Source organism: Paraburkholderia sp. EG286A, from assembly GCF_040965375.1.
Lineage (GTDB): Bacteria > Pseudomonadota > Gammaproteobacteria > Burkholderiales > Burkholderiaceae > Paraburkholderia.
In genome coordinates, this window is sequence record NZ_JBFRCB010000001.1 from 1,083,332 (window position 1) to 1,140,714 (window position 57,383).

The following is a 57,383-nucleotide window of genomic DNA, read 5'->3' on the forward strand; positions in this document are numbered from 1 at the left end:
AGCTTGATGCCGATCTTCCTCGCCAGATAGCCCTTGCGCTGGAGGTCGAGCGCCACCTGTTCGCATAGGCGGGTAAAAGCGGCGCCCAGTTCCTGTCGGTGGCGTACCGCGTGTAGATCGCGCTCGAACGTGGTCTCGCGACTCATCGAGACGGGCTCGCTATACGTCACCACCGGCCTGTCATCGAGTCCGTGTGAGACTCTGCGCAGCCACGCCCCGTAGCTTCGTCCAAAGTGCTCGACGAGCCAGTGCTCGTCGCGTGCAGCGATCTCACCGATCGTCGCGATTCCAAAAGACGCGAGCCTGGCGGCCGCCTTGGGGCCGACGCCGTTGATCTTGTTTGCGGCCATTGGCCAAATCCTCGATTGCACGTCCTCCAGCGTCAGGATGGTGATGCCGTCCGGCTTTTGCATATCGGAGCACAGCTTGGCAAGCAGCTTGTTTGGCGCGATGCCGACGGAGCAGGTGAGATTGGTGGCTTCGAAGACCGCGGACTTGAGCTTGCGCGCGATTGCCTCGGAATCCCCATTCGTGAGTGAAACATCTGCGTAGACCTCGTCGATTCCAACGTCTTCCATGCTCGAACTGATTGACCGGACGGCATCCTTGAACAGTCGCGAGTAGGTTCGGTAGAGGTCGAAGTTCACTGGAAGGAGAATCGCATCCGGCGCTAACCGGGCGGCCTTCATGGCGGGCATGCCGGAATGAACGCCGAGTGCGCGAGCCTCATAGGTCGCGGTCGTCAGAACCCCTCTGCCCACATAGTCGCGTAGCCGCGAGAACTCGCGTGTGCCGTCCGGCTTCGTTCGGGGCGCGTCCGAGCGACGACCGGCAACCACCATGGCTTTGCCTCGTAGTTCGGGATACTGCGAAAGTTCACACGACGCAAAGAATGCGTCCATGTCGATGTGGGCTATGCGCCGTTCATCTGGCATGCCTTGGTACTCAAAAATAGCTCTCGATGGCTCCGCGCGACCGACACGCCACGTTGCGTTTTGCGGATATTCCCGGAACTGTACATTTATACAGTAATTTTGTCTGGATGCTGAATCTGATTCGGAGATATTTTTTGAGTGCGAAAGGGTTCGCAAACGTCTTCTTATGTGGCCTCCCGACCTACCTGAGCGCGGAAACAAAAAAAGCCCGCCGGCGTGGCGGGCTGATGCGACGAGGCCGGTGAAACAGCCTCTCATGGTGTCAGTCCTGGCGCGGGTGCAAACGCCGGTAGACGCTCCAGATCGCCACGCCGGCGATCACGATAACGGCGGTGAGAATAAGCATGTTCAGTCCTCCGGTTGCTTGTCTGTTTCGTAATGCCTCAATGCTACGGAGCCTGCGTGCGCGCGAGGAGTGGCGCGACGTCGCGAATGGAGTACCTGGTCGAATTCCGGTCCGCTACGAGATTCAGCGTTCACACGTCATCAGGAGCGGGGGTTCGCGAGCAGGCCCCAAATTGCATGGCATCGACCCTCCGGTTTACTTTGCATGCGAACTACCTATATACTTCGCATGCAAACTAAATTTCAGGAGAGCACATGAGCGCGGAAATTCACGTCGATCAAGCCGACGGCATTCTGACGATTACGCTTGCCCGACCGGACAAGAAGAATGCATTGACGAATGAGATGTATGGCACGCTGGCCGACATCATCGAGAACGCGGAGCACGACAGCCGTGTGCGCGTATTGCTGGTGCAAGGGGACGGAGACATGTTCACCGCGGGCAACGATGTGGGCGAGTTCGCAGCCATAGCATCGGGTAAGGGGCCCAGTGAGCGACACGTGCATCGCTTTTTGCATGCGCTGGCGAAGTCGAGCGTGCCTATCATCGCGGCGGTCCAGGGCAAGGCGGTCGGTAGCGGCACGACGATGCTACTGCACTGCGACTACGTTCTGCTCGCGCCGGACGCAGAACTGATCACCCCGTTCGTCAATCTCGCGCTCGTCCCCGAGGCGGCGTCCAGTTACCTGCTGCCGCTGCGCGTGGGCCACGTGCGGGCCTTCGAGATGTTTGCGCTGGGCGAGTCGCTCGACGCGCAAACCGCTGTCGCGTGGGGTCTTGCCAACAAGGTCTGCGCAAAGGAGCAACTACGCGACGATGCACGCAGGATGGCCGAAAGAATCGCCGCCAAGCCGGCCGGTTCATTGAGCGCCATGAAAAAGCTGATGCGCGAAGCCGAAACGCTGGTTGCGCAAATGGACAGCGAGAGCGCGAAGTTTCAGGAGCGGCTGACGAGCGCCGAGGCAAGGGAGGCATTCGCGGCCTTTGCCGAGAAGCGCAAGCCGGACTTCGCGAGGGTTGCCCAGCACTAGCCAGTGCCTTGCTGACCGGCCACGGTCGAGGTTACGCGTCGCCGTCTTCGGCGAGCGGAAACTTCGTCTGCAGGCTGGTCAGCCACCGCGCCACGACGTCGATCTCCGCTTCCGTAAAGCCTTCGGTCAATCTGGCGTTCAAGTCTTTCATGCGCAGCTTCGACTTTTGGCGGGCGGTACGTCCTGCCTCCGTCAACCACAGGCGCGACGCCCGGCCATCGGTCTCGTCGGCCCGACGTTCGATCAACCCTGCCTTTTCTGTCCGGTCAGCGAGACCGCTCATGCCTGGTGCGCCCAGATCCAGCGCGGCAGCGGCTTCGCTCATGAGTGCGCCGTTGTGCTCACCCAAAAAAAACAGCAGCCCCGCCTGGGCCGCTGTGACGCCGCCGCCGGCCGCACGTGTTTGCGACCACCGTTGCAGCCGGCGCTGTCCCACATTCAATAGATAGACGAGGCGATGTTTCATTTCCGCGCAGATAAAATTTGTGCGATTTAGTTCGCGTGCGAATTATATCATGCGGTGATCGGCCCTTCGAAACGGCGCGCAGACGTTCCGTAGCTTCCGGTTAAAGGAATGGCGAAATGTTTTCGATCGCGCGCGTCGCGTAGGTTTCCTTCTCTCCCACTGGCGCCACGTAGTGAATCACGCTGCGCGCAGCTTCGACGCCGGCGAGGCGCGCGATCACCCAGGCCGCGAGATAGTGCGATGCGAGACACCCGCCCGCCGTCGCGACATTCCCACTGGCCACGAACGGCTGATTGAGCACGGCTACACCCGCCTCTTCGACCCACGGCGTAGTAGTCAGGTTCGTGCATGCGGGAACGCCCTGCAGCAGGCCCAGCTTCGCGAGTATCAGCGTGCCGGAGCACTGCGCGCCAAGCAGCTGGCGCGTTGGGTCGAGCCTGAGTTGCGACATCAGCGCGGGATCGGCGGTGACGTCGCGCGTCCGTACGCCACTGCCGATCAACACCGCGTCGGCTCCGCATGCTTCGTTCAGCGAAACTTGCGCCTCCAGCACGAGCCCATTCATTGAACGCACACTGGAGGCCGGGCTGGCAATCGAAACCCGCCAGTCGGGTTGCCGGACCCGGTTGAGGAGGTTGAATGCGATCAGCGAGTCGAGTTCGTTGAAGCCTTCGAAGGTCAGAATGGCGATGTGCATGGCGCCCTCATACGGTGGAAGCGGTTGTGTCGAGCCATGGTAGGGCGGACAATCAATACAATCAAATTATTGTCATGGATACATTGGGCCATGCCGGAACCCCGCTACAAACCGCTGGTCGATCGGCTCGCCGCCGAAATCCGCGCGGGCCGTCTGCGTCCCGGCACGCGTCTGCCCACGCACCGCGAGCTGGCTGCGCGCGAGGGCCTGGCGTTGGTCACGGCAACGCGTGTCTATGCCGAGTTGCAGGCGATGGGGCTCGTCAGCGGCGAAACCGGCCGCGGCACCTTCGTCAAGGAGCCGCTGCCCCGCGGCCAAGGCATCGATCTGCATGCGTGGAGCGCAGACACCGTGGACCTGAGCTTCAACTATCCGTCGTCGCCCGATCAGACCGACCTGCTCAGGGCAGCACTGCGCCAGCTCGCGGCGGCCGGTGACCTGGAGTCGCTGCTCCGCTACCAGCCCCACGGCGGGCGCGAACACGAGAGGGCGACGGCGGCGCGTCACCTGGCCCGCCGGGGCCTGGAAGCCAGCGCCGAAACCACGCTGTTCGTGAGCGGCGCGCAGCATGGACTGACGACGACGGCGATGGCGTTATTCGAACCCGGCGACGTGGTAGCGGTGGACGCGCTGACCTACCCGGGGTTCAAGCTGGCTGGCGAGGCGAGCCGGCTGGAACTCGCACCGATCCCGGCCGCCGGACGCGGCCCGGATCTGGACGCATTGACGGCCTTGTGCAAGCGGCGCAAGGTGCGCGCCGTCTACACGATGCCGACCCTCCACAATCCGCTCGGCTGGGTGATGAGCGCGACGCGGCGCCGCGAACTCGTCGCCATCGCACGACGACATGGGCTGATCCTGATCGAGGACGCCGCTTATGCGTTCCTCGCGGACGATGCGCCGCCGCCGCTGGCATCGCTCGCGCCGGAGACAACGGTCTATGTGTCGAGCCTGTCGAAGAGTGTTGCGACGGGTCTGCGCATCGGGTTCATCCACGCACCGCACGAATGGGTGCCGAGGCTCGAACGGACGATCCGGGCGACGACGTGGAACACGCCGGCGACCATGACAGCCATCGCGTGCGGTTGGATGGAAGACGGCACGGCAGCGAGGCTCGAAGACGAGAAGCGGCGCGATGCTGCGATACGTCAGCGCCTTGCCGCCGAAGTGCTGGGTCCGCTCAAGAGAATAGGGCACCCAGCGTCGTACTTCATCTGGATGCCACTCGAACCCGAGGTCCGCGCCGACGCGATCGCGATGGCGTTGATGCGCGAACGAATTTCCGTGACGACTGCACTGCCGTTTTCGACGTCGGCTCATGTGCCTCACGCCATTCGCCTCGCCATCGGTTCCGTCGATCTGGCCACGCTCGAGCGGTCGCTGGAGACAGTGGCTCGTGTGGTTGCCGAATATACGTATTGAACGGAGTGGGGGATGGCGGGATATGTCTGGCAGGTTTCGGGTACATCCCCGAAGGCCGCAAACAACCCCTGACGGACGAACGTCGCCTCGTTCAAAAAACGGCTGCTTTCGAGGTTCAACAGCCATTTAAACCGCCAGTTCGGAGAGTGCTCGCGCAAATCGGCTGTGCGAGCTTATTCAAAAGTGGTCTTTTTGAACAGATGTCCTCACCCTGGTTAAACGCCAACGGAGCAAGAAAATGGGCAAGTTCAGCGAATACGAGTACAGGAACTTACCCGGGTTCGATATGAAGACTTTCGGGTGCGCGAATCAGGCCATCCCGATGAAAACACTTGTGATCCACTGCTTTGACCCTCGGGCAGTCGAAATCCCACAGGCCGTTGCCGACTATTTTGGGGACGAGGTTTACCCGGGAGAAATCATCACCGACGAAAATGGCACCCGGGTTGGATCCACGCGAACACTGTTCGCCGCGACCAACGCGGGTGGTCGCGCCGCCTTCGCTCTACAGTCCGTGGCGGCTATGGATTATCTATTTCATGTCAAAAACGTCGTTGTGGTACACCACTCGTTCTGCGGTACGACGACCCTGACGCCGGATCTGATGGTCGAGGAGTATCACGATCATCATCACGCTGATATCTCGACGTCGTTCGATCACGATAGCCTCGCCATCATGGATTTCGAGGAGTCGCTCAACTATGACATCAAGTTGCTTCGTGCGAGCCCGGCAGTGCCGAAGCACGTCAAGCTCTATGGCTTCTTCTACGAAATCAGTTCGGGCAAGTTGACCGAGGTGGTGCGGGACATTCCGGCAGAGATCGCGCTGTGAATGAGTGAATGCGGCGGTGCCGTGGCGGCGCGAGACGAAAGGGGCGAATAACACACAAGCCGAACCTGGTGCCACCGTGCCACATCTCGGTGGGTACTGCGCGACCGCGATCGGCAGCGTGCTATCCGTTTCAGGCCGCCTAATAGCGCTGTCCAAAAAACCAAACGGCCTCTGTCGTTCGACAGCGCACTCATCTGTCTCATTCAACCGCATTAAATCTGGACTTTGGATGAGTCATCAACGACGACGAATTATGAATAGCGTCGCCGCGAGCCTGCAAACAGGGTGAAAACCGTCATGCGCATGCCCCCACTCGCTCGTCTCTGGCTCGCGCAACCATGCCCGACCGGGTGGCTGGCGGAAATTTTTTGCGTCGAGCGGGAATATTTGAAGCGCAGCGGTCGTTTAGCCTGCGGCGATATCTCGCCAGTCAGACGAGGAGGGAAGTTATGTCTCAGATCTCGTGGGGTCTCAAAGCGGCGGCCGTGATTGTTTTCGCCGCCGGTTTCACAATCGGACATGCTGCTGCCGATGAGGCTTACGTCGTCACACCGCTTGTATCCAACCTGGCAGGCTCTGCCCCGAAGGTCGACGGGGTACTGCAGAACGCCTGGGGTATCGCCTTTAGTCCGGCAGGCAGTCCATTCTGGATCAACGACAATGCCACAGGCTGCTCCACGCTCTATGACGGCCAGGGGGCAAAGGTGGCGCTGCAGGTCTCCATCCCGCTGCCAGGCAACGTCATACCGGCCGGCGCCTGTCATCCCGTCTTTGCCAACAATCCACCGAAACCCACGCCCGCAGCGCCAACCGGGATAGTTTGGAATCCTTCGTCATCTTTTCTCGTCCCAGGTACCAACATCCCAGCCGTATTCATCTTCGCGACCGAAGATGGCACGATTTCCGCCTGGGCCGGTGGGTTGAATCCGGCGAACAATGCTGTGATCGCGGTCGATAATTCGTCCAATCCCTCCGCCGCCAGCGGGGCCGTCTACAAGGGGCTCGTCTTCGGAGTGAATGCGCAAGGGGGATTCCTCTTTGCGACGAACTTCCGTGCGGGCCGAATCGATGTATTCGGACCGAACGGTTCGAACGGCTTGTTCGCGCCCGCGACGACGGACGGTGGCTTCGCCGACCCGAACATCCCGGCCGGCTACGCCCCGTTTGGTATCGCGAACATCGACGGGGACCTGTTCGTCACATATGCGCAGCAAGACGGCCCGAAGCATGACGACGTTGCAGGCCGCGGTCATGGATTCGTCGATGTATTCGATACCGACGGCCACCTGCTGCGCCGCTTTGCGAGCCAGGGGCCGCTCGACTCGCCCTGGGGCGTAACGCAAGCGTCGTTTGCGTTTGGGCGCTTCAGCGGCAAGATCCTCGTTGGCAACTTCGGCAACGGCCGAATCAATGTCTTCGACAATGACGGCACGTTCGTCGATCAACTGGAGAATGAGTTCGGCAATCCACTGGCTATCGACGGCCTGTGGACGCTGACACTCGGAGGAGGGCGCAATTCAAGCCCGGACACGCTGTACTTTTCGGCAGGTCCTAACAAGGAGTCGAATGGACTCTTCGGTATCATTGCGCCAGTAAATGCCACCAAAGGACGAACGTCCGCTCAGAACGGGCAATGATCCGCAGCGTGGTTCCCCGGTGATGCCGAATCGAATTGAGCCGAAGGACTCCACCTCAGCCGGTCGCGGAACTCGCTGGACGCGGCCGGCTCTTCCCGGTTAGACGGGGATCTGCCTGTTCTCTGCCGATCGCCCAAAACGCCGCGATGCGAATCGCCGGAACGCAATGCCTGGCCGTAGCTTGTGCAAACGTAAGTGCGCAGTGGCAGTTGATGAAAAATTGCCCACCAACGTGGCGGGCAATTTTCTACGCCAATGCCGAATGCGATATTCCTCGTCTCGCAGTCCTTGTACAACGATCCGCCTCGATGGCCGCGGGATGAAGGTTCTGACGGCCGCCTAGAAGCGGGTCAGCATGCCGATCGCAGCCATCACCTGGTTGCTCGTCGCCGAGAAACCGCCGGCGTTGTACATCACTGCGACATTGTTGTGACCGATCGCGCGCTGGTACATCGCTTCTCCATACACTTCCGTGCGCTTCGACAGCGAGTAGCGCGCAATCGCGTTGACCTGATTCCACTTCGGATCGGAGCCGATGTTCGATTTGCTCACACCGTTCAGATGACCGTCCGTGAAAGTATCCATGAGGCCGAGATTCAGCGCCGGCGTGAGGGCGTACTTGACGTTCAGTTCATAGTTGTCGAAGTGCGTCGAACCGCTCACCGGGTTCAGGCCGAATGCGGACGTGTTCTGGTACTGGCTGTGCGTGTAGACGAAGTTGACCGCCGCCGGGCCGAACGTATAGCCGATGCCTGCGCCGACCGTGCGCTGCACATCCGCCGTCAGGTTGCCGCCGCCTGCGGTCGACTTGAACTCGCTGGGGTCAGCCGCAACGTTCTGGTTCGCTGTTCCCGCAGGGGTGCTCGCCGCTGCCGAGCCGTTGATCTGGAGGTAGGCCGCGGCCAGTCGCAGCGGGCCGTTGTTGTAGCTCACGCCAGCACTGTACGCACGATCGACGGCGAAGCTGGTGCTGTTGCTGAATGCGTACATGCCGCCAAACTTGAAGCCGGCATAGTCGATACTCGCGAATTTCACCGAGTTGCTGAAGCGGACCGTATGTTGCAGGTTGTCGTTGTCGTACACGTGCGCGAAGCCCGAGTCGCCGAACGTGCCGGCCGTGCCGGACAGCGGCGAGACGTAGTCGACCATCGAGTCATACTGGCGGCCCATCGTCAAGGTGCCGTATTGATCGCCGCTCACGCCGACAAACGCTTGACGGCCGAACATGCGACCACCCTGGCCGAGCGTGCCGTTGTTGACGTTGAAGCCGTTTTCGAGCACGAAGATCGCATGCAGACCGCCGCCGAGATCCTCGCTGCCGCGCAGACCGAAGCGGCTGCCGCTGATATTGCCGCTTGCGAGTGCGACGCGCGAGCTACCGTGGCTGGGCGCGCCGTTCTGAACGTTGTTCGTATAGGAGATGCCCGCGTCGATCAGGCCGTACAGGGTGACCGAGCTCTGGGCACTGGCCGCCGACGCTGCAAATGCTGCGCAAACGGCGACGGCAATGGAAATCTTCTTCATGAGATGACACCCGATGGCGTGAGAGGAAACAATCGCGCCAGTCTATAGCCGCGTCCGGAGCAGAAGCCGAAACGCCCTTGAAAATAATTACTGCAAGCGAATTGACTCATTCATAAAATTGCAGCAATTGAGCCGCGATTTGACTTTGCGACCTGTGGCGAGACGAGTGGCAAACATATTCGTTTCCATAACGAGTTGTGCCATCGCAACAGCGTTGGGTTAAGTAGGCGTTTCCTGCGTGGACGCGATCGAGTTTTGCTCGCGGTCGATCATTTGTTAAAGCGCTGTCGAAACTGCGCGCATTTTGTTGCTTTAGGGGTCAGTCAGGACGAGACCTGTCTACGCATCTGACGGCAGACGGCGTAGCGCTCAGTGCGCCGGTCACCAACGCTAGCTGGACGAAGCCGCGCGCGACGTCGACCATGTCAGTGTGAATCGGACGCTGCCGCGCGTGGGAACATAGAGCACGCGAGTACGCTCCACGCCGTCGAATGTGGCCACGACGCGATAGTGGCCAGGGGGCAACCGTGCGAACAGGTAGGGGCCGGCCGATGTGCCAGCGAAGACGACCTTCCCGTTGGCCCCGAATATCTGCACGGCGACACCCGACAGATACTCGCCTGAAGCGGCGGTGAATGTTGCCCGCACGCTATAGCCGGGCGCGAGCCTGCGAAGTGCAGTGGCTTCATCCTCGCCCACGCCGCCCGTGACATAGGCGATACCGCGGTCGTGTCCGACCGGTATGTCGCTGGCTGGTGTCTCCTGAGCAGGCGTCTTGCCGGGTGGCGCCTCAGTGGGGGGCGTCTTGTGGGCGGGTGCCTGCCGCGCAGGCGCGACGGCCTGTGCGTGGAGTCTGCTGATACCCGATGCGCAATCCAGTCCGGGTATGCTGCCATTGGGGCCACCGAACCCGTTCATCGGACGTCCTTCCAGCAACCAGCGCGGGAGGGAAAGATCTTGTGCTTTTGCGCGGGGAATGAGCGTATTGCGCATGCGCTCCACGACCACCCGACGTTCTTCGGGCGTCGACGCACGGTGCATCTCTGTGCAGAACTCAATGCGTTCGTCGTCGCTCAGTAACAGGGAGGAAATCGATTCGGGGGGCACCTGTGACTGCCTCGCGTGCCTGGCAAAGTCTGCCGTCGATGCAGTACACAGAGCCACAACCAGGACGGTTCTCGACAGGCGGGAAAATGTCGTGAACATGATGAACCTCCGGGCCAATCTCGGGAGTGCGGCACCGGGTCCGTCCCGGAGGCGCCTGTGAGCGCCTCGACTTGCTTCAGACGTTTCAGACGGGCAACGGCGATTGACGTGTGTTTTACGTGGTGAGATGCAACAGGCGCAAGTACCACCGCAGTGTAGCAAGTCGAACGCACAGAAGCCGGCCGGCTGGTCCACCGGGTACGCGAGCGGTCGTGTGAGGCAGGGCTCGATTCTGCGGCGAACTCTCGCAGAAAGCCAAAAATTCATCCCCCGACAATCCGCCGATGTAATCTGTGCGCCAGGTTCGAATGCGACAGGGTGAGAAGAACTGGTGGGATGGACACAACGGTTGCATTTGATATTGCCGGCAGGAGAGGCCATGAATGCGAACCGCGCAACAGAAGAAGAGGAAAGTATTGTTTCGCTTAATTCATTCCTTATACTAAAGCTCTACTGCCGCAACGATAAATAGCAGTCCTTCTCCATTCCATTGGCGCCCCGTATCGGCAATGCCTCGTGCTCAATGCGGCGCGGCGGCGCATCAAGGCCCAACTGCCAAGTCGTTATCCCGAACAGAGACTTATCAGACGATTTTCACCCACCTGTCCCGGTACAGCAAATAAACAACACTCCGCAACTAAATGAAATGACACGCTACGCTCCCGTTCACGGTCTGGTTGTTCGAGCGTTGAAATGCCTTCCCAGTTTGCTAACCAGTTACTGTGGATTGCTAATGAACAAGATACTCATTGCCAGCGCTATGGGCGCGCTTTTCGCCGCCGCGTCGTCGTCGGCATTTGCACAAAGCTCAGTCACGCTGTACGGCATCGTCGACGAAGCCATACGGTATCAGACGAATGCCGGGCCGGGCGGCGACGACCAGGTCGCCATGACCTCCGGCCCGGAAACCCACAGCCGCTGGGGCTTGAGAGGCAGTGAGGATCTGGGCGACGGCTGGTCCGCGGTCTTCCGCCTCGAAAACGGCTTCGAAGCCTTCAATGGGCAACTACACGTCCCTGGCACACAACCTACGCGATCCTGAAAAAGGCGGCGGCCAACGTCAATTTCAAGGAACAGCGGCTGGGTGCGACTCAGCACGATCTCATCGTCAAGGTCTGTGACGAGATACTCGCCGGCCAGCATCACGACATGTTTCCGCTGCACGTATGGATGACCGGCAGCGGTACGCAGTTCAACATGAACGTCAACGAGGTGATATCGAATCGCTGCTGCCAACTCGCCGGCACGCCGCTCGGCAGCAAGACACCCGTGCATCCGAACGATCATGTGAACATGTCGCAGTCGTCGAACGATTCGTTTCCGAGCGCCATGTATATGGCAGCGGCAATCAACGTCAAGGAGCGGCTCGCGCCGACCGTTACCGCCCTGCGCGACGCGATTGGTGTAAAAGCGGTCGCCTGGAAGGACATCGTCAAGATCGGGCGCACGCATATGCAGGACGCGACTCCGATCACGCTGGGTCAGGAGTGGTCCGGCTACGAGGGTATGCTCACCGACAACCTGGAGCGGCTCGACGATGCCCTAAAGGGCGTCTATCGCCTTGCGCTCGGCGGCACGGCGGTTGGCACGGGCTTGAATTCCACGCCCGAATTCGCGGGCGCAGCGGCCGCCGAGATTGCCCGCCTGACGAATCTTCCGTTCGTCACGGCCCCGAACAAGTTCACCGTGCAAGGCGCGCACGATGCGCTCATCCATCTGTCGGGCACGATGCGCACGCTCGCGTGCTCCCTCTACAAGATCGCCAACGACATTCGGCTGATGTCATGCGGGCCGCGCGCCGGATTCGCAGAACTGATCATTCCGGAGAACGAGCCGGGCTCGTCGATCATGCCGGGCAAGGTCAACCCCACGCAGGCCGAGGCGCTCGCGATGGTCGCAACGCAAGTGATCGGCGACGATGTGGCAACGGGGATCGGGGGCGCAAGCGGCTATCTGGAGATGAACGTCTACAAGCCGCTGATCATCTTCGACATCATGCATTCCATCGCCATCGTGAGCGATTCATGCACGAACTTCCGCAAGTTCCTCGTGGAAGGGACGAAGCCGAACCTGGCGAAAATCCAGCAAGACGTCGACCGCTCGCTGATGCTCGTGACGGCGCTTTCGCCGGTTATCGGCTATGACAAGTCGTCGAAGATCGCGCACTATGCGTACGACAACGATCTCACGCTCAAGCAGGCCGCCTTGAAACTCGGCTATGTGACTGAAGCGCAATTCGACCAGATCGTCGATCCGCGGAAGATGGTCAAGCCGTACGTTGCGCATCAATAGATTGCCGATCGCGGTCAAGGTCTGCAGGGCCCACACGCCACCTGGCAGCCGCGCGCGCGCACGAATGGCGCGGCTTTCCGTGCTACGCTAGGCGCGCTTCGAAAGCGCGCGAGCGCGCCGGGCTGCCGTTTCCCGACGCACGCGGTGTCGTGCCATCCAGTTCCACGTCTGCATAGAGCGAAGGCGTCATGGACAACCTTGCCAGGCTGGTGTCGATCGTCAGTCGCCGGACTTCCAGGGCGGAAGGCCATGTCTTCGCCGTCACGCCCGAGCGCGTGGCGATTGCGGAGGGCGTACGTGCCGCCCTGGCGATGGCGCCGATGCTGGCCGCGGCAATGCTGCTGGCACGACCCGAAGTCGCGCTGGGCGCCGTTGCGGCTTTCTGGAATTGCCTGTGCGATCCCCAAGGCGAGAAAGCCGCACGCCTCAAGGCGATGGGCACCTTCACCATCCTGGGGGGCATCGTCATGCCGCTCGCTGCCTACGCGGCGAGCTGGGGCTATATCGCGAGCCTCGTCACATTGTTCGTCCTGGTCTTTCTGTGCGGACTGGCGCGATCCTACAAACCGGCTCTCGGGCCGATGCCCACGCAGGCAGGTCTCGTTGCCTCGCTCGCCGTCGTGATTGGGGTTGCGTTGGCCAGACCTTTGCCCGGCGCGCTCGAGCTGGCCGGATATTTCCTGCTTGGTTCCGTCTGGACCATGCTGTTTTGCGTTTTCCTCTGGCCGATTCCGTTCCGGCAGTCCGCCAATCTGATGCTGTCGACGATCTTCGGAAGACTGGAGCTCATGGCCGGCTTTTTGCTGGCGCTGGATCCGCTCCCAGGTATGAATGTCACCGGGTGGGAGGAGTTCGATACCGTGCACCGCCGGGGCGTACGTATGTCGATCGAACGGGGAAGGGCATTGGCGGCGCTCGACACCAGCAATGGATCGCGCCTCGGGGCGTATATCGATACGGCGGCCAGAATCTTTTCTGCGTTGATTGCCCTCGGTCATTCCCGGCGCATTTCCGAGGCGGCCCTCAGCGCGAAATCGCGGCAGCTGCTGCAAGGACTGCAGGAGGTGCTACAGGGGTTGAGCGCCCATGCCCTGCTGGATCGTCCGCTGCCCGATGCGCTGGTCATGCAGTCGAACGCGCTCGTGCGCCAGGTTGCCGGTCAAGACGAGATGGCAGCGCGTTCCGTGACGTTTGCGGCGAGCGCCATTGTCCGCCTCGCCGAGGGCGGCTTCGCCCGGGTCGTCGGCAGCAAGGCGTCTCCGGTCGCCAAAGCGCGTACCCGCCAGATCGTGGACTCGCTGGTTTGGCGCCACGCCCTGAGAGTTGCGATGGCAACCGTGGTCGCTTTTGTCATCGGCACCTGGCTGAACGTCGCGCTCGCCTATTGGGGCGCGCTCGCGGCCATCATCGTGACACAACCGATTTCCTCCAACACCTGGCTGCGCGTTCTGGAGAGAGCGATCGGCAGCCTCCTTGGCGGACTGATTGCCGCGGCACTTCTGGCGACGTTGCCGGGTCCGGGCGCCGTCCTCGTCGCCATTCTGCCGCTTGCCGCTGCGGCGATCGCCTCGAGGCTGGTGAGCTACGGCTTGTTCGTGGTCTTTCTTTGCCCCATGTTCATGCTGGTTTCCAACTTCATTCACCCGACTGGCGGTTTGATTGCTGCACGCTTTTTCAATGAAATCATTGGCGCCGTCGTGGGCGTGGCAGCCAGCTTCCTCCTGTGGCCCGAGCGGAGCAGCGACACGCTTACCGCGGCCGTTTCCGCGGCGATTTCTGCCAACATGCGCTTCGCGTCAGCTGCGCTGCGGCTGGACGCTGGCTCGGCAAGCACGCTGGATGACCTGCAACGAGATGCCGGACTCGCGAGCACTCGCCTGGAAGCGGCACGAGAGCGCATGCTGCTGGAGGGACGTTGGCGATCCGCGTGGCTCGAGCGCCTGCGGGACGTCATCGTGGCCTTGCGTTCGGTTTGCGGTGCTGCCGCGGTGCTCGAGGTCCTGCGGGAAGGGGACCCCGGCGCGCTTGATCGCCAAAGAGCTGACGGCTACGACGCGATGACCGTGCAGCTGCTGCACGCGCTGGCTTCCCGGGCCACCTGGCAGTTGCCGGCGGCTCAACCGGCCGGCGTTGCCGAAGACGACCTCGGGCAGGCAATCCGTAACTTGACAAGCGCTTTCAATGCCTACGTTTCCAGATAGCTGGGAAACGTGCAGTTCGACAAAAAGCATATTGTTTTCGTCATCGCTACTTTGCCGATCCACATAGAATGACTTCGGCCTCATGTCTTCGCACAGGAAAGGGGGTAGCCATGGCAAAGCAGAATCTGACGTTTCTTCTGAACAGGAATCTGGATTTTCCCGTTGCCGCGGAACCCTGGACAAGTCTATTGTCAGAGGCAGGCATGAACGCCGAGGTGACGACGGACATTCCGGAGATGAACCGGCTGCTCGAGGCGGGCAGCCCGAATATGGCCTATGTTCCAGGGGCGGGTTTCTGCGTGATGATGCGAAAGGGTAATCCGCACTATCGCGGACTCGTCATCGCAACATCGAAGTTCTCCGGTCAACCGGCTCAACGCACGCTGCTTGTGGTGCGTCACGACGATCAGGCAAATACGCTCGACGACCTTGAAGGATCGACGTACGGATACCTGAACCGGTCGTGTTCTTCCAGTTTCTTTCCGCCTGCCATCATGTTGAACGAGAAAGGAAAGAAGCTTGAAACCTTCTTCGAACTCAAGCAGGTTGCGGGATGGCAGGACCGGGTCGATGCGGTTGTCGCGAAGTCCATTCGCGCAACGATGATACTGGAAGACGTATGGAAGATGACACCCGCGAACGTGCAGACGACGAAGGTCATCGGCCAATATGATACTTGCGTACCCGCGGTTCTGATCGTACGCAAGGATCTCAGTCCGGACGTCGCGACAACATTTCGGGAACATCTCTTGAGCTACATGCCGGACTGGAAAAACGTCTACGGGGCGTTCCGGCCATTTTATTTCGCCGATATCCAGACCTTTTACCACCAGGTTTGCCAGCTGCCTGACGACGAGGTTTGATTGGCGTGAAGTGGGGGCCGAAGGCAAAACCGTTGATGCACCGCTAACCGTGCTGCTCGAGCGCAAATCCGAGCGAGAACTGTGCGGCCTCGACGCTGTTCAATAGTTTCTTCGCTGCGCGCTGCCGATCGGACGGCAGCTCGAGCAGTTCTCCAACCAATGCATTCGTTGCGTCTTCGAGTTCGCTGTCCATCGCGAATTCAGTGGCAATGCCCCAGTCATAGGCCTGCACCCCACATATCAGTCGGGAGCGCATGACGATGTCCTTTGTACGCCCGGTGCCGATCAAGCCACGCAGGCACGCCGCGCTTTCGAAGCCGACGACCCGGCCCGTGGTTTGCTCGGGAAGTCCGTAAAGTGTCGTTTCCGTGGCGAGCCGAAGGTCGCACGCAAGAGACAACTCGAACGCCGCGCCGAAGCAGTAACCTCTGTTTGCGGCAATGACCGGCTTGCTACAGCGCGATGGTGAGCTCAGCGCCCACGCGAGCCGCGACTCATGGTCTGTCGATACGTCAATACATTCGTGCTTGAAGTTCCCGCTGGAGAAGTGTTCGCCCGCGCCGCGCAGCACGATCACGCGGACGGCCGCGTCAGCGTCCAGAGTCTCGAATACGTGACGTATCTGCTCGCATTGCTTGAGGGACATCCGGTTGAAGGGCGACCGGTCGAGAACGATTTCGGCACTTGAGTTCTTCGGACTGAATTCGACGCGGAAGCCGTCGAACCGGGTTGGCAATCCGGGTGCCTGAAAGGCAAGCGTCGTCATGGTTTCCTCAGATGCTAAACCGCCCATCCTCGAGCGACGTATTCATATGAACATGCGAGGTGCTACCGGAATACGGGTGCGAATTCCGCTGATGGCGCGCTACAAGTGCGTAACACTCAATACCAATCTAACACGAGTTAGTCAATTTTCAACCGTGAAGTCACTATGAGTGAAAATGAGAGGGTTTTGAGCGATTCAGCCTTGAAATCGCGAGCGACGAGCAATCGGCAATGGATCTTCACGCGGACCTGTGGTATTTCCTTCCTCGCGTCGCGAGCCGACTTCGCGAGGTTTGCAAATGACGCGCCCCAAACCGGACCGGCCCAAACTTCTCCCCCTCGTGCCGTTGACCTCTACCGCTCGCCGTACTTGAATGTTCCTCGCGAATTGGCTAGCCTGAATGCAGGCCTCATCAGGAAGGCCGCGTTTTATGCACGGACGCACGAAGGCGTCTTTTTTTGCATCCAGGGCTAACGCGCGTTAGCCCTGCGATCTTCAGGAATGCCATGGCAACGGCTCCGGCAACAAGCGGTCGGTCGCTGATAGCAACCGTGCGTCCATCCACGCGGCAGCGCAACGGGGAAGCGCTCACGGCGTGGATGATGATCCTGCCTTCGCTGATCGGTCTCGTCGTGTTTTATCTGGTGCCAGCGGTGAGGGCCATAGGTGTCAGCGCAACCGACTGGAACCTCATGTCTGCACCACGCGGCGTCGGACTGGATAACTATCGCGCAATGCTCACCGATGGCGAATTCTGGCACGCACTGATTCTGTCCGCATACTATGTGATCCTGAATATTCCGCTTCAGACCGCGTTCGGGCTGCTGCTCGCCGTGCTGATGGACCGTCTATGTGGAGCGATTGCAATCCGCGCGATCGTGCTGTTGCCATTTCTTCTCTCCAATGTGCTCGTCGCGCTGATGTGGGTATGGCTCCTCGACCCAATGCTCGGTTGGATCAATGCGTTGCTCGGGGCAATCGGCCTTGCAAACCGGTCATTCTTCGGCTCACCGGTCGAGGCGCTCGCCACAGTCGCGGCCGTCAATACGTGGCGATATACAGGCATGGTCGCGTTGCTGTTTCTGGCCGGCATGCAGCGCATTCCCCGCTGCCTTTACGAGGCAGCAATACTGGATGGCGCCGGCGAATGGCAGCTGTTTCGCAGAATTACGGTTCCGCTGCTGCGGCCCGTGATGTTGTTCGTGATCGTTACGAGCATGACCGGTGCGTTCCAGATCTTCGACACGGTCGCCGTGGCGACACATGGCGGGCCGGCCAGCTCGACGCGCGTGATCGTCTACTACATCTACGAAAACGCGTTCAGGTTCCACAGGATGGGCTATGCGTGCGCCATGTCGATCGCATTGCTGTCCATCATGGCCGTGTACACCGTGGTGCAGATGCGGCTTTTTCGTGCAAGCGAGTCTGAGCTTGCTCTCTTGAGTTCCGATCTCGGCGCGCTCGATCACGCGGTCGCTGCGCCAACACACGTACGGCATATCAGCATGGGGCGAGTGCTTGCCTGGTGTGTGCTCGCGGCGATGATCGCCGTGACGGTGGTTCCGCTCCTGATGGTCCTGCGCACCGCGCTGACACCGCCCACTGATGTGTATACGTCAACGGGAAAATGGTTGTCTCCGGCATTCACGCTGGAGAACTTTCGTCGCGCCCTTGGATGGGTGAACGACGACATCGCGCTTGCCGATGGGGGATCGGGCGGCAACATCGATTTCCTGAGAGCATTGCTGAATTCGGCGATCTTTACGGGGCTGGTCGTAATCGGTCAGGTCGTGTTCAGCGCCATGGCCGGCTATGCTTTCGCGCGCTTGCGTTTCCGGGCGCGCGAGTCGTTGTTTGCACTGTTCCTCGTCTCCTTGATGCTGCCGAATATCGTTCTGTTCATTCCAAACTTCATTCTGATCAAGGAACTAGGTTGGCTCAACACCTATGCAGGCATGGTGGCGCCGTTTTTCCTTGTATGGGCGTTCGCGATCTTCTTTCTCCGCCAGGCATTCTTGTCGATTCCTCGCGAGCTGGAGGAGGCAGCGCTGCTCGATGGGGCATCGCACTGGAAGATATTCTGGAGCATCGTGCTTCCGGTCAGTTGGGCGCCGATTGCGACCGTCGCGATTCTATCGGCCGTCAATGCCTGGAATGAATTCCTTTGGCCGTTCATCGTGGCGAACGCCGACGACATGCAGGTACTGACCGTTGCCTTGCAGGCGTTCAAGTCGCAAGCGCCCCAGGGCGCTCCCGACTGGACCGGCCTGATGGCTGCCGCATGTCTGGCCGCTCTTCCGATGCTTGCCTTGTTGATTGCTTTCGGGCGCTATGTGGTCGACAGGCGGGCGGCAAAGAATGAGTGGCTTCGAGTCCGGACGCGCATATGAAGATTCCTTCGTTCCGCAGCAGGCGATATCCGATCCCGCAGGTCGTTGCGGTGTTTACCGCGATGGCCACGGCGATCGTCGCGCATGCGGCTGGCACCGTCGAAATCAGGTACGCGCTCTGGGATGCGAATCAGCGACCTGCCTATCAGGCGTGTGCCACGCAGTTCGAGAAAGAGAACCCCGGAATCCATATCAGGATCTCGCAAGTCGGATGGTCCGACTATTGGACGGTGCTCACGACGCAGTTCGTGTCAGGCACGGCGCCCGATGTATTCGCCAATCACTTGATGAAATATCCAGAGATGGTCACCAACGGGCAACTCGTCGATCTGGCTCCGTACATCCAGCGCGACAAGGTCGCGACTGGCGGTTTCTATCCCGCATTGCTGTTGAACTGGTCGAGGAACGGACATCAATACGGCTTGCCGAAGGACTGGGATACCGTAGCGCTGGTCTACAACAAGCAGATGTTCAAGGATGCGGGCATCGACCCGGCAGCGATCTCGGGCTGGACATGGAATGACCGGGACGGCGGTACATTCGGGAAGGCAATCGCGCGGCTGACGATCGACGCCAACGGCAATCGCGGAGATTCGAAGCAGTTCGACGCGCAGCACGTCAAGGTGCGCGGGTATCAGATCGGACGGGCGGGCGGCATGATGGGGCAGACCGAATGGAGCGCGTTTGCGGTGTCCGAGGGCTTCAGATATAACGATGGCCCCTGGACCACTCACTATTACTACGACGATCCGCGGCTGGCGCGCACGCTTGAATGGATCGTACGCCTGATGAAGAAGGGCTATTCGGCGCCCTTCGAAGAAGCCAGCAAGCTGGGAAGTTCGGCCATGCTTGCCGCGGGGAAGGTAGCAATGGTGAGCGACGGCTCGTGGATGGTCAACTGGTACGCACAGAACGCCAGATTCGAGGTCGGATACGCGGTGCTACCCAAAGGTCCGGCCGCGCGCGCGACCATGTTCAACGGGCTGGCGGACTCGATCTGGAGCGGCAGTGCGCATCGGGAAGAGTCGTGGAAGTGGGTCAGGTTCCTGGGTTCAGCGACTTGCCAGAAGATCGTTGCACAGACTGGCGTCGTGTTTCCGGCAATACAGGGCCTCGACCGGATCACGGTCGACGTTCATGCGAAACGCAATATCGATACCCAGGCCTTCCTCGATATGAGGCAGGCAACGACATACCAGCCTCCCGTCGCAACGGGCGCCGCGCAGATCGACGCGATCATGGATGCGACCATTGAATCCATTTTCCTGGGCCGCGCCGATGCCGCCACAGCGCTCAAAGAGGCCAATGAGAAGGTTAACGCGGTCGCGCGACACCAGGGCGATTGAGTCACGCGCGCTCACCCAGGCGCACACAACGGAGTAGACGTGCATGCCATCGAGACAGCCAGTCAAGATCGCCTTGATCGGAGCGGGTAGCACGGTATTCGCGCGCAATCTGCTCGGCGACATTTTCAGCTATCCGGAACTCGCGGACGCGAGCATTGCCCTGCACGATATCGATGAGCGCCGGTTGGAACTCTCAGCGCTCGTTGCGAGCAGGGTGGCGGGACAATTGCAGGCGAGTCCCCAGATTGTGGCGACGACCGATCGCGCACGCGCGCTCGATGGCGCCGACTACGTGCTGAATCTGATTCAAGTAGGCGGCTATAAGCCAGCCACCGTGATCGACTTCGAGATTCCGAAGCGCTACGGACTCGAGCAAACGATCGGTGACACCATCGGCATCGGCGGGATCATGCGAGGGCTGCGCACCATTCCGGTAATGCTCGAATTGCTCGCAGAGATGGAGCGCGTCTGTCCCGATGCCTTGCATCTGAACTACGTGAATCCCATGGCGATCGTGTGTTGGGCGATGAGCCGCGCGTCGTCGATCCACACGATCGGGCTATGTCATAGCGTGCAGGCCACCGCGGCGGAGCTCGCGAAGGACATCGGCGTGCCGTTCGATGAGGTCCGCTACACGTGCGCCGGCATCAATCACATGGCGTTCTTCCTGACCTTTGGGCGGCGCGGCGAAGATCTCTATCCTGCGCTGCAGCGGGTGCGAGCGGAAGGGCGTGTCCCCGACTCAAATCGCGTCCGATACGAGATGCTTCATCGGCTCGGCTATTTTCCGACGGAGTCGAGCGAACATTTTAGTGAATATGTGCCGTGGTTCATCAAGCGCGGACGCGATGACCTGCTCGAGAGGTTCAATATTCCAGTGGACGAATATCTCGGCCGCTGCGAGGTCTATGAAGCTTCGAGGGAGTGCCTGGAACGAGAACTTCGTGAGCCGGGGTCGCAGGACCCGGAGGGCTTGCGAGCCACGTTACTCGCGCAGCGGTTCAAGGTCATGGACAAGCGTCATGATGATGCGGTGGCGCGTCTCGAAGGTCTGCGCACGATGACGCGCTCGCAGGAATTCGGGGCGACGATTATCCACTCGATAGCGTCCGGCACGCGCAACGTGATCTATGGCAACGTGCCCAATACCGCGCTCATCGATAACTTGCCGCAAGGATGCTGCGTCGAGGTCCCCTGTCTCGTCGATGCGAATGGCGTGCAACCGACCCATATCGGCCCGTTGCCGCCCCAGCTTGCTGCATTGATGCGCACGAATATTGGCGTGCAGGAGTTGACGGTCGAGGCAGCGCTCACGGGACGCCGCGATCACGTTTATCATGCCGCGATGCTGGATCCGCATACGGCGGCGGAACTGGATGTCGAGCAGATCGTCGCGCTGGTCGACGATTTGCTCGACGCGCATCGCCACTGGCTTCCCGAGAGTCTGTCGAGGCGCGTGCATGGCGGAGTCGGGAACTGATGCGCAAGTTCAGCGCAACGCATTCGCGTGTGCGCCATGCGCCGCCCCGGTTGTGCATATAAAAATGAGCCCGAAAATCACCACAACGAGAGTGACAAGCAGCCAGGTCGCAAAGCTAGCGGGCGTCTCGCGCACAACGGTCTCCTTTGTTCTCAACGATGTCCCGCACATGGGAATCAGCGAGGAGACGCGCGAACGCGTGCTGAACGCGGCCCGTCAGTTGGGCTATGTGCCAAACGCGGCTGCGCGTTCGCTGGTGAGCGGCGCAACCCGCACTGTGGCGCTCGTGACGCCGCATAGCGAACACCTGAAGGTCGATGCGTTCATTCCACGCATGCTTGCGGGCGTGAACGACACCTGTCACGCGCACGGATACAAGGTGATATTCGAGCCGATCATCGAGACGGGACGTTCGGGTGGCAGCTTCATCGAGCTCGTCGACAGCCGCCGTATCGACGGACTCATTGCCATCAATACGCCGCGCTCCGATGATGTCCACCTCGCGCGTCTCGCGTCCGAAGGCTTTCCACTTGTGGTCTTCGGATCGAAGCTTGCCGAACACGCGAACATCTATAGCATCGACGTCGACATGCGCGAAGCCTCGCGCGTCGCAACGCGGCATCTTCTCGCGCTTGGGCACAAGCGAGTCGCCTACCTCGGGTTTGCGTCCGATGAGTACCACGGGGTCACGGAGCGCCTCTACGGGTATCGCGACGCCATGCGGGAGTTCGGTCTCGGCCTGGAAGCCGAGTGTGTCGGATTCGCGAACTTCAACGCACAAAGCGGTTACGACGCCATGAACGCAATGCTCGAGCGCGGTCCATCCTTCACCGCACTGTTTGCAGGCAACGACACCGTCGCATTCGGTGCGATGGCCGCATTGCGCAAGGCTGGCTTACACATACCTGATGACGTTGCCGTCGTCGGATATGACGATATTCCACTGGCCGCTTTTGCGACGCCGCCACTGACGACAATGCGGACGTCGCCTTATGAGCAGGCATGCGAGGCATCTAACCTGCTGGTACGCCTTATGGCTGGCGAACGACCCGACGAGTTGCATTCGATGATGGCGGTTCCGCTTATCGTGCGCGAGTCTTGCGGCAGCAGAATCGGACAGGCGTAGCCCTGACGCGGCATTCGCAGCACTCGTCTATTCTGCGCGCACTTTGAAGGCAGGAGAATCGCACCGGGCGCGAGCGGTGCGGCCTTCATCATGCTCATCGGCCACACAAGGCACTGTATGTTTAGACAGTGTCCTGCCGAACGCGGCCGCGCCGCTAACTTCCTTCAGCAAATAGCAGATAGAAGACGGAGTTGTCTCGTGCCAACGGGATTTGCGTCGCCGGTTGCACGCAACAGGTCGCCGACCAATCTCCGATGGTTTGTCGCGAGTATGAGGTATCGCGAGAGCCTATTGATATTCCTATGGTCAATTCGTGTACCCGCCAGCCTTCGCATAGCGGGTAAGAGCACGCTGAATTGAAGTGAAGGGGCGAAAAACACGACGGCACTTCCACGCCGACAGTCAGACAACTTATCGATCTTGAAATAGAAAGTAATGTTTCTCACTGCCTGGCGCAAACTAATTCGACACCAAATGTTGTATTCGTCGTCCGATGTGGCATAGTGGAAAAAACTAACTTATCAAAGGAATTCCACGAATGGCTACGCTCCAATCGATTCAGGCAAGAATCGCAAAGCTGCAGGCTCAAGCAGAATCGCTGGCCACAACGAAATCGTCGGCGGTACTCGAGAAGATTCGCGGCCTGATGGACAAGCATGCCGTGACGGTTGCCGACATTGAGGCATTTGTCGGCAAACGGCGCGGCCGCAAGCCGGGAAAGACGGTTGCCGCGAAGCAGGGCTCGTCGGCAGCGAAATATCGCGATCCCAAAACCGGCGCGACCTGGACCGGCCACGGTCGTGCTCCCGCGTGGATTGCAAATGCAAAGGACCGCAGCAAGTTTCTGATTGCAGGCGCGGCGCCGAAATCGGCCGCTGCTGTGAAATCGCCTAAGGCAGGTAACTATGTGCGCGGACCGCAGCCGCCGAAATATCGCGACCCGAAAACCGGCGCGACGTGGTCCGGTCGTGGCATCGCACCGGCATGGCTCGCCGGCGCGAAGGACCGGTCGAAGTTTTTGATCGAAAAGGCTGAGCCTGCAGCGAAGACGGCCAAGGCGCCGGCAGCGAAGAAAGCCGCTGCAAAAAAGAACGCTGCAACGAAAAAGGCCGCTGTCAAGAAGGTGTCTGTGAAGGCGGCGGCATCGCCGGCACGGAAAGCTGCGCCGAAGAACGGCGCAGCGGCGAAATCACCGGTCGTCCGAAAGGCCCGTGCGCCGAAGCTCGTGGTGAAATCACCGGCGCCCGTCGAAGCCGCTGCGCCTGCGGCGGCCACTGAAGCTGCGAGCACGGCCGCTGCGGCCTGAGTGGCACGCGCCGGGCTCCGGAAGCCTGCTTCCAGCCCGGTTCAGCGCTTGTTACTCGTGGCGGGGACCGCGTGAACACACGGACGGTTGCTGGCATCGACGTGGGCGGTGACAAGAAGGGCTGCCATCTGGTCATTCTGGAGGGCAGCCGTGCTTTCCGGCCTGCCGACACGAAAACCCCACAGGAGATGCTGCAAGCGTGCCTCGAGTATGACGTCCAGGCCGTCGGGATCGACGCGCCTTGCCGATGGGGTGTCGAAGGCGAAGGGCGGCGTGCGGAACGCGAGCTTGCGCATCAACGCATCTTTTCCTTTGCCACGCCAACCCGAAAGCGGGCCGATGAAAACCCCAGTCGCTTCTACCGGTGGATGTTCAACGGAGAAGCCATTTACCAGGCCTTTTCTTCCGACTATCCGCTGCTGTCATCTCGCGATTTCCAGGGCGGGCGTGTCAGCTTCGAAACGTTTCCCCATGCCGTGACCTGTGCCCTGCGCGGCAAGGCGGGGACGTCTGCGAAGGAGAAGCGCCGGCAGCGGCCTGAAGTCCTGGAAAGCGCTATGATCGACGCCTCTGGCTTGAAATCGATCGACGACTTCGACGCCGCGCTGTGTGCGCTGACCGCGAGATACCTGGTCGAGGGGCGCACATTTGCTTACGGCGACGTGGACGGTGGTTACATTCATGTTCCGATTCCGCTTTCGTTGAACACGTATTGACGCTAATACCGTGCCGCCGTGTGGGAAGGCGTTGCAGGTGGCTTGCCGTGCGTTATGTCCCACTGCAGTTGTCGCGAGGGCAATCCCAGCTATGCACTCGAGCAGCGAATTTACCTATTTCGCGTACGGCTCCAACATGTCGGTACGACGCCTCGTCGTGAGGCTGCCGTCAGCGAGGGTCGTCACCACGGGGTTCGTGACAGGCTACAAACTCGCGTTCGACAAATTGAGCAAGAAGGACGGCTCGGGAAAATGCGATTGTGAGCATACGGGAAACGTCGGTGACAGAGTCTATGGCGTCATTTTCTCGGTCGTGCGTGGCGAACGGGAGGCGCTCGACACATTCGAAGGAGCGGGTAAGGGTTACGAGCCTTTGAGTGTCCGGGTCGAAACCTCGACCGGCGGAGTGTATGCACTGACCTACGTCGCTACGAAAAAGCAGCCCGGCCTTCAGCCCTACCATTGGTACAAGCAGCATGTATTGGTGGGCGCAAGGGAGGCGAATTTGCCTGAAGACTACGTGCGAGCCATCGAGGCAATTCACTCTATCGACGATCCTGATTCAGCCCGAAGCGAGACGGAGCTTCGGGCTTACTCCGCGACTTGACGGCTCGCGACGACACTACCGCGGCAAACACCAGTTCACCGACTGAGGTTTTGCCAAAAAGCCGTCGCTTTTGCCACCCCGGCGCTGAGGAAGTTGTCGGTGGCGGTTTGGTCCAGATTCCCGTTCGCATCCCTCGTATAGGAATCCATGAGGTCGTTGAACACCTGGCTTCCGCTCTTGATACTCGTGCTCACGCCGTCGACAAACTCAGTCAGCGACACCTGACCATCGTCGGATGTGTCGAAGCTCTTGAAAAGCTGCTTTGCGGCGTCGGCCGCTACGCCGGCTCGTGAGAGTTGGGCCTGAAACTCTTCAAGTGACAGGGAATCGTCATTGTTCGTGTCACCCTGTACGAACATCTGGGGCGCCCATGCAACGGCAAGCGGCGTCGCTTGCAGTGTTTGAGTTTCGCTCGCGCCGGTGGCGGTATTAACGGCCGTCACCACCTGTCGAGTCGTCAGCCCTTTGAGGGTGGCGGCGTCGGGGGAATCGGACGAAGCGGAGTTTTTCTTCTGCGCAAAGCTGGAATAGGCCTGGTAGGCGGAGTTCAGACTGCTTGCAGATGACACGGACATAGCAGGATCCTTTGACAGTGAATTGATATTGGGTAGGGCAGGAAGCTGCATGCCGACGCTGGTACCCGGCTGTATTACGGTTGCATTTCAGTGCGACTTTAGATATTTTTTAAATATTGACTGAATTCCGCGTTCTCATCCCTTTCCGAGCGGCGGCCGATGTGAGAATCCCGCCATATTGCTCAACTGGGCCAACTCATTGGCAGCCTCGCGTAGCAGTCCCGAGTACTGGTGAATTTTCCCGGTCGTTAGTCGTACCCGAGGACCGGCCAGGCTGATGACGCCGACGCAGCGCGAGCCGCTCACCACGGGCGTGGCCACTGCCGACATGCGCGGGGCAAATACCTCGTCGATCATCGCGTAGCCGCGCACGCGCGCCGCATGCACGAAACCGAGCAGCGCTTTGAGCGTCGTCGGCGCATTGGGTCCGAACTCATTCGGCTGTCCGAAGCCTTGCTTCAAGACGAGCGCGGCCGCCTGTTCGTCGGTCATCGTCATGAGCCATGCGTGTCCGGTCGCCGTGCAGGAAAGTTGTGCCGCCTGGCCCATGTCGGGATCGTAGCGAAAGCCGGTGCGTTGTCCGTCCGCCTTGCCGACCCAGATGATCGCTTCGCCATCCACCAGCGACAGCCGCGCGAGTTCGCCCGTCTGTGCAGCCACGCGTTCGATGATCGGCTGGGCGATATCAGCGATGCCCGTGAGGCTCAGGAATTCGAGTCCGTTCGACGTCATCCGCATTGTCAGAATGTAGCGGCTGTGATCGACCCGTTGCCTGACATACCCGCTTTCAACGAGTTCGGCGAGCAGGCGGTGGCAGGTGCTGCGCGGCAGCGACAAGGCATCGGCAATGGCCACGAGGCCCGCACCTTCGCCTTGCGACGCCAGCAAATCGAGAATTCTCAGGCCGTTTCTAAGCGACATCTTTCGCCAATATCCATATTATGAAATGCAGTTCCGGTGCGGAACGCCTCGCCTGTAGAGCACAAACAATAGCACCTGTTCGTCGCCAGAAACGAACGCTACGACATATCGAGAATTCAGGAGACAACATGTCATTTTTTGCTGATTCGGACCTCGCCGCGGAAGGACGGTCTGCGCAGGCTCACTTGATGGCGCGTCGGGCGGTAGCGGGGGCAACCGTCGGTACAGCGCTCGAATGGTTCGACTTCGCGCTGTATGGCGTGGTCGCGGCCACGATCTTTCCCAAGCTGTTTTTCCCGTCGCTCGACCCGACCGCTTCGCTGCTCGCGTCGCTGGCAAGTTTCTGGGCAGGATTGGCCGCCCGCCCGCTCGGCGCGGTGATCTGCGGGATGCTCGGTGACCGTTGGGGACGCCGCAAACTGATGCTGATCACCGTGTCGGTGATGGGCGCGTCATCATTCCTGATGGGCTTGCTGCCCACTTACCACCAGGTTGGCATCCTTGCGCCGACGTTGCTGGTGTCGCTGCGCATCATTCAGGGTTTCGCGCTGGGCGGCGAATCGACCGGCGCGCAACTGATGGCGGTGGAGCATGCATCCGCGAACCGGCGTGGCTGGTATTCAGGTCTGCTTGGCATTTGTTCGCCGCTCAGCCAGATTCTCGCCAATTTCGCGCTCTTTACGCTGGCCGCGTTGCTTTCGTCGGACGACTTCGATAGCTGGGGATGGCGAGTCCCGTTTCTCGCGAGCTTTGTGCTGGTGCTGCTGGGCATCTACATCCGCAGGAAGGTGAGCGAGACACCGGCCTTCGAGGCGCTCAAGAGGACTGGCGCATCCACGCGCGCCGCCAATCCGCTCGGCACCGTCTTTAAATATCACTGGCGCACGGCGCTTCGCCTGACGCTGTTCTTCTGCGGCCCGGCCGCACTGTTTTATCTGATCGTGGTCTTCTCGCTCAGCTACCTGACGAAACACCTCGGCGTACCTAAGCAGACCGGTTTCATGCTGCTGATGGTGGCGAATGTCTGCGCCATCGTGGGCGCGCTGGCGGGCGGCTATCTGAGCGACCGGATCGGACGCAGACGTGCGCTGATGATCGGTTCGTCCTGCACGCTGATCTGCTGCCTGATTTACTTTCCGATCCTCAACCACAACTCGATCGCCATGACGATGGCGGTGATGGGCGCCTTCCTCGGCTTCACGCAGTTCCAGAGCGGCATCCAGCCGGTCTGGTTCGCCGAGTCATTCCCGACCGAGGCGCGCTACACGGGGTCCGCACTGTCGTACTCGGGGGCCAACCTGCTCACCGGCGGCCCGATGCCCATCGTCGCCGTGGCGCTGCTCAATGCCTTTCACGGTTCCCCGTGGGCCATCGTAGCGGTTTGCGGCTCGCTGAACCTGATCTCCTTCCTGATGATCGCAATATCCCGGGAAACCAAAGACACGGCTTTGGATCGTTCTTCTACACATTGACACCATGACGCGCAAACTCTACATCCTCAACGGCTCCAACCTGAACATGCTGGGCGCGAGGGAGCCCCATCTTTATGGCAGCACTACGCTGAAGGACATCGAACAGAATTGCCTCACGCTCGCCGACGCTCTCAAGTTCGACTGCGTATTTCGTCAAACGAACAGCGAAAGCGAGTTGATCGACTGGATTCAGGAAGCGTTCCTGCAGGACGCCGCGCTGATTATCAATCCGGCCGGCTTTTCATTCGGTCGCATTCCGGTGCTCGACGCAGTCAAGCTCATCCGCCGGCCAGTCGTGGAATTGCATATCACCAATATTCATCAACGCTCGGAGGAATATCGTCACTCGACGATTTCGGTGGCGGTCACAGCGGTAATTTGCGGGGCGGGAGCGAACGGATACTTGCTGGCGATCCGCGCGATCGACGATCTGTGGGGTAAGCAGACTTGAGCCGGCTCCTCCATTTATGAAGTACGCGGGCTCCTCGATGGAGCCCGCTTCGGTCGGCATGCGCCACATCATCTGTCCCGACTTGCAACATCCGGCAACACCGGTGGTAACATTTGTTGTCACCCACTGCCCGAGCGACGCATGCCAGACAGTTTCGACCAGCTCGCCGCGCTGATCCGCGCGCGTTTCTCCGACTTGAGCCCGCAGTTCCAGACCGGCGCTGCCTTCCTGCTCGACCATCCCGACGAAGTGGCCGTCTCGTCCATGCGCAAAGTGGCCGAGCGCGCCCGGGTGCAGCCCGCTTCGCTCGTGCGGCTTTCCCAGCAACTGGGCTTTCCGGGCTGGAACGAGCTGCGGGACCTGTTCGTCGCGCGCGTGCGCACGCGGCCGGAGCCGCTTTCCTCGCGGGCCCGCTCGCTCGTGGCGGGCCATGCGAAGGACGGCCTGGCGCGCGACCTGCTCGTGGCGCAACAGCACAATCTGGAGGCGAGCGCCGCGCACAACACCCGCTCGATGGTCGAGGCGGCGCGCGTGTTGCGCCGCGCGAAGCACGTGCACGTGGCGGGCTTTCGCTCGTGCTATGCGGTGGCGTTCGGGCTCGTCTACGGTTACCGGCTGTTCCGGCCTTCGGTTTCCTTGCTGGGCGGCGAGGCGGGCACGCTGGAGATGCAGTTGCTCGGCATCGAGCGCGACAGCGCAACGATTGTTGTCAGCTTCGCACCATATTCGGTCGAGGCGGTGCGCGTGGCCGAGGCCGCGCTCGCCAAAGGCAGCCGCCTGATCGCGATTACCGACAGCGCCGTCTCGCCCATTGCGCTGAACGCCGACAAGGCGCTGATCTTCACGCACGAAAGCCCGTCGTTTTTCCCTTCGCTCGTCGCTGCGACGGCCCTAGCCGAGTCGCTCGTCGCCCATCTGCTGGCGCTCGAAGGCTCGGGCGCGATCGCGCAACTCGAACAGGCCGAGCGTTCCCTGAATGCACGCGGCGCTTACGTGCCCTGAGCGCCGCCCCGGCATTTCCGCGCCATTTCACGCCTGTTTTCCCGCAGCTGGATGCCGTTGTGAGACGGCATCCGGTTTTGTCTCGTCCGTATCTATCGCATTTGTTGTAACCGATATTTAAATTGACAACATATGTTGTTGAGGCGTATAAAGCGCACTATAGGAAGAGGTAGGCCCATCGGTAGCAAAAGCGAGAAACAGATGCAGGAACTCAAGACATTCCGGGGCGCGGCCCTCGGCGCGGCCGGCTCGCCGGAGGCGATCGGCCGGCAGCTAGGCGCACACGTGAAGCCGATGTTTGCGGGCTACATGGCGCAAAGCAGCGCCTGGCAGGCGGTGAGCCGCTGGCGCGGCAGTCCATTCGCGCAGCAGTTGCGCGCCGCAGCCGTGCGGCATTTCCCGGCCTACGTCGCGGAAATCGACGCAATGGCCCAGGCGCTCGACTGGTCCGCGGACGACCTGTTTCTCTGGAATTGCCGCGGCGAGCTGATCCATAACGCGCCGGACGGCTGCACGACGCTTGCATCGTGCACCCCGGGCGCGGGCCTCATTGCGCACAACGAAGACGGCGACCCCTGGCTGCATGGCCGCTGCAGCGTGGTCGAGGTCGAACCTGAAGGAAAGCCCGGTTTCGTGAGCTTCTACTACCCAGGTTCGCTGCCGGGGCATACCTTCGCAGCCACACGCGCGGGACTTGCGCAAGCGATCAACAACGTGCGCATCCGCGAGCCGCGCGTAGGCGTGCCGCGCATGATTCTGGCGCGTGCCGTGCTCGATTGCGCCACGCTGGAAGATGCGCTCGCGCTGCTGCGCGACACGCCGCGCGCGAGCGGCTTCCACCACACGATCGGCGGGACCGACGAGGCGGGCGAGGTGCGTGTGGTTAGCGTCGAAGCGACGGCGCAGCGCGCTTCGGCACAAGAGGTGAGCACGCCTTCGGGCCACGCGAATCATCTCATCCACGAAGGCTGCGAGCACGAGGCGCAGATCGTCACCGACTCGTCGCGCGATCGCCAGATCCGTCTCGCCGAACTGTTGCCCGCGCTTGGCGCGCAGCCCGACGGCGCAGCTTTCGTGCAGGTGCTGCAGGATCGGGCGGGCGCCGGCCTGCCGATCTTCCGCGACGACCCGCACGACCCCGACGACGAGAACACGCTCGCGACCGCCTGCATGCGCATCGAGCCGCGCGGCGTGGCGTTCGACGTCTGGCAGGGCGGCGAGCGCGTGCTCGGCCGTTTTATCGATTCGAACGCGCGCAATGTGGACGGCGCAACCCGCTAATCATTCACGGACTTCATCGAGGACCCATATGACCAAGGTGTTTCACAGGATGCCAAAGCAAACCTTGCCCGTCGCGGTGGCGGGCGAAGGCATCGAAATCATCGACTCCACCGGCAAGCGCTACATCGACGCAAGCGGCGGCGCCGCGGTTTCATGCCTCGGCCACAGCAACCAGCGCGTGATCGACGCGATCAAGCGTCAGGCGCAGCAACTGCCGTACGCGCACACCTCGTTCTTCACGACAGAGGCCTCGGAGCAACTCGCCGATTACCTCATCGCCGCCGCGCCCAAGGGGCTCGACCATGTGTACTTCGTGTCGGGCGGTTCGGAGGCGATCGAGGCCGCGCTCAAGCTCGCGCGCCAGTACTTCGTGGAGCAGGGGGAGCTTGCGCGCCGGCACTTCATCGCGCGCCGCCAGAGCTATCACGGCAACACACTCGGCGCGCTCGCGATTGGCGGCAATGCGTGGCGCCGTGAGCCGTTTCTGCCGATCCTGATCGAATCGCATCACGTGAGCCCGTGCTTTGCGTACCGCGAGCGCCACGCAGGCGAAACCGACGAGGCCTACGCGCAGCGTCTTGCCGACGAACTCGAGCAGAAGATTCTCGAACTCGGTCCCGAAACGGTTGCGGCCTTCGTCGCGGAAACCGTGGTGGGCGCAACGGCCGGCGCGGTGCCGCCCGTGCGCGACTACTTCCGCAAGATCCGCGCGGTGTGCGACCGCTACGGCGTGCTGCTGATCCTCGACGAGATCATGTCGGGCATGGGCCGCACCGGCTATCTGTTCGCCTGCGAGGAGGACGGCGTTGCGCCGGATCTGCTGACGATCGCGAAGGGCCTGGGCGCAGGCTACCAGCCGATCGGCGCGACGCTCGTGAGCCAGCGCATCTACGAGACGATCGTGGGCGGCAGCGGCTACTTCCAGCACGGCCACACCTATATCGGCCACGCCACGGCCTGCGCGGCGGCGCTCGAAGTGCAGCGCGTGATCGCCGAAGAGAAGCTGCTCGACAACGTGCTCGCCCGTGGCGAACAACTGCGCGCGCGTCTGCGCGAGCGTTATGCGGACCATCCGTACGTCGGCGACGTGCGCGGCCGCGGCCTGTTCGTGGGCGTCGAGCTGGTGAAGGACCGCGCCACGAAGGCGACCTTCGACCCGGCGCTGAAGCTGCACGCGGCGATCAAGCGCGAGGCGTTCGCGCGCGGCCTGATGGTCTATCCGATGGGCGGCACCGTGGACGGGCGCAACGGCGATCACGTGCTGCTCGCGCCGCCTTTCATCTGCACGGAGCAGAACATCGACACGCTCGTCGAGCGGCTCGCCGCCGCGGTCGACGGTGCGCTCGACGCAGCGGGCGTGGCGCGCCCGGCGTAAGCTTCGTGCTGTGAGATTGAAGTGCAACTAACTGTCTGCCGCTAGCGGCGGCCGAAAACGCGGCGACCGCAAACGGTCGCGCGCGACCGGCCATGACCTCCAACGGAGTCCACCCATGACGCAAAACCCGACCTCGCGGCTTCCCGCATTCGACGCTGCCCAGGCTTCGCCGGAACAGAAGGCGGTGCTGGACGAGATTCTTTCCGGTCCGCGCGGCAACCTCAACGGCCCGTTCCTCGGCTGGATCCACAGCCCGGAACTGGCGCAGCATGCGCAGCGCCTTGGGGCGTTCTGCCGCTACCAGACGGGCCTGTCGCTGCGCCTCTCAGAACTGGCGATTCTCGTCACGGCCGCACGCTGGCAGGCGCAGGCCGAGTGGTACATCCACTATCCCATCGCGCTGAAGGCGGGCGTGCCCGAGGCGCTGGCCGAGCAGATCCGCACGGGCGCCACGCCCCGGTTCGACGAGCCCGACGACGCGCTGATCTACGCGTTCACGACCGAGCTGTACGACACGAAGCGTGTGTCCGACGCGACCTACGCCCGCGCCGTCGAGCGCTTTGGCCACGAGACCACGATCAACCTGGTCGGGCTGCTTGGCTACTACGCGCTCGTCGCGATGACGCTCAACGTCTTCGGCATGCGCGCGGAAGGCCAGACGACCTTGCCGTTTGCCGAATGAGCGCGTCCTGACCGCGTCCTGCTCACGCGCTGCCCCATCCGGTTTTGCCGGATGGGGCTTTTTTTGCACCGCACTGCAATTCCATTTAAGTGACAACCGTATTTCAAGTGCATAAATTTTGAGGTCATCCGGTAAAACATGAGGATTTGCCCGCAGAGGAACAGTTCGAGTTCGGCGCGAGCGGATTAATCGAACGGACGGTTTATTGGTGCAGAAAACGTTTCCACTCGCTCTGGCCGGGCTTACGGTTTCTGGACGAAATCGTTAATGCAGTCGCCGCGTGCCATGTTTATTGCCGCTGCATTGCGGTATTTTGTAGCTGTGGATTCGAAATAATATGACTGTTTCGTGGAGAAACCTTGCCCGGTAGCTTTTGCCAGCCGTGTACGGCTTTCCGCGTAAATTGTGCGGGACGGGATTAAACGGGGTTTCGCCGTACGTCGAATAACAGGGTTTTCAGCAGGTTTAATGAAAACCACTTGCACGCATTAATTCGAGTTGTTAGTCTTGCCAAACTTATTAATGACCGCCCCATTCTCATTATCGAAAGGGCGGGAGGGAGCCGGGGGCTAGCCCGCCCGGTTTTTTTCTCTGTGCGACTTTTTTAACGGGGAACATCATGCTTGATACGACCATCGACGTAGCCGAAAAGCCGCTCGCTGCCATGGCCGGAATTGGCGACGTTGTCACCCTGAAATCGGGCGGTCCGCGTATGACCGTCATGTATGCCGGCCCGGTTGGCTTTGCCAGCGGTCACTGGCTGATCTGCCAGTGGTTCGACGAGCAAGGCGAACTGCGCCAGGACATGTTCGCTCAGGACATGGTGCAGCTCGAACCGCGCTCGATTCCCGCGGCATTCGTCAAGATGCGCAGCCCGGCTGGCGGAAGGGCCCTCGGCGGGTTCTGAAGCGTAGGCCAGACTGCCCTGCGCACACGCACACGCGTCGCGGGCGTGCCAGCCAGGGACGAAGACGGACGAAGAATAGCGGCCGGGCCAGATGCGCCCGGCCGTTTGCTTTAGCGCTGGCCTTCGGCGGCGATACGCACGGCGAGTCCGGCCAGCACCGTACCCATGAGCCAGCGCTGAAGCTTGAGCCAGCCCGGCCGGTCGCCGAGAAACGTTGCAATCGTACCCGCCGTCATCGCCACGGCGGCATTCACGCTGATCGAAAGCGCGATCTGCACGCTGCCGAGCACGATGGACTGCGCGAGCACGCTGCCGTGATGCGGGTCGATGAACTGCGGCAGCAGCGACAAATACAGAATGGCGATTTTCGGATTCAGCAGGTTCGTGACGAAGCCCATCAGAAAGAGCTTGCGCGGGCGGTCGGCGGGCAGCTCGCGCACCTGGAACGGCGAGCGGCCGCCGGGCTTGAGCGCCTGCCATGCGAGCCAGAACAGGTAGAGCGCACCGCCCAGGCGCAGCGCGTCGTAGGCGAACGGCACGGCCATGAGCAGCGCGGTAATGCCGAAGGCGGCGCACAGCATGTAGAACACGAAGCCGAGCGCGACTCCGCCCAGGGAGATCAGACCCGCCTTGCGGCCCTGGCAGATCGAGCGCGAGATCAGGTAGATCATGTTCGGTCCGGGCGTGAGCGCCATGCCGAGTGCGACGGCGGCAAAGGCGAGCAGCGGGGCGGCGTGTGGCATGACGGGGCTCCGTGTTGAGGGTTGCTGTGTGGTGTGAGGGTGACTCGAGCGACAGGCACAGGCCGGTGCGCTTCAGCGTCATCTAGCGCGATCAAAACGGCCTGGCCAACGCAGCTAGATTCCCGGTGATTATTTCATGCGACGGCGGCGCTTGCGCGCCATCGCCTGCAGCGTTGGCCAAACGGACAAGCGGGAACGGCCTCAATGCGAGGAGCGTTTGCTCTCGGCGGCGCGGGTTTCGCGCGCCTGGACCCGATCGTCGAGCCGGCGCGAGAAGAGCAGCATGCCCAGCCGGCGGTTGCGGACCCGCGTCTGGCCGCCGAGATCCTTCGGCGGATTCGGTTGCAGCGCCCAGAAGAACGCCAGCAGCCAGCCGAGCAGCGTCCAGCCGAGCACGGCATTGAAGACTGCGATGACCAGCAGGTCGTGACGCTGGCGCCTGTCGGCGATCAGCGCTGGGAGAAAGTAGAGCGCGACCACCGCTGCGAGAACGACGATCTCGAAGAGGGAACGGCTCACCATAATTCCAATCTCCAGAAAAAAGGGCGGAATATGCCCGATTCATCATTGTCGCGCGGATTGGCCCTGAGCGCACGCCATGCCCTGGCCGGACGGCCGACACCGGGCGCGAGGGGTGTCGGCGAGCGGGGGTTCGGGTCTATCATCGGGTTTTTCATCGCTGGGAACCCACACCATGATCTCCGACCCCTCCGAGGCCACCCGCCAACTCGACCACGACGAACTGCGCGCCTTCGTCGAACGTAAATGGCATGACGAGATCGTGCCCGCGTTGACCGACTACATCGCGGTGCCCGCCAAGAGTCCGGCATTCGACCCGCAGTGGGCCCAGCACGGCTACCTCGAGCGCGTCGTGCAGGATGCCGCGAAGTGGGCGGAACAGCAGCCGGTGCGCGGCCTGAAGCTGGAGATCGTGCGCCTGCCCAATCGCACGCCGGTGATTTTCTTCGAGGCGCCCGCCACGCGCTCGGGTAGCAGTGAGACGGTCGTGCTCTACGGCCACCTCGACAAGCAGCCGGAATTCGCGGGCTGGCGCAACGACCTCGGCCCCTGGACGCCGAAGCTCGAAGACGGCCGCCTCTACGGTCGCGGCGGGGCTGACGACGGCTATGCGATCTACGCGAGCGTCACGGCGCTCGCCGCGCTCGACGCGCAAGGCATCGAGCGTCCGCGCTGCGTGGGTCTCATCGAAACCTGCGAGGAGTCGGGCAGCTATGACCTGCTGCCTTATGTCGATGCGCTGCGCGAGCGGCTCGGCAACGTCGGTCTCGTCGTGTGTCTCGATTCAGGCGCGGGCAACTACGACCAGCTCTGGCTGACCACGTCGCTGCGCGGGCTCGTGGCGGGCGACCTCGAAGTCGAAGTGCTCGAGGAGGGCATTCACTCGGGCTCCTACGGCGGCATTGCGCCGTCCAGTTTCCGCGTGATGCGGCAGCTCTTCGAGCGTCTCGAAGACGCCGCGAGCGGCACGCTGCTGCCCAAGGGTTTCCATTGCGCGATTCCCTCGCAGCGCCTGAGCGAAGCCGAGGCCACGGCGAAGATCCTTGGCGAAAGCGTCTGGAAGACCATGCCTTGGGCGTGCGGCCAGGACGGCCGGCGCGTGCTGCCCACCACCACGGACCCGCAGCAGGCGCTGCTCGATTCCACATGGCGGCCCTCGCTTTCGGTCACGGGCGCCGCGGGCCTGCCGGCACTGGCCGACGCCGGCAACGTGCTGCGGCCGCGCACGGCATTCAAGCTCTCGCTGCGCCTGCCGCCGCTAGTCGAGGCTTCGAAGGCCGTCGCCGAACTGAAGGCGCTGCTCGAACTCGATCCGCCGTATAACGCCAAGGTCACCTTCAAGCCTGACGCGGGCGCAGCCAACGGCTGGAGCGCACCGGAACTCGCCCCGTGGCTCACCGAGGCACTCAACGCCGCCTCGCGCACGCATTTCGGCGCGGACTGCGCTTATCTCGGCCAGGGCGGCACGATCCCGCTCATGAACGTGCTGCAGGCAGGGTTTCCCAAGTCGCAGTTCATGGTGTGCGGCGTGCTCGGCCCGAAGTCCAACGCGCACGGGCCGAACGAGTTCCTGCATGTGCCCTACGCGAAGAAGCTCACGGCCACGGTGGCCGAAGTGATCGCCGCCGCGCCGTGAGTCGCCCTTGAGCGGCTAGTGGCGGTGAGGGGCGGGCGCGCCGTCTGCGGGCGGCGCGTCCTGTGCGGCGTGCCCGTCGCCATGGCATGAGCAGCTTTCATCGTCGATGGGCTGTTCGAGGCTCTTCATGATTCCGCACTCCGCGCTGCTGCTCTGATGGGCATGGCAACTCTCGCGCAGCGTGCGTAACTGCTGCTCGAGTACGCGCATCGCTTCGATCTGCTGATGAATGCGCTCGATCTGGCTGTCGATCAATTCGTTGACCTCGTCGCAGGGCTGGCTCGGGTCGGCCTGGAAGCGGCGCAGCATGCGGATGTCCGCGAGCCCGATGCCCAGCGACCGGCAATGGCGGATGAAGTTGAGCTGCGCGGCGTGCACGGCCGTGTAGCTGCGGTAACCGTTGGTTTCGCGCGCGGGCTCGTCCAGCAGGCCTTCGCGCTCGTAAAAGCGCACCGTTTCGACATCGCAGTGCGCGCAGCGCGCCAGTTCACCAATTCGCATGGTCGCGGCTCTCCCAAATGACTTGACCCTGTAGTGGCTACAGGCTGTTCAATGATTGTGTCACTTTTGGGAGAAACCGGCTATGAACCAGAGCTACGTGTCGCGGCTCGGCATTGCGCAGCGCCTGCGCGCGCGTGATGAGGAACGGACGGCGGGCGGTGCGCACGGGGCTGGCGGCGTGGGCGGCGTGGGCGGCGGTCACGGGCATGACCATGGCCCGGATCAAGGGCACGCCCATGATCATGCCCACGGCCACGAGCATGCCCATAGCCACGGCCATGACCACGCCCACGAGCATGACCACGACCATGCGCATGCCGGGTCGAAAGACCACGCTCACAACTGCTGTCACGGCGGCGCGGCACACAGCACGCCACCGCAAAACCGGCGCGACACGGCTCCGGCGCCCGAAGGCACGCGCCGCGCACGCTGGCGCATCGAAAACATGGATTGCCCGACCGAAGAGCGTCTGATCCGCAACCGGCTCGAACCCATGCCGGGCGTCGTGCGCCTCGACTTCGACCTGCTCGCGCGCGAACTGACCGTGCATCATCGGCTCGACGACACTCAGCCTGTCGTCGCCGCGCTGCGCGCGCTCGACATGGCGCCGCGTGCGCTGGACGATAGCGCGGCCGCGCAAGCCGCCCCGCCTGGGTCTGTCGGTCTCGCGCTGCGCCAGAAGCTGCTGCTGGCGGCGAGCGGCGTGGCAGCCGCAGGCGCCGAGGTGCTCGCCTGGAGCACCGGCCGGGAAACCAGTCCGTTTGCACTCGCCTGCGCAGTCATCTCGATCGTGTGCGCGGGTCTGCCCACGCTGCGCAAGGGCTGGATCGCATTGCGCAATTTCACGATCAACATCTATTTCCTGATGTCGCTTGCGTTGATCGGCGCCGTTGCGATCGGCAAGTGGCCCGAAGCGGCAATGGTGGTCTTCCTGTTCGCCCTCGCGGAGGAAATCGAGGCGCTTTCGCTCGAGCGCGCCCGTCAGGCGATCCGCGCGCTCACCGCACTCGCGCCTGAAACCGCCGAAGTCTGGCAAGCCGGCGATGTCGCACCCGGACAAGGCGAATGGCGCGAGTCCGCGGTGGGCGATGTGGCGGTCGGCAGCCGGATTCGCGTGCGCACCGGCCAGCGCGTGCCGCTCGACGCGCGCGTGATCGCCGGCCGGGCCGCGCTCGATCAGGCGCCGATCACGGGCGAAAGCCTGCCTGTCGACAAGGAGACCGGCGCGGCGCTTTACGCGGGCAGCATCGTCGTCGACGGCGTGGTCGAGGCGCTCGTCACCGCGGCCGCAAAGGACAGCACGCTCGCGCACATCGCCGCGGCGGTGCAGGAGGCGCAGGCGCAGCGCGCGCCCACGCAGCGCTTCGTCGACCAGTTCGCGCGCTACTACACGCCGGCCGTGGTCGGGCTCGCCGTGGTGCTGGCGCTGGCCGGGCCGCTCGTGTTCGGCGGCGCGTGGAGTGCGTGGCTCTACAAGGCGCTCGTGCTGCTCGTGATCGCCTGCCCGTGCGCGCTCGTCGTCTCGACGCCGGTGACGGTCGTGAGCGGCCTCGCCGCCGCCGCGCGCCACGGCATGCTCGTGAAGGGCGGCGTGTGGCTCGAGCGCGGTCGGCTGCTCAAGGCCGTCGCGCTCGACAAGACCGGCACGCTCACGCGCGGCGAGCCTGTCCTGACCGATGCGCTCGCGGCGCCGGTTCGAGCGCTGGTCAGTGCCGGGGAGTCCAGCGAAGCGCCGCTGTCGGCGCAAGCAGCACTGCGCATCGCCGCGAGCCTGGACGAGGCCAGCACGCACCCCGTCGCTCGCGCGGTGGTCGAGGGCTGGCGGGCGCGTGAGCCGGATGCGCGCCTGCTCGCGGTCGATCAGTTCGCGGTGCTGAACGGTCGCGGCGTGCAAGGCCGCATCGACGGCACGCTCTGGCGCCTCGGCAATCACCGGCTGGTGGAGGAGCTGGGTTTGTGCTCGCCCGAACTCGAAGCGCAGTTGGCAGCGCTGGAACTGGCGGGCAAGACGGCGATCGTGCTGTGCGCGCCGCACGAGGCCGTCGCCGTGTTCGCCGTGGCTGACGCGCTGCGTACCGAAAGCGCACCGGCCGTGCGCGCGTTGCGCGCGCTCGGCGTGACGCCCGTCATGCTGACCGGCGACAACGCGTCGACCGCGCGGGCGATCGCCGATCAACTCGGCATCGACGACGCGCGCGGCAATCTGCTGCCGCAGGACAAGCAGGACGCGATCGCCGCGCTCTCGAAGCAGTACGGCATGGCGGCAATGGTCGGCGACGGCGTGAACGACGCGCCCGCGCTCGCGCGCGCCGACATCGGCTTCGCGATGGGCGCGGCGGGCACCGCGACCGCGCTCGAAACCGCCGACGTCGCGATCATGGATGACGATCCGCGCAAGATCGCCGCGTTCATCGGCCTCTCGCGCAAGACCGCGGGCGTGCTCAAGCAGAACATCGCGCTTGCGCTCGGCATCAAGGCCGTGTTTCTCGTGCTCGCGATGGCGGGCGAGGCCACGCTCTGGATGGCCGTGTTCGCCGACGTGGGTGCGAGCCTGCTCGTCGTGGCGAACGGTCTGCGCGTGCGCCGGCATTTCGACGGCACGCGCAACGTCACGAAGCCTTCCGTGCACGCAGCACAACGCAACTAACAGCCAGTCCAGCCCGCACCCGCCCAGCGCGCCTCACCAGGGCTTGGCGAGTCGCGCGCGGAGTTCGGCGCGCGTGCTCTCGTCGAATTCGCCGAGAAAGCCAAAGCGGCCGGCAACGAGGGTGGCGGCCGGCACGCCGTCGCGGAACACGATGCGGTTGCCGGCGAGCGCGGGCACTTTCTCGCCGGGCAGCAGAGTGCCGAGGAGATTGAGCGGATCGGCGGCACTCACGCAAACGAGCGCGCCGCTTTCGCCTTGGGCTGCTGCGCGCCGCCGCACCTCGCGCAGCAGCGCCACGGCTTCGGGCAGCGCGAACTGTTCGCCCGAAATCCCGGTGACGAAGCGTCCGCCGCGCACCTCGCCGCGCGCCTCCATGCGATGCAGCACGCGCAGCAGATCGCGCCACGGCGGCAGCCACGCCGCCTCGCGTCCGAGCAGATGCCAGCTGATCACGCCGTAACGGCGCAGCAGCACATTGGCGACGTGCTCCAGCAATTCCGGGTCGGCGGGCTGCCGGCGCGCGGCGCTGGCGGTCGTTTGCCTTGCACGCGCAAGCGCCGGCGAGCGCAGGCCCGCTGCTGCGTGCGAAGTCGATTCAGCCAGTGCCGTCGCGACGAGCGCTGCTTCATCGTCCAGATCCGGAAGCGGAGCGACCGACGCATCGGCCGATGCATTGGCCAGCGCAACTCGCCGCAGCGTCGCCCAGCGCCCCGCGTCGGCCATGCCGCCCGCGAGTGGCCCGAAGCCGCGCGGCCGGCGTCGGCCGTGATGCGCGCTGCGCTGCGCGGCCGGTTTCACGAGCGCGCGCAGCCCGGCAAAGCTGTCCGCGTTGACGAGGCCCGCCGCCACCAGTTCGCCAAGCGCGTTCTCCAGCTCGACGCCGAGCAGGTGCGCGTCGGCGGCCAGTTCGTCGAAGAACATCGCACCGTGCCGCAGCAGCGCCTCGTAGACGCGCTGCGCGCGCGCCGACAGGCCGGCCGTGTCGGTCGTTTCGACGAGCGCCATCCAGCGCGCCAGCTCGCGCCGCGCGAGCAGCACGACCGGCGTGCTGCGCACCGTCGATGCGGCCGCCGCGCGCGCGGGCAGCCGCGCCCAGGCGAGCCGCCCCGAGCGGCACAGCTCGTCGAGCAGCATGGGCGTGTAATCGTCGATGCGTGCCGGCAGGAGTTCGTCCTCCCACGCGAGCGCCGAGGCTTCCCAGCCTTCGAGCTGGTCGAGCACGGCGGCCAGCGCGTCGCGGCCCGAGCCGCGCGTGCCGGGCGCCACGCGCTGCCATTCGAACAGGAAGCGCATGAAGTCGTGACGCTCGACCGGCTCGATTTCGCGCCGCAGCTTGCGCACCGTGTAGCGGTGGATGCGCGCGAGCAGATGGCGTTCGCACCATTCCTCCTGGCCGCCGCCCATCGCTTGCGGCGTGAAGCGTCCGCGCATCACGGTGCCTTCGGTTTCGAGGCGTGTGAGCGCGAGCGCCGCCACGCTCGCCTCCAGCGCGAGCGGCCGCGCCACCTGAGCGACGGTGAGTGGTCCGAAGCCCGACAGGCGTGCGCGCACGATCTCGACGAGCGCTGCGTCCTCCGTCCACATATCCGCATATTCAGGCGGCGGCGTGAGCGGCGGCTCGCACCGCGCCTGCGGGTAGATGGCCTGCACGCACGCTAGCCGCTCGATGCCCACCCACAACGCGTCGTGGTCCGCAACGGGCAGCCGCGTCGCGCGGCCCGCCGCCGCCAGACCGGCGAGCCATGCGAGCCACTGCGGGTCGTGCTGCGCCTCGCTTTCGGCCAGCGCGCCGAGGCTCGTGAGCGCGTCGTGCATTTCGTCGGCGTCGCGCACTTGCGGCCACGCTTCTTCGCGCACACTCGCAATCGCTTCGGGGTCCAGCGCGCCGAGATCATCGGTGGATTCGGGGTCGCTCCAGCGGCGCGACAGCACGGCCTGGGTGCGGCGTTCTTCGATCGGGGCGTCGTCGAGGAACGCATACGGGCGCGCGGTGAGGATTTCGGCCGCGAGCGGCGAGGGCGTGGGCAGTTCGCGCACTACGAGCTTCAGGTCGCCCGCCTCGATGCGCCGCAGCAGCGCGATCCATGCTTCGGTATCCATAGCATCGTGCAGGCAGTCGTCGAGCGTCTGGTCGACAAGCGGATGGCGCGGCACTTCGCGCTCGCCCGCGATGTTTTCGACGCACGCCACCTGGTCGGGAAACACGGCCGCGAGCAGGTCTTCGCTGCGCATGCGCTGGATCTGCGGCGGCGTCTTGCGCCCGCCGGTCTGACGCGGCAGCGCGAGCGACGTGGTCGCATTCCAGCGCCAGCGCACGCCGAACAGCGGCGCATCGAGCAGCGCCTGCACGAGCAGATGCTCCGCGGAATTCGAATGGAGATAGCGCCACACCTCGTCGAGCGCGAAGCTGTGCGCGCCGGTGAGCGAGAGGATGATGGCGTCCTCGGTCGCGGCGGCCTGCAGCTCGAAGTTGAACTGGCGGCAAAAGCGCTTGCGCAGCGCGAGACCCCACGCGCGATTCAGGCGGCTGCCGAACGGCGTGTGGATCACGAGCTGCGTGCCGCCGGCCTCGTCGAAGAAGCGCTCCATGACGAGGGTGTCCTGGGTGGGCAGCACCGTGAGCGCGGCGCGGGCGCGCGCGAGATATTCGACGATCTGGCGCGCGGCGGCATCGTCGATCTCGAGCGAAGCGGCGAGTGCCGTCGTGGCCCGGTCGACCACGGCGGGCGACGCGGCGTCATCCGTCGCACCAGCGTTCGCGCTCGCGCTCGCGTCGATCAGCGCGGCTTCCACCTGCTTGCGCAGCCGCGAAATCGCGAACGAAAGCTCGTCGCTGCGGCCCGGCGCCTCGCCGAGCCAGAACGGGATGTTGGGCGGCTGCCCCTGGGCGTCTTCCACGCGCACGCGGCCCGCCTCGATGCGCAGGATCCGGTACGACGCGTTGCCGAGCTGGAACACGTCGCCCGCGAGGCTTTCGACAGCGAAGTCCTCGTTGACGGTGCCGATCTGCACGCCCTGCGGTTCGAGCAGCACCGAGTAGTCGGCGTTGTCGGGAATCGTGCCGCCCGACGTAAGCGCGACGAGCCGTGCGCCGCGCCGCGCACGCAGCGTGTGGCTCACGACGTCGCGATGCAGATAGGCGGCGCGCGGCCCGTGGCGGCTCGTATAGCCCTCGGCGAGCATGCGCAGCACGGCGTCGAACTGCGCGCGCTCGAGCGCCGCCCACGGCGTGGCGCGGCGCACGAGCGCATAGAGCGCGTCTTCTTCCCAGGCTTCGCAGGCCACTTCGGCGACGATCTGCTGCGCGAGCACATCGAGCGGCGCTTGCGGCAGCGCGAGGCGGTCGAGTTCGCCGCGCCGCACGCTATCGAGCAGCGCCGCGCATTCGATCAGATCGTCGCGCGACGTGGGGAAGATCCGTCCCTTCGGCACGCCGCCGACCTGGTGGCCCGAGCGCCCGACGCGCTGCAGGAAGCCCGCGATCGAACGCGGCGAGCCGATCTGGCACACGAGATCGACGTCGCCGATATCGATGCCCAGTTCGAGCGACGCCGTCGCCACGAGCACACGCAGATCGCCGCTCTTGAGCCGCTGCTCAGCGAGAAAACGATGCTCGCGCGCGAGACTGCCGTGGTGCGCGGCCACGGCTTCGGCGCCCAGACGGTCGGTGAGATGGCGCGCCACACGCTCGGCCATGCGGCGCGTGTTGACGAACACGAGCGTCGTGCGGTGCAGGGCGACGAGTTCGGCCATGCGGTCGTACACGCGTTCCCACACGTCGTTCGCCATTACGGCTTCGAGCGGCACGGGCGGTATTTCTATCGCAAGGTCGCGCGTGCGCGTGTGGCCCACGTCGACGATCTCGCACGCGGGCGGTCTTGCGCCTGGATCCTGCGCCGCGTCGCCCATGCCCACCAGAAAGCGCGCGACGGTTTCGATCGGCTTTTGCGTAGCCGACAGCCCGATGCGCAGCAGCCGCGAGCCGCACAACGCATCGAGCCGCTCGAGGCTCAGCGCGAGGTGGGCGCCGCGTTTGTTGCCGGCGAGCGCATGAATCTCGTCGACGATCACGCTGCGCGCGCTCGCCAGCATGCGGCGGCCCGATGCGGAACCGAGCAGCACGTAGAGCGACTCGGGCGTCGTGACGAGAATGTGCGGTGCACGTTTTCTGAGCGCGGCGCGCTCGGGCTGCGGCGTGTCGCCGGTGCGCACCGCGGTACGGATTTCGACCGGCGGCAAGCCAAGCCGCACGAGTTCCTCGCCGATGCCTTCGAGTGGCCGTTCGAGATTGAGCCGGATGTCGTTGGAGAGCGCCTTGAGCGGCGAGACATAGACGACGAGCGTCGTGTCGGGCAGCGCGCCGCCGTTCGCGAGGCCTTCGCCCACCAGTTCGTCGAGCGCGGCGAGAAAGGCGGTGAGGGTCTTGCCCGAGCCGGTCGGGGCGGCCACCAGCGTCGCGCGCCGGCTCGCGATGAGCGGCCAGGCGGCGCGCTGCGCGGCAGTGGGCGCGTCGAAGCTGCGCCGGAACCAGCCGGCCACGGCCGGATGAAAGCGCGCGAGCACGTCGACTGGCTCGCCGTCGCGATTGGCGGCGGCTCGAGGGGCGTGCGGATCGGATACGGGCGAAGGCGTTGTCATGCGGGCGGTGTGCGGCAAAAAAAGCGGCAGAGGCGGCGGCATTGCACGTCTGCCAGTCTCGCAGCTTTCGTGCGCGTCTGCCTGACGCGGGGCGGTCCGGGTGCGGGCGTTGCAGGGCGTAAGCAGGCATGTACGGCCGTCTTGCGGTGTTTCAAGCCGTGGCGGCCGTCCGGCAGGCGCGTCGCGAACGCAGTATCCTCGCCGCGTTGGACTTTCCCTCGAACCCACGACGGAGTCACACCATGCGTTACAACCCACTGGGCCGCACCGGCCTGTTCGTTTCGGAACTTTGCCTCGGCACGATGACCTTCGGCGGCGGCGCCGGCATCTGGAACCAGATCGGCGATCTCCAGCAGTCCGACGCCGAACGGCTCGTTGGCCGCGCGCTGGACGCAGGCGTCAATTTCATCGATACCGCCGACGTCTACTCGCAAGGCGTTTCCGAGCAGATCACCGGCCAGGCGCTCAGGAACCTCAAGATCCCGCGCGAGCAGGTGGTGATCGCGACCAAGGTGTTCGGCGAAATGGGCTCGTCGCCGAACGAACGCGGCGCCACGCGCTATCACATCATGGACGGCGTGAAGGCGAGCCTGAAGCGCCTGCAGCTCGACCACATCGACCTCTATCAGATTCACGCCTTCGACCCCGTCACCCCGATCGAGGAAACGGTGCGCGCGCTCGATACGCTCGTGCAGCAGGGGCACGTGCGCTACGCCGGCGTTTCGAACTGGGCGGCCTGGCAGATCGTGAAGGCGCTCGGCATTGCGCAGCGCGAAGGGCTCGCGCGCTTCGAATCGCTGCAGGCCTACTACACGATCGCCGGGCGCGATCTCGAACGCGAGCTCGTGCCGATGCTGGAGAGCGAGGGGCTCGCCCTGATGGTCTGGAGTCCGCTCGCGGGCGGGCTCCTGAGCGGCAAGTATGGGCGCGACCAGCAAGGCGAGGCGGGCAGCCGCCGCACGACCTTCGATTTTCCGCCCGTGAACCGCGAGCGCGCATGGGACTGCGTGGACGCGATGCGGCCGATCGCGCAGGCCAAAGGCGTGTCGGTCGCGCAGATCGCGCTTGCGTGGCTGCTGCATCAGAAGGCGGTGACATCGGTGATCATCGGCGCGAAACGCGTGGACCAGCTCGACGACAATATCGCCGCGACGAAAGTGAGGCTCAGCGTTGAAGAGCTGGGCGTGCTGGGCGAGGCGAGCGGGTTGCCCGCGGAGTATCCGGGCTGGATGCTCGCGCGTCAGGGCGAGCAGCGGCGCGCGCAACTCCGGCAATCGCAGCAGGAAGAGGATTGACGCGGGAATGAAGCTGAAATGAAAAGCGCCGGCGGTGGAAGCCGCCGGCGCGGTCTGGCCTGAAACTGGCTCGATCCGGTTGCCCGGCAGATCGATCAGCCCGCCGCCGAGACCTTCAGATGGTTCTTCACCGAGGTCACACCCGAGACGCCTTCCACGACCTGCCTGGCGTTGTCGCGGTCCTCGGCGCTCGGCACGGTCCCGGTGAGCGAGACCACGCCCTTACGCGTCTTCACGTGGATGTGCTCGGACTTCACGTTCTTCGCGCCGAGCAGTTCGGCCTTGACCTTGGTCGTGATGGTTGCGTCGTCCACGTGCTGGCCCACGGATTCCGAACTGGCCGCGGGCGCGGCGCTGTTCGTCGTGGTCTGCGCACCGGCGAGAAGTGCGAACGTCATGCAGGCGGCGCCAGCCGCGGTCTTGAGGATCAGGATGCGCTTCATGGCTACTCCCTTTCTGGTTGTGGTCGCAGCTTCCCTCCGCAAGGTGCGTGCCTCGCCGCGTCCGTGCTCGCTGCGCGCGCTATTGAAAGCCTGCTGGAAGCCGCTTGCGCAGCCCACTATGCGGGATCGCCGCCGATTCACGCGGCCACCGTTTTCCCGACCGGCACGCGCAAAAATTTTTCCTCACCGTTGTAAAAATCTCCACGGTGGGGTCGGAAAAGAGGCTCGCGCAGTATGCGTTGCAAGTGCCGATCCCGTTTCAAAACAGTGCTTTGTAAAAACTGGCATGGCTGTTGCATGAGGGGGGTTACCACTCAATTCAACAAAACGGGATTGCCATGCCTTCCATCGCGTTACACGCGCGCCAGCATCTGGCGCTCACGCCGCGTCTTCAGCAGGCGGTAAGGCTGTTGCAACTGTCGTCGCTCGAATTCCAGCAGGAGCTGCGCGAGGCGCTCGACACCAATCCGTTCCTCGAATATGTGCCGCCCGCCTCGGAGACCGGCGAGGCCGCCGAAGCGGCCGACGGCGCGGCGGGCATCGGCTCCGCGGCGGCGCCCGCGGCCGAAGCCCCCGCCATGGCGACCGAAGGCGCGGGCGAGTCCGGCCTCGACGCCGGCATGGGGCAGGAAACGTCCCCCTACGCCGAGAATTCGTACGCCGAGGCCAGCTACAACGACGAAGGCTCGGGCTATACCGCCGAGATGCCGACGCCTGGCGCGTTGCGCACGTCGAGCTATCGCGGCGGCGAGGACGGCGATTCCGAGGCCTCCGACTGGGTGCGCGTGCCGATCACGCTGCGCGAGCAGCTGCACGAGGCGCTGCGCCTCTCGCCGCTCGACGACCTCGACCGGATCGCAACGCAGATCGTGATCGAGGCGCTCGACGACGACGGCTACCTGCGCCAGGACCTCGCCGAACTCGCCGACGTGGAGGGCGCGGGCGACACGCTCGACGAGGACCGTCTGCGTGTGGCGTTGCGCGTGGTGCAGACGCTCGATCGTCCCGGCATCGGTGCGCGTTCGCTCTCCGAATGCCTCGTGCTTCAGCTCGAAGCGATGCCGCACGACACCCCGCATCGCGAACTGGCCCTGCAGATCGTCTCGCAGCATCTCGAACGCCTCGCGCGCCGCGAGCACGGGGAGCTGCAGCGCCAGCTCGGCTGCGACGCCGCCTCGCTGCAGGCCGCGAGTGCGCTCGTGCGCCGCCTCGATCCGAAACCGGGCAACCACTATGGCCGCGCGGACGGCGGCTACGTCATTCCTGACGTGATCGTGCGCCAGGTGCGCGGCAAGTGGGTGGTCAGCGTGAACCCGGCCATCGAGCCGCGCGCGCGCATCCACAAGCTCTATGCGGAAATGTTCGCGCGCTCGGATCAGACGAGCCGCTCGCCGCTCGCCCAGCAACTGCAGGAAGCGCGCTGGCTGATCCGCAACGCGCACAAGCGCTGCGAGACGATCCTGCGCGTGGGCGAGTGCATCGTCGCGCGTCAGAAGGCGTTTTTCCAGTACGGCGAAATCGCGCTGCGGCCGATGCTGCTGCGCGACGTCGCCGACGAGCTGGGCCTGCACGAGTCGACCGTCTCGCGCGCCACGGGCAACAAGTACATGGCCACGCCGCGCGGCATCTTCGAGTTCAAGCGCTTCTTCCCGCGCGAGCTGGAAACGCGTACCGGCGGCACCTGCTCGGCGGCTGCGGTGCGCGCGCTCATCAAGGAAATGATCGACGCCGAAGATCCGCGCGACCCGCTTTCCGACGTCATCCTCACGCAGGAACTCGAAAAGCAGGGCGTGCAGGTGGCGCGCCGCACGGTCACGAAGTATCGGCAGATGATGAAGCTGCCGGCGGCGGAAATGCGCCGGCAGATTTGAGGCACGCGGTTTTATCGGCGTGCTGGAAGACGGGGGAAGGTCAGCGGCGCGTGACCGGCGTAACGGGACGTGTGGCAGCGCGTGGGCTGCACGTTGCGTTACGCGCGCCGCTTCAATGCGACACTTCAAGGCGATTTCCGGCGGGCGCGCCGAGGGCGGATAAAATACGAGCCATTGCTCACATTCGATGCCCGCTGCGCATTGCCCACCATGACCCAGACGCCCCGCGGCCGAAGCCGCCCCGCGCCGCTCGACGCGCGCAAGCGGCCCGTGCAGCGCCGTTCTGCCGCCACGGTTGACGCGATCCTCGAAGCCGCCGCCCGCATTCTCGAAAGCGCGGGCCTCGCCGGCTACACCACGAACGCCATCGCGGCGCGCGCGGGCGTGAGCGTCGGCTCGCTCTATCAATATTTCCCGAATCGCGACGCGCTGACCGCCGCCTTGATCGAGCGCGAGAGCGCGCCGCTCCTTGCCGAGGTCGAGGCCGCCGCCGCGGCGTCGAGCTGCGAGGCAGCGTTGCTCAGGCTGATTCGCGCGGCGGTCGCGCACCAGATGCGACGCCCGGAGCTGGCGCGACTGCTCGATTTCGAGGAGCGGCGCCTGCCGCTCGACGAGCGCGACGCGCGCGTGGGCGAGCGCATCCACGCAGCGCTCGTCGGCGCGTTCGGACGCCCCGACGCGCCGGCCATCGACGACTTGCAGACCGCCGCGCTCGACGTGATCGCCATCGTGCGCGGCATGGTCGACGCGGCGGGCGCGCGCGGCGAAACCGATGCCCAGGCGCTGGAGGCGCGCGTCACGCGCGCGGTGATCGGCTATTTGTGGCGCACCGAGTGCGGCGTGTAGCGTGCGCGGCCATGCCTGCCTGCGTGCGCGGTCGGGGCGAAGCGGCGCGCGTCAGCCGGAAGTGTGTGGCGCGATGCCGAGCCAGCGCGCCACCCGCCCCAACGTGAGGCCGTTGCAGAGCAGATTCAGCAGCACGAAGGCGGCGGCCATGGCGGCCGCGAACGCGCGGGTGTCGGGCGATAGCGCGTCGTTGCGCGCGACGCAGATCGCGAGCGTGAGCGTGACCGGCCCGCGCACGCCGCCCCACGCGATCAACCATTGATGCGCGCGCGGCAACGGCTTGCAGATGCCAAAGCGGCTCAGCAGCGGCACGAAGATCGTCAGGATGCCGAAACGGCTCAGGGTGGCGGCCAGCAGCGCGAGCCCGAGCGGGAGGGCGTCGCGCAGATGCAGCCTGTGCACCAGACCGGGCACGCGTGCCGATGCGAGCAGAAAGACAGCGGCGGAGGCGATGCCAGCCTGGTACGCCCAAAGCTGGCGAAACAGCCCCTGGCTCGCGGCGGGCTGGCGTGTTCGCATGAGCTGGCTGGCCGCGAGACCCGCGCACACCACGGCGGCCACGCCGGACACATGCAGCCCGTGTTCCGCGGCCGGATAGAGCAGCGTGGGCAGCGCGAGCGAGAGCGCGTACTCGGAAAAAGGCAGGCTACGCAGCGCGCTCGACGTCGCGACGAAAAGCGCTCCCGCGAGCGCCCCGAACGCACAGCCGCCGACGAGCGAAACGAGGAAGCCTGCGAGCGGATAGCCGTGCGTGTGCGTAGCGGACGGCGTGAGGATCAGCGCGCCAGTGAGGAGCGTGGAGATGCTGATGGCGGCGGCATCGTTGAGCAGGCTTTCGCCTTCGACCAGCCGGATCAGGCGGTCGGGCGCGCCGCTGTTGCGAAACAGCGCGATCACGGTGGACGGATCCGTCGTGCTGACGATGGCGCCGAGCAGCAGGCACACGATCAGGCTCTCGCCGCTGCTGATCCACGTGGCGAGGCCAACGGCTGCCGCGGCGGCCACCACGGCGCCGATCGCGAGCAACAGGATGGGCGCGAGATCGGCGAGCAGTCCGCGCGTATCGACCTGCAGCGCCGCTTCGAAGAGGATGGGCGGCAGGAAGATCCAGAGATAGGCCTCGGGCGGAAGCGATGGCGTGAGCAACGGGACGACGCTCGCAGCGGTGAAGCCGGGCGCGACGTGGCCCAGGGCGAGGTAGCCGGCGCCGAGCAGCACGCCGGCGCTGGTCAGGCCGAACGAATCGGAGAGGCGAAAACGCTGTGCGGCGGCATGGCAGAGCGCAATGATGAGGAGCAGGACACCGGCGCGGATGGTGAATTCGATTGCGGTTTGCAAAGGCAGGACACTCCGTGGTGCGGTTGGGCGGCGGGAGCGACAGTGCCCGCAACGCATCGATTCAGTATCCCGCTGCGTTGCAAGTTTGCATGTTGATACATATCAACTCGCCGCTGACGAAGTCATTGCGGCGGCGTTACGGTCTTTTACGTGTCGGATGAGATGCGCCGTGCGCGGCTAGCTCGCGCCGAGGCGCTCGATCAGCGCCATGGCTGCCGCCGGGTTGCGCTCCTTAAAGCCGCTGATGACGTAGAGATACACGTCCCGGCCGGCCTTGGCGGCGAGCGGCTTTGCGTAGGTGGCGAGGTCGTCGGGGGTTTCACCGCGTGACCACGCGAGCGCGCGCTTCGCCCAGAGGTCGAGGTCGGCGGGAGCGTAGCCCTGCGGGTGGCCCTGCACGGTTCCCATGATGCGGGCATAGACGAACGGTGCGCTCGTGTCGCCGATCAGCGGGTAGCTGGAATCGCCGCTGATGACGATCGCCGCCTTGTGCTTGCGCGCGAGCGCGACGAATTCCGGCGTGCAGAAGCTCTCGTCGCGCACTTCGAGCGCATGGCGCAGCGGGCGGCCTTCGGCTTCGTCCGGCAGCAGTTCGAGAAATCGTGCGTAGTCCTCGGGATCGAAGCGCTTGCCTGGCGTGATCTGCCAGTTGATCGGCCCGAGCTTGTCGCGCAGGTTCAACACGCCGCCGCTCAGGAAGCGTTCGATCGTGGCCCCGGCTTCGGCCAGCACGCGGCGATTCATTGCGAAGCGCGGGGCCTTCAGCGAGAACACGAAGTCTTCGGGTGTTTCGTCGTGCCAGCGCGTGAAGCTTTCCGGGCGCTGCGCGCCGTAGTACGTACTGTTGATTTCCAGCGTCGAGAGATGACGGCTCGCATATTCGAGCTCGCGGCGCTGCGCAAGGTCGTCGGGATAGAACGCGCCACGCCACGGCGCATAGATCCAGCCGCCCACGCCGACGCGTATCCGGCCGTGCCGGGCTTTTGAAGTGGATGAGGGCGCCATGGGAAATCCGTCATCGAAGCCGGGATGGCGCAGTGTAGCGCAGCACCGGCCACGGCCGCTGGCTAGCGTGCCGATTCCGAACCGGCGAGTTCATCTCGATTTTTAGGCATAGTCCGATATTTTCTTGTGCGTTGTGAGGCTACTTTAGTCCTGTTGTGTCAGATAACTTTACAGGGACCATCAGATGTCTTCCCGCATATCTCCGGAACTTACCGATGCGCAGTGGCGCAGCATCGCGCCCATGTTTCACGAAATCCGCGTTGACGGTCGCCGCCGCGGGCGCCCGGCGCACAATCCTCGTCACGTTTTCGCGGGTATCCTTTGGGTACTGGCCACCGGTTCGGTCTGGTCGAAATTGCCCGAGCAGTATCCCGATTTCCGCACCTGCCATCGCCGCTTCAAGCTGTGGTTCGACGCCGGTCTCGTACATCACGCCATGGAGCGACTGCACGGCGAGGAAGGCCTCGCCCTGTGCGCGGCCATGGCGGCACGCATGCAGCCGTGGCGCGCGCCGGCCGGCCGCAAGCCGCGGTTTCCGGTGGCGTCCTCGCTGCGCTGGCCGCTCGCGCGGCCTTTCGTGGAGCGATAAGCGGGCACGGCGCCGCCTTCTGCGGCGGATCATCAGTCCGCCGCAGCTTCAGATCTCCCCATCCTCCGCACCCATGCGTGCGAACAGCGGCGCCCACCACGGCTCGCGCGAGAACGCCCCGATTTCCACGTCGGTATTGAGATCAACGGTGCGCTGCCGTTCGCGCGCATCGAGTGGATCGGCTTGCGCCAATTGTGCGGCGAGCACGTCGGCGCCGGCGTCGGAAGCGTCGCGTGGCCCGCGCGCGCGAACGTTCACACGTTCGGCGAGCCGCGCTTGCGGCGCGTGAAAGTTCACGATCAGCATTGGCCGGTTCAGCTCACGCGCGAGCGCTGCGAAACGCGCGCGATGCATTGCCTTGAGAAACGTCGCGTCGACTAGCGCCGTGTAGCCCGCGTTCAGCACGTCGCGCACGTGGGCGACGAGGCGCTCGTAATGCGCGTCGACTGCGGCTTGCGTGTAGGCGCTCGCCGGCAGCGCCTCGAGCGAGGGCGGCGCGAAGGGTTCGAGCCGCTTGCGTTCGAGATCGCTCGACACACGGATCGCTCCGCTCAATTCGGCGAACGCGCGGCTCGCCACCGACTTTCCCGACCCCGAAAAGCCGTGGCAGAGCAGAAGCCAGGGCGCGGGCTCGCGCATGGCGCGCGCTTCGCCGGCCGCGAGCGCCAGGTAGCGCGTGGCGGCGCCTGCGCCCGCTTGCGCGTCGGACCGCGCGCGCGATCCCGCCTTGAGCATCGCGACCAAAGCCCGCACCAGCGCGCGATAGACGATATAGAGCCGCAACGCCGCGAGCCCGGCGAAATCGCCCGTCGCTTCGAGGGAGCGATTGAGCAGACGGTGGGCATAGGCGGCGTGGCCGTGCGCGCGCAGATCCATCAGCAGGAACGCAAGATCGCAGGTCACGTCGATCCAGCGCAGTTCGTCGCTGAACTCGATGCAATCGAACATCAGCGCGTGTCGCCCGTAGCGCACGATGTTGTCGAGATGCAGGTCGCCGTGGCAGGCGCGCACGAATCCGTCCGCGCGACGGGCGTCGAGGTGCGGCGCGAGGCGTGCGAGTTCGCTTTCGCAAGTCGCGCGCAACGCGGCGCTTGCCACCGCGTGCGCCGTGCGCGGATCCGCTTCGAGGGGCGCGAGTGCCGCGAGCACCTGGTCGCGCAGCAGGGCTGCCGAGCCGAGGCGCGCCGCGGGCGCCATCGGTCCGCGTCCGGCCCGGCGCGCATGCCGATGGCTCGCGGCGAGGCTGGTTGCGGCCGCATCGATATCGGCCGTGCCCAGTTCGCCGTGCGCGAGCAGGTTCGAATACAGCAGACGCTGGTCGAAGCGGCGCATACGCACCGCATAGTCGACGACTTTTACATTGGCGCGCACGCCGCGCCTGGGCCTGAGCCTGCAACGCCGGCCATCAAAAAATAGCTCGCCCGTGTCGCGATAAATCGGTCCCGCGAAGGGCGCATTCAGACGAATCTCAGCTTCGCAGCAGCGGAGTCGGGCATCGAGCCGCACAAAATTGACGAAGCCGAAATCGACGGGCTTCATGATCTTGTACGCATACCTCCCGGCGAGATACACCACGGAAATATGCGTTTCGATGCGCACGATGCGCCCTGCCGGGTGCGCATACGTGGAGGCACGCGAGAGCGCAGCGTCCACGAGGCGACTGTGGCGGCGCGCCGTGCGCTGACGGTTGAGGACATGGTGTGAGATCGGCGTGTCGGACATCGGCGTGGCTATCGTGGGAATGGAGGGCTACGGGGCGATACGCGTCGGAACCAGCATACCGCGAGCCAGCGTGGGAAGGCCGTCGCGCGGCATGTCAAGGCTTGATCGAAGCGATCTGCGTGGGCATCGGCGACTCGTACCTTTTGTGCAATCCGGGGACGCTGCGCGATACTGTCAAGTTCAACCCAACGGAATTCCGGAGACATGGCGCATTTCGACGTATTCAACGGCGACGCAGACGGCATCTGCGCGCTGCATCAACTGCGGCTCGCAAGGCCGCGCGAGGCGACGCTCATCACCGGCGCGAAGCGCGACATCGCGCTCGTCGAGCGCGTGCCCGCCCAGCCGGGCGATTCGCTCACGGTGCTTGACATTTCGTTCGACGTGAATCGCAAGGCGCTCACCGCGCTGCTCGCGAAGGACGTCGCGGTCGAATATTTCGACCATCACCACGCGGGCGACCTGCCTGTGAACAGGAATCTCATCGCGCACATCGACACGACGGCGCAGGTCTGCACGAGCGTGCTCGTCGACCGCCATCTCGCCGGCCGCTACCGGCCGTGGGCGATCGCGGCGGCCTGGGGCGACAACCTGCCCGACACGGCGCAGGCGCTTGCCCAGCAGGCCGGGCTCGATGCCGCGCAGGCCGTGCAACTGCGCGAGCTTGGCGAGTCGATCAACTACAACGCTTACGGCGACTGCGTCGAAGATCTCATGATCGCGCCGCTCGATCTGTACGCGGCGATGAAGCCCTATGCCAACCCGTTCGATTTCATCGCTTCCGAGCCCATCGTCGGACAGCTCGCCCGTTGCCGTCACGGCGATCTCGAACTGGCCCAGGCCATCGCGCCGCTCGTCGCGCTCCAGTACGGCAGCGTTTGCGTGTTGCCCGACGAGCCGTGGGCGCGCCGCGTGCGCGGCGTGTTCGCCAACGTGCTCGCCAACGAGGAACCCTCGCGCGCGCACGCGGTGCTGAGCGTGAACGCGGACGGCAACTACGCGGTGAGCGTGCGCGCGCCGCTCACGGAACCGCGCGGCGCGGATGAACTCTGCCGCGCGTTCCCCGGCGGAAACGGCCGGGTGGGCGCGGCGGGCATCGATTGTCTCGAATCGAACCGGCTCGACGCGTTCGTCACCGCGTTCGCACGCGTGTTCGGGCGCACGAAGCCGGCTTCGGCCTGAGCGGCGCAAGGCGCAACTACGCCGTTTCGCCCGAACCCTGCGCGCCGCGCGCCGCCGGCCAGCGCCAGTTACGGATTTCGGGCATGTCGTCGCCGTACTCGTCCACGTAGCGGCGGTGCGCGGCCAGCTTGTCGTGCAGCGTCTGGCGCAGGTGCGCCGCGCGCTGCGCGAGTCCGTCCACGCGGTCGATCACGGCTTCGCACAGGTGAAAGCGGTCGAGCCGGTTGAGCACCGTCATGTCGAACGGCGTAGTCGTCGTGCCTTCCTCGATGAAGCCGTGCACGTGAATGTTCGCGTGATTGGCGCGCCGGTAGGTGAGCTTGTGGATCAGTGTCGGATAGCTGTGGTGCGCGAAGATCACCGGCTTGTCGGTCGTGAAGAGCGCGTTGAAATCGGCGTCGGGCAGACCGTGCGGGTGACGGTCGGCGGGTTGGAGCGTCATCAGGTCCACCACGTTCACCACGCGGATCTTCAGGTCGGGCAGGCAGGTGCGCAGCAGATCCACGGCGGCCAGCGTCTCCATGGTCGGGACGTCGCCGGCGCAGGCCATCACCACGTCGGGCTCACCGTCGTCGTCGTTGCTCGCCCATTGCCAGATGCCGATACCGTCCGCGCAGTGGCGAATGGCGGCGTCCATGTCGAGCCATTGCGCCTGCGGCTGCTTGCCCGCCACGATGATGTTGATGCGGTTCCAGGTGCGCAGCACGTGGTCCGTCACGGCGAGCAGCGTGTTGGCGTCCGGCGGCAGATACACGCGCACCGTGTCCGACTTCTTGTTCACCGCATAGTCGATGAAGCCCGGGTCCTGATGGCTGAAGCCGTTATGGTCCTGGCGCCACACGTGCGAGGTGAGCAGATAGTTGAGCGAGGGCAGCGGCCGCCGCCACGGAATCTCGCGGATCACCTGCAGCCACTTTGCATGCTGGTTGAACATCGAATCGATGATGTGGATGAACGCCTCGTAGCACGACATGAAACCGTGGCGGCCCGTGAGCAGATAGCCTTCCAGCCAGCCCTGACAGGTGTGCTCGGAGAGGATTTCCATCACGCGGCCGTTGGTGGCGAGCTGGACGTCGTCGGGTGTGACTTCCGCGAGCCACGTGCGCGACGTCACATCGAATACGTCGCTCCAGCGGTTCGACGCGGTTTCGTCGGGGCCGAAGATGCGGAAGTTGCGGGTGGCGTCGTTCACGCGCATCACTTCGCGCAGGAACGCGCCCATCACGCGCGTAGCTTCGGCGTCCACCTGACCGGGTGCGGGCACCGCCACGGCGTGGTGCTCGAAGGGCGGCACGCGCAACTCGCGCACGCGGCCGCCGCCGTTCGAACGCGGGTTCGCGCTCATGCGCTTTTCGCCTTGCGGCGCGAGCGCGGCGATGTCGGGCACGAGGCGGCCTTGCGCGTCGAACAGTTCCTCGGGCTTGTAGCCGCGCATCCAGCCTTCCAGCAGCGCGAGATGTCCCGGCTTCGAAATGTTGGCGAGCGGCACCTGGTGCGAGCGCCACGAGCCTTCGGTCTTCTGGCCATCCACGGTCTTCGGGCCCGTCCAGCCCTTGGGCGTGCGCATGACGATCATCGGCCAGCGCGGGCGCACATAGCCGGGCGGCAGGTTGCCGTGTTCGTCCGCGAGTTCGCGCGCAGTCTTCTGGATGCGCGCGATGTCGTCGAACGCGGTGTCGAGCGCGGCGGCCATCAGGCGATGCGCCACGTCGGGTTCCTCGGCCTCCACGAAAATCGGCTCGTGGCCGTAGCCCTTCATCAGCGAGGCGAGTTCGTCGTCGCCTATGCGCGCGAGCACGGTCGGCCCCGCGATCTTGTAGCCGTTCAGATGGAGGATGGGCAGCACCGCGCCGTCGGTGGCGGGATTGAGGAACTTGTTCGAGTGCCAGGCAGTGGCGAGCGGGCCGGTTTCGGCTTCGCCGTCGCCCACCACGCAGGCGACGATCAGATCCGGGTTGTCGAACACCGCGCCGTAGGCGTGCGAGAGCGCGTAGCCGAGTTCGCCGCCTTCGTGGATCGACCCCGGCGTTTGCGGTGCGACGTGGCTCGGGATGCCGCCCGGAAAACTGAACTGCTTGAAGAGCACGGCCATGCCCTCGGCGTCGAGCGGCACGTTCGGCCAGGTTTCGCTGTAGGTGCCTTCGAGCCAGGTGTTCGCGACGACAGCGGGGCCGCCGTGGCCCGGCCCCGCGAGAAACAGCACATCGAGATCGCGCGCGTTGATGATGCGGTTCAGGTGCGTGTACAGAAAGTTCAGGCCCGGCGTGGTGCCCCAGTGGCCGAGCAGGCGCGGCTTCACGTGCGCGAGCTGCAGCGGCTCGCGCAACAGCGGATTGGCGAGCAGATAAATCTGGCCAACCGAGAGATAGTTGGCCGCGCGCCACCAGGCGTCCATGCGGCGCAGCAGGTCGTCGGAGAGCGGCGGGTAGGCAGGGGTGTCGGTGGCGTTCATGCGGGGCTCCGGTTGCGCGGCGGCGGAAGGCGGACCGAGGCGGACTGCGTGCGCGACGCGGCGGCGCGCGTGGCGCGAGCGTGCGGCCCGCACGGCGGACG

Annotated in this window: 45 protein-coding genes and 1 pseudogene (1 of these 46 cut by a window edge); 29 read left to right on the forward strand and 17 right to left on the reverse strand. The window is 64.1% G+C overall.

Features of this window, described 5'->3' with window-relative positions; all coding sequences use genetic code 11:
- Positions 1 to 935, reverse strand: the 5' portion of a protein-coding gene (gene dinB / locus AB4Y35_RS04880; protein ID WP_368703537.1) for a DNA polymerase IV. The gene continues 211 nt to the left of window position 1, outside the view; the window shows 935 of its 1,146 coding nt (coding positions 1–935); its start codon is at positions 933 to 935; its stop codon lies off the left edge, out of view.
- Positions 936 to 1,535: 600 nt separating this feature from the next.
- Between dinB and AB4Y35_RS04885 the strand changes: the two genes are divergently transcribed.
- Positions 1,536 to 2,312, forward strand: a complete 777-nt coding sequence (locus AB4Y35_RS04885) for an enoyl-CoA hydratase-related protein (protein WP_368703538.1) — start codon at positions 1,536 to 1,538, stop codon at positions 2,310 to 2,312.
- 31 nt (positions 2,313 to 2,343) lie between these two features.
- Here the strand turns inward: AB4Y35_RS04885 and AB4Y35_RS04890 are convergent, their stop codons facing one another.
- Positions 2,344 to 2,778, reverse strand: a complete 435-nt coding sequence (locus AB4Y35_RS04890; protein WP_368703539.1) for a MarR family winged helix-turn-helix transcriptional regulator — start codon at positions 2,776 to 2,778, stop codon at positions 2,344 to 2,346.
- Between the two features lie 100 nt (positions 2,779 to 2,878).
- A complete protein-coding gene (locus tag AB4Y35_RS04895; protein ID WP_368703540.1) occupies positions 2,879 to 3,475 on the reverse strand; it encodes a DJ-1/PfpI family protein in 597 nt (198 codons plus the stop codon).
- Positions 3,476 to 3,565: 90 nt separating this feature from the next.
- On the opposite strand from AB4Y35_RS04895, the gene AB4Y35_RS04900 reads away from it, so the two are divergent.
- The 3 genes from AB4Y35_RS04900 to AB4Y35_RS04910 all read left to right on the forward strand — a co-directional run bounded on the left by AB4Y35_RS04900 (position 3,566) and on the right by AB4Y35_RS04910 (position 7,366).
- Positions 3,566 to 4,897, forward strand: a complete 1,332-nt coding sequence (locus AB4Y35_RS04900) for a PLP-dependent aminotransferase family protein (RefSeq protein ID WP_368703541.1) — start codon at positions 3,566 to 3,568, stop codon at positions 4,895 to 4,897.
- 238 nt (positions 4,898 to 5,135) lie between these two features.
- Entirely contained in the window at positions 5,136 to 5,729 is a 594-nt protein-coding gene (locus tag AB4Y35_RS04905; protein WP_368703542.1) for a carbonic anhydrase, read from the forward strand.
- A gap of 449 nt (positions 5,730 to 6,178) precedes the next feature.
- Complete coding sequence (locus AB4Y35_RS04910) at positions 6,179 to 7,366, forward strand: TIGR03118 family protein (RefSeq protein WP_368703543.1); 1,188 nt, start codon at positions 6,179 to 6,181, stop codon at positions 7,364 to 7,366.
- A gap of 339 nt (positions 7,367 to 7,705) precedes the next feature.
- Here the strand turns inward: AB4Y35_RS04910 and AB4Y35_RS04915 are convergent, their stop codons facing one another.
- The gene (locus tag AB4Y35_RS04915; protein ID WP_368703544.1) at positions 7,706 to 8,890 is read right to left on the reverse strand and encodes a porin; all 1,185 of its coding nucleotides are present in this window, start codon (positions 8,888 to 8,890) and stop codon (positions 7,706 to 7,708) included.
- A 390-nt stretch (positions 8,891 to 9,280) separates the two neighbouring features.
- Complete coding sequence (locus AB4Y35_RS04920; protein ID WP_368703545.1) at positions 9,281 to 10,096, reverse strand: hypothetical protein; 816 nt, start codon at positions 10,094 to 10,096, stop codon at positions 9,281 to 9,283.
- Between the two features lie 733 nt (positions 10,097 to 10,829).
- Between AB4Y35_RS04920 and AB4Y35_RS04925 the strand changes: the two are divergent.
- The 4 genes and pseudogenes from AB4Y35_RS04925 to AB4Y35_RS04940 all read left to right on the forward strand — a co-directional run.
- Positions 10,830 to 11,111: pseudogene (locus tag AB4Y35_RS04925) on the forward strand (porin); the annotation flags it as partial.
- Positions 11,112 to 11,176: 65 nt separating this feature from the next.
- Positions 11,177 to 12,388 (forward strand): class II fumarate hydratase, encoded by a 1,212-nt coding sequence (locus tag AB4Y35_RS04930; RefSeq protein WP_368703856.1) that lies wholly within the window; start codon positions 11,177 to 11,179, stop codon positions 12,386 to 12,388.
- 188 nt (positions 12,389 to 12,576) lie between these two features.
- The gene (locus AB4Y35_RS04935) at positions 12,577 to 14,589 is read left to right on the forward strand and encodes an FUSC family protein (RefSeq protein ID WP_368703546.1); all 2,013 of its coding nucleotides are present in this window, start codon (positions 12,577 to 12,579) and stop codon (positions 14,587 to 14,589) included.
- Between the two features lie 110 nt (positions 14,590 to 14,699).
- Positions 14,700 to 15,452, forward strand: coding sequence for a phosphate/phosphite/phosphonate ABC transporter substrate-binding protein (locus AB4Y35_RS04940; protein ID WP_368703547.1), 753 nt, complete (start codon positions 14,700 to 14,702; stop codon positions 15,450 to 15,452).
- A 43-nt stretch (positions 15,453 to 15,495) separates the two neighbouring features.
- On the opposite strand, the gene AB4Y35_RS04945 is transcribed toward AB4Y35_RS04940, so the two are convergent.
- Positions 15,496 to 16,218 (reverse strand): enoyl-CoA hydratase/isomerase family protein, encoded by a 723-nt coding sequence (locus AB4Y35_RS04945; protein ID WP_368699853.1) that lies wholly within the window; start codon positions 16,216 to 16,218, stop codon positions 15,496 to 15,498.
- A 506-nt stretch (positions 16,219 to 16,724) separates the two neighbouring features.
- Here AB4Y35_RS04945 and AB4Y35_RS04950 point away from each other — a divergent pair.
- The 7 genes from AB4Y35_RS04950 to AB4Y35_RS04980 all read left to right on the forward strand — a co-directional run bounded on the left by AB4Y35_RS04950 (position 16,725) and on the right by AB4Y35_RS04980 (position 25,189).
- Positions 16,725 to 18,608, forward strand: coding sequence for an ABC transporter permease subunit (locus AB4Y35_RS04950; protein ID WP_368703548.1), 1,884 nt, complete (start codon positions 16,725 to 16,727; stop codon positions 18,606 to 18,608).
- Positions 18,605 to 19,954: a sugar ABC transporter substrate-binding protein gene (locus tag AB4Y35_RS04955; RefSeq protein ID WP_368703549.1), complete on the forward strand. Its 1,350-nt coding sequence runs from the start codon at positions 18,605 to 18,607 to the stop codon at positions 19,952 to 19,954. The genes AB4Y35_RS04950 and AB4Y35_RS04955 overlap by 4 nt, the downstream gene beginning before the upstream one ends.
- 43 nt (positions 19,955 to 19,997) lie before the next feature.
- Positions 19,998 to 21,434, forward strand: a complete 1,437-nt coding sequence (locus AB4Y35_RS04960) for an alpha-glucosidase/alpha-galactosidase (protein ID WP_368703550.1) — start codon at positions 19,998 to 20,000, stop codon at positions 21,432 to 21,434.
- Positions 21,435 to 21,498: 64 nt separating this feature from the next.
- Complete coding sequence (locus AB4Y35_RS04965) at positions 21,499 to 22,560, forward strand: LacI family DNA-binding transcriptional regulator (RefSeq protein ID WP_368703551.1); 1,062 nt, start codon at positions 21,499 to 21,501, stop codon at positions 22,558 to 22,560.
- Positions 22,561 to 23,098: 538 nt separating this feature from the next.
- Positions 23,099 to 23,866 (forward strand): H-NS family nucleoid-associated regulatory protein, encoded by a 768-nt coding sequence (locus AB4Y35_RS04970; protein ID WP_368703552.1) that lies wholly within the window; start codon positions 23,099 to 23,101, stop codon positions 23,864 to 23,866.
- A 71-nt stretch (positions 23,867 to 23,937) separates the two neighbouring features.
- Positions 23,938 to 24,582: a DUF429 domain-containing protein gene (locus AB4Y35_RS04975; protein ID WP_368699859.1), complete on the forward strand. Its 645-nt coding sequence runs from the start codon at positions 23,938 to 23,940 to the stop codon at positions 24,580 to 24,582.
- 91 nt (positions 24,583 to 24,673) lie between these two features.
- Positions 24,674 to 25,189 (forward strand): gamma-glutamylcyclotransferase family protein, encoded by a 516-nt coding sequence (locus tag AB4Y35_RS04980; RefSeq protein ID WP_368687009.1) that lies wholly within the window; start codon positions 24,674 to 24,676, stop codon positions 25,187 to 25,189.
- 35 nt (positions 25,190 to 25,224) lie between these two features.
- On the opposite strand, the gene AB4Y35_RS04985 is transcribed toward AB4Y35_RS04980, so the two are convergent.
- The gene (locus tag AB4Y35_RS04985) at positions 25,225 to 25,815 is read right to left on the reverse strand and encodes an EF-hand domain-containing protein (RefSeq protein ID WP_368703553.1); all 591 of its coding nucleotides are present in this window, start codon (positions 25,813 to 25,815) and stop codon (positions 25,225 to 25,227) included.
- An 84-nt stretch (positions 25,816 to 25,899) separates the two neighbouring features.
- Positions 25,900 to 26,685 (reverse strand): IclR family transcriptional regulator, encoded by a 786-nt coding sequence (locus tag AB4Y35_RS04990; RefSeq protein WP_368699861.1) that lies wholly within the window; start codon positions 26,683 to 26,685, stop codon positions 25,900 to 25,902.
- Between the two features lie 188 nt (positions 26,686 to 26,873).
- On the opposite strand from AB4Y35_RS04990, the gene AB4Y35_RS04995 reads away from it, so the two are divergent.
- From AB4Y35_RS04995 to AB4Y35_RS05025, 7 genes are all read left to right on the forward strand, one after another.
- Positions 26,874 to 28,157, forward strand: a complete 1,284-nt coding sequence (locus AB4Y35_RS04995; protein WP_368703554.1) for an MFS transporter — start codon at positions 26,874 to 26,876, stop codon at positions 28,155 to 28,157.
- A 4-nt stretch (positions 28,158 to 28,161) separates the two neighbouring features.
- Positions 28,162 to 28,608 carry a type II 3-dehydroquinate dehydratase gene (locus tag AB4Y35_RS05000; protein ID WP_368703555.1) on the forward strand — a complete coding sequence of 149 codons (447 nt, stop codon included), beginning with the start codon at positions 28,162 to 28,164 and terminating at the stop codon, positions 28,606 to 28,608.
- A gap of 141 nt (positions 28,609 to 28,749) precedes the next feature.
- A complete protein-coding gene (locus AB4Y35_RS05005) occupies positions 28,750 to 29,610 on the forward strand; it encodes a MurR/RpiR family transcriptional regulator (RefSeq protein ID WP_368693060.1) in 861 nt (286 codons plus the stop codon).
- A 201-nt stretch (positions 29,611 to 29,811) separates the two neighbouring features.
- Entirely contained in the window at positions 29,812 to 30,891 is a 1,080-nt protein-coding gene (locus AB4Y35_RS05010; protein WP_368703556.1) for a C45 family autoproteolytic acyltransferase/hydolase, read from the forward strand.
- A 28-nt stretch (positions 30,892 to 30,919) separates the two neighbouring features.
- Positions 30,920 to 32,266: an aspartate aminotransferase family protein gene (locus AB4Y35_RS05015; RefSeq protein WP_368703557.1), complete on the forward strand. Its 1,347-nt coding sequence runs from the start codon at positions 30,920 to 30,922 to the stop codon at positions 32,264 to 32,266.
- A 115-nt stretch (positions 32,267 to 32,381) separates the two neighbouring features.
- Positions 32,382 to 32,948 carry a carboxymuconolactone decarboxylase family protein gene (locus AB4Y35_RS05020; protein ID WP_368703558.1) on the forward strand — a complete coding sequence of 189 codons (567 nt, stop codon included), beginning with the start codon at positions 32,382 to 32,384 and terminating at the stop codon, positions 32,946 to 32,948.
- Positions 32,949 to 33,567: 619 nt separating this feature from the next.
- Positions 33,568 to 33,855, forward strand: coding sequence for a YodC family protein (locus AB4Y35_RS05025; RefSeq protein ID WP_368703559.1), 288 nt, complete (start codon positions 33,568 to 33,570; stop codon positions 33,853 to 33,855).
- 110 nt (positions 33,856 to 33,965) lie between these two features.
- Here the strand turns inward: AB4Y35_RS05025 and AB4Y35_RS05030 are convergent, their stop codons facing one another.
- Together AB4Y35_RS05030 and AB4Y35_RS05035 are read right to left on the reverse strand one after the other, a co-directional pair.
- Positions 33,966 to 34,598: a LysE family translocator gene (locus AB4Y35_RS05030; protein WP_321928986.1), complete on the reverse strand. Its 633-nt coding sequence runs from the start codon at positions 34,596 to 34,598 to the stop codon at positions 33,966 to 33,968.
- Positions 34,599 to 34,799: 201 nt separating this feature from the next.
- Positions 34,800 to 35,120 (reverse strand): superinfection immunity protein, encoded by a 321-nt coding sequence (locus AB4Y35_RS05035; RefSeq protein ID WP_342920880.1) that lies wholly within the window; start codon positions 35,118 to 35,120, stop codon positions 34,800 to 34,802.
- A 172-nt stretch (positions 35,121 to 35,292) separates the two neighbouring features.
- Between AB4Y35_RS05035 and AB4Y35_RS05040 the strand changes: the two genes are divergently transcribed.
- Positions 35,293 to 36,753, forward strand: coding sequence for a M20 family metallopeptidase (locus AB4Y35_RS05040; protein WP_368686999.1), 1,461 nt, complete (start codon positions 35,293 to 35,295; stop codon positions 36,751 to 36,753).
- Between the two features lie 15 nt (positions 36,754 to 36,768).
- On the opposite strand, the gene AB4Y35_RS05045 is transcribed toward AB4Y35_RS05040, so the two are convergent.
- A complete protein-coding gene (locus tag AB4Y35_RS05045) occupies positions 36,769 to 37,254 on the reverse strand; it encodes a Cd(II)/Pb(II)-responsive transcriptional regulator (protein ID WP_342920878.1) in 486 nt (161 codons plus the stop codon).
- Positions 37,255 to 37,336: 82 nt separating this feature from the next.
- On the opposite strand from AB4Y35_RS05045, the gene AB4Y35_RS05050 reads away from it, so the two are divergent.
- Positions 37,337 to 39,901, forward strand: a complete 2,565-nt coding sequence (locus AB4Y35_RS05050) for a heavy metal translocating P-type ATPase (protein ID WP_368703560.1) — start codon at positions 37,337 to 37,339, stop codon at positions 39,899 to 39,901.
- A gap of 33 nt (positions 39,902 to 39,934) precedes the next feature.
- Here the strand turns inward: AB4Y35_RS05050 and AB4Y35_RS05055 are convergent, their stop codons facing one another.
- Complete coding sequence (locus AB4Y35_RS05055) at positions 39,935 to 44,539, reverse strand: DEAD/DEAH box helicase (RefSeq protein ID WP_368703561.1); 4,605 nt, start codon at positions 44,537 to 44,539, stop codon at positions 39,935 to 39,937.
- Positions 44,540 to 44,781: 242 nt separating this feature from the next.
- On the opposite strand from AB4Y35_RS05055, the gene AB4Y35_RS05060 reads away from it, so the two are divergent.
- Entirely contained in the window at positions 44,782 to 45,834 is a 1,053-nt protein-coding gene (locus AB4Y35_RS05060; RefSeq protein WP_368703562.1) for an aldo/keto reductase, read from the forward strand.
- Between the two features lie 95 nt (positions 45,835 to 45,929).
- On the opposite strand, the gene AB4Y35_RS05065 is transcribed toward AB4Y35_RS05060, so the two are convergent.
- Positions 45,930 to 46,277 carry a BON domain-containing protein gene (locus AB4Y35_RS05065; protein WP_368703563.1) on the reverse strand — a complete coding sequence of 116 codons (348 nt, stop codon included), beginning with the start codon at positions 46,275 to 46,277 and terminating at the stop codon, positions 45,930 to 45,932.
- A 338-nt stretch (positions 46,278 to 46,615) separates the two neighbouring features.
- Here AB4Y35_RS05065 and AB4Y35_RS05070 point away from each other — a divergent pair, with 338 nt between their 5' ends.
- Positions 46,616 to 48,148 carry an RNA polymerase factor sigma-54 gene (locus AB4Y35_RS05070; RefSeq protein WP_368686994.1) on the forward strand — a complete coding sequence of 511 codons (1,533 nt, stop codon included), beginning with the start codon at positions 46,616 to 46,618 and terminating at the stop codon, positions 48,146 to 48,148.
- Positions 48,149 to 48,358: 210 nt separating this feature from the next.
- A complete protein-coding gene (locus AB4Y35_RS05075; protein WP_368703564.1) occupies positions 48,359 to 48,994 on the forward strand; it encodes a TetR/AcrR family transcriptional regulator in 636 nt (211 codons plus the stop codon).
- A gap of 51 nt (positions 48,995 to 49,045) precedes the next feature.
- Here AB4Y35_RS05075 and AB4Y35_RS05080 read toward each other — a convergent pair whose 3' ends face one another.
- A complete protein-coding gene (locus AB4Y35_RS05080) occupies positions 49,046 to 50,332 on the reverse strand; it encodes a cation:proton antiporter (protein ID WP_368703565.1) in 1,287 nt (428 codons plus the stop codon).
- 177 nt (positions 50,333 to 50,509) lie between these two features.
- Complete coding sequence (locus AB4Y35_RS05085; protein ID WP_368703566.1) at positions 50,510 to 51,337, reverse strand: DUF72 domain-containing protein; 828 nt, start codon at positions 51,335 to 51,337, stop codon at positions 50,510 to 50,512.
- 184 nt (positions 51,338 to 51,521) lie between these two features.
- Here AB4Y35_RS05085 and AB4Y35_RS05090 point away from each other — a divergent pair, with 184 nt between their 5' ends.
- Positions 51,522 to 51,926: a transposase gene (locus AB4Y35_RS05090; protein ID WP_342920871.1), complete on the forward strand. Its 405-nt coding sequence runs from the start codon at positions 51,522 to 51,524 to the stop codon at positions 51,924 to 51,926.
- Between the two features lie 48 nt (positions 51,927 to 51,974).
- Here the strand turns inward: AB4Y35_RS05090 and AB4Y35_RS05095 are convergent, their stop codons facing one another.
- Positions 51,975 to 53,648 carry an AAA family ATPase gene (locus tag AB4Y35_RS05095; protein ID WP_368703567.1) on the reverse strand — a complete coding sequence of 558 codons (1,674 nt, stop codon included), beginning with the start codon at positions 53,646 to 53,648 and terminating at the stop codon, positions 51,975 to 51,977.
- A 204-nt stretch (positions 53,649 to 53,852) separates the two neighbouring features.
- Between AB4Y35_RS05095 and AB4Y35_RS05100 the strand changes: the two genes are divergently transcribed.
- Positions 53,853 to 54,830, forward strand: a complete 978-nt coding sequence (locus AB4Y35_RS05100) for an acetyltransferase (RefSeq protein WP_368703568.1) — start codon at positions 53,853 to 53,855, stop codon at positions 54,828 to 54,830.
- A gap of 16 nt (positions 54,831 to 54,846) precedes the next feature.
- On the opposite strand, the gene AB4Y35_RS05105 is transcribed toward AB4Y35_RS05100, so the two are convergent.
- Entirely contained in the window at positions 54,847 to 57,282 is a 2,436-nt protein-coding gene (locus AB4Y35_RS05105; protein ID WP_368703569.1) for a phosphoketolase, read from the reverse strand.
- Positions 57,283 to 57,383: the final 101 nt, after the last annotated feature.

What these genes read in the sequence shown, in the direction of transcription:
- AB4Y35_RS05015 (WP_368703557.1), top strand. Translation starts at nt 30,920, where the DNA reads ATGACCAAGGTGTTTCACAGGATGCCAAAGCAAACCTTGCCCGTCGCG.
- AB4Y35_RS05105 (WP_368703569.1), bottom strand. Translation starts at nt 57,282, where the DNA reads ATGAACGCCACCGACACCCCTGCCTACCCGCCGCTCTCCGACGACCTG.
- AB4Y35_RS04940 (WP_368703547.1), top strand. Translation starts at nt 14,700, where the DNA reads ATGGCAAAGCAGAATCTGACGTTTCTTCTGAACAGGAATCTGGATTTT.
- AB4Y35_RS05005 (WP_368693060.1), top strand. Translation starts at nt 28,750, where the DNA reads ATGCCAGACAGTTTCGACCAGCTCGCCGCGCTGATCCGCGCGCGTTTC.
- AB4Y35_RS04960 (WP_368703550.1), top strand. Translation starts at nt 19,998, where the DNA reads ATGCCATCGAGACAGCCAGTCAAGATCGCCTTGATCGGAGCGGGTAGC.
- AB4Y35_RS05000 (WP_368703555.1), top strand. Translation starts at nt 28,162, where the DNA reads ATGACGCGCAAACTCTACATCCTCAACGGCTCCAACCTGAACATGCTG.
- AB4Y35_RS05045 (WP_342920878.1), bottom strand. Translation starts at nt 37,254, where the DNA reads ATGCGAATTGGTGAACTGGCGCGCTGCGCGCACTGCGATGTCGAAACG.
- AB4Y35_RS04905 (WP_368703542.1), top strand. Translation starts at nt 5,136, where the DNA reads ATGGGCAAGTTCAGCGAATACGAGTACAGGAACTTACCCGGGTTCGAT.
- AB4Y35_RS05070 (WP_368686994.1), top strand. Translation starts at nt 46,616, where the DNA reads ATGCCTTCCATCGCGTTACACGCGCGCCAGCATCTGGCGCTCACGCCG.
- AB4Y35_RS05055 (WP_368703561.1), bottom strand. Translation starts at nt 44,539, where the DNA reads ATGACAACGCCTTCGCCCGTATCCGATCCGCACGCCCCTCGAGCCGCC.
- AB4Y35_RS04995 (WP_368703554.1), top strand. Translation starts at nt 26,874, where the DNA reads ATGGCGCGTCGGGCGGTAGCGGGGGCAACCGTCGGTACAGCGCTCGAA.
- AB4Y35_RS04945 (WP_368699853.1), bottom strand. Translation starts at nt 16,218, where the DNA reads ATGACGACGCTTGCCTTTCAGGCACCCGGATTGCCAACCCGGTTCGAC.
- AB4Y35_RS05065 (WP_368703563.1), bottom strand. Translation starts at nt 46,277, where the DNA reads ATGAAGCGCATCCTGATCCTCAAGACCGCGGCTGGCGCCGCCTGCATG.
- AB4Y35_RS05030 (WP_321928986.1), bottom strand. Translation starts at nt 34,598, where the DNA reads ATGCCACACGCCGCCCCGCTGCTCGCCTTTGCCGCCGTCGCACTCGGC.
- AB4Y35_RS04910 (WP_368703543.1), top strand. Translation starts at nt 6,179, where the DNA reads ATGTCTCAGATCTCGTGGGGTCTCAAAGCGGCGGCCGTGATTGTTTTC.
- AB4Y35_RS04885 (WP_368703538.1), top strand. Translation starts at nt 1,536, where the DNA reads ATGAGCGCGGAAATTCACGTCGATCAAGCCGACGGCATTCTGACGATT.
- AB4Y35_RS05020 (WP_368703558.1), top strand. Translation starts at nt 32,382, where the DNA reads ATGACGCAAAACCCGACCTCGCGGCTTCCCGCATTCGACGCTGCCCAG.
- AB4Y35_RS05060 (WP_368703562.1), top strand. Translation starts at nt 44,782, where the DNA reads ATGCGTTACAACCCACTGGGCCGCACCGGCCTGTTCGTTTCGGAACTT.
- AB4Y35_RS04950 (WP_368703548.1), top strand. Translation starts at nt 16,725, where the DNA reads ATGGCAACGGCTCCGGCAACAAGCGGTCGGTCGCTGATAGCAACCGTG.
- AB4Y35_RS04915 (WP_368703544.1), bottom strand. Translation starts at nt 8,890, where the DNA reads ATGAAGAAGATTTCCATTGCCGTCGCCGTTTGCGCAGCATTTGCAGCG.
- AB4Y35_RS05090 (WP_342920871.1), top strand. Translation starts at nt 51,522, where the DNA reads ATGTCTTCCCGCATATCTCCGGAACTTACCGATGCGCAGTGGCGCAGC.
- AB4Y35_RS05040 (WP_368686999.1), top strand. Translation starts at nt 35,293, where the DNA reads ATGATCTCCGACCCCTCCGAGGCCACCCGCCAACTCGACCACGACGAA.
- AB4Y35_RS04890 (WP_368703539.1), bottom strand. Translation starts at nt 2,778, where the DNA reads ATGAAACATCGCCTCGTCTATCTATTGAATGTGGGACAGCGCCGGCTG.
- AB4Y35_RS05050 (WP_368703560.1), top strand. Translation starts at nt 37,337, where the DNA reads ATGAACCAGAGCTACGTGTCGCGGCTCGGCATTGCGCAGCGCCTGCGC.
- AB4Y35_RS04970 (WP_368703552.1), top strand. Translation starts at nt 23,099, where the DNA reads ATGGCTACGCTCCAATCGATTCAGGCAAGAATCGCAAAGCTGCAGGCT.
- AB4Y35_RS05075 (WP_368703564.1), top strand. Translation starts at nt 48,359, where the DNA reads ATGACCCAGACGCCCCGCGGCCGAAGCCGCCCCGCGCCGCTCGACGCG.
- AB4Y35_RS04985 (WP_368703553.1), bottom strand. Translation starts at nt 25,815, where the DNA reads ATGCAGCTTCCTGCCCTACCCAATATCAATTCACTGTCAAAGGATCCT.
- AB4Y35_RS04965 (WP_368703551.1), top strand. Translation starts at nt 21,499, where the DNA reads ATGAGCCCGAAAATCACCACAACGAGAGTGACAAGCAGCCAGGTCGCA.
- AB4Y35_RS04935 (WP_368703546.1), top strand. Translation starts at nt 12,577, where the DNA reads ATGGACAACCTTGCCAGGCTGGTGTCGATCGTCAGTCGCCGGACTTCC.
- AB4Y35_RS05010 (WP_368703556.1), top strand. Translation starts at nt 29,812, where the DNA reads ATGCAGGAACTCAAGACATTCCGGGGCGCGGCCCTCGGCGCGGCCGGC.
- AB4Y35_RS04980 (WP_368687009.1), top strand. Translation starts at nt 24,674, where the DNA reads ATGCACTCGAGCAGCGAATTTACCTATTTCGCGTACGGCTCCAACATG.
- AB4Y35_RS04990 (WP_368699861.1), bottom strand. Translation starts at nt 26,685, where the DNA reads ATGTCGCTTAGAAACGGCCTGAGAATTCTCGATTTGCTGGCGTCGCAA.
- AB4Y35_RS05085 (WP_368703566.1), bottom strand. Translation starts at nt 51,337, where the DNA reads ATGGCGCCCTCATCCACTTCAAAAGCCCGGCACGGCCGGATACGCGTC.
- AB4Y35_RS04895 (WP_368703540.1), bottom strand. Translation starts at nt 3,475, where the DNA reads ATGCACATCGCCATTCTGACCTTCGAAGGCTTCAACGAACTCGACTCG.
- AB4Y35_RS05035 (WP_342920880.1), bottom strand. Translation starts at nt 35,120, where the DNA reads ATGGTGAGCCGTTCCCTCTTCGAGATCGTCGTTCTCGCAGCGGTGGTC.
- AB4Y35_RS04955 (WP_368703549.1), top strand. Translation starts at nt 18,605, where the DNA reads ATGAAGATTCCTTCGTTCCGCAGCAGGCGATATCCGATCCCGCAGGTC.
- AB4Y35_RS04920 (WP_368703545.1), bottom strand. Translation starts at nt 10,096, where the DNA reads ATGTTCACGACATTTTCCCGCCTGTCGAGAACCGTCCTGGTTGTGGCT.
- AB4Y35_RS05100 (WP_368703568.1), top strand. Translation starts at nt 53,853, where the DNA reads ATGGCGCATTTCGACGTATTCAACGGCGACGCAGACGGCATCTGCGCG.
- AB4Y35_RS05025 (WP_368703559.1), top strand. Translation starts at nt 33,568, where the DNA reads ATGCTTGATACGACCATCGACGTAGCCGAAAAGCCGCTCGCTGCCATG.
- AB4Y35_RS05095 (WP_368703567.1), bottom strand. Translation starts at nt 53,648, where the DNA reads ATGTCCGACACGCCGATCTCACACCATGTCCTCAACCGTCAGCGCACG.
- AB4Y35_RS04900 (WP_368703541.1), top strand. Translation starts at nt 3,566, where the DNA reads ATGCCGGAACCCCGCTACAAACCGCTGGTCGATCGGCTCGCCGCCGAA.